Origin of the sequence: Arthrobacter sp. zg-Y750, assembly GCF_020907365.1 — a bacterium.
Taxonomy (GTDB): Bacteria; Actinomycetota; Actinomycetes; order Actinomycetales; family Micrococcaceae; genus Arthrobacter_B.
This window is the reverse complement of sequence record NZ_JAJJOC010000012.1, coordinates 1-56,179: the sequence shown is the minus strand read 5'-3', so window position 1 is coordinate 56,179 and position 56,179 is coordinate 1. Positions and strand designations below refer to the sequence as shown.

The following is a 56,179-nucleotide window of genomic DNA, read 5'->3' as shown; positions in this document are numbered from 1 at the left end:
AGGCCGTGGAAGACATCCTCTTCACGCACCACTACCTGCGCCACGCCTGAGGCGTCGCGGAGGTCGAGGAAGGCAACGCCGCCGTGGTCGCGCCGTCGGGCGACCCAGCCTGCGAGAGTAACGGTCTGTCCAATATGCTCGGCCCTCAGGGAACCAAGGGCATGAGTGCGCAGCACAGCTGTCCTTTCGAGAAACTTGCGGAAACCACTGTTTCCGCTCATTGTGAATACACGGTCTTCTTGAGAGTTTACCGGTGAACCGACCCCCACCCTGCCAAGTCCCTACCGATTGGAAGGTCATTTGTCCGGCATTACCCAGCCGCGCGTTCCCCTTGGCGGCTTTGATGCCACTACTGCCGGCATTGGATCCATTGTTGGTGCGGGTGCATTCGTAGCCTTCGCCCCGGCGGCCGCAGCAGCGGGCCCCGCCCTCGCGGCGGCCCTTGGCATATCCGCGGTTGTGGCCATCCTGTGCGCCCTGTCCACCTTCCAGCTCAGCCGCGCGGTAACCCGCCGGCTTCCGGAGGACCAGGGCGGGGACGCGACGGCCCGTACCGCCGCCCGGATCCTCCTCGGTCCCTACAGCGGCTTCCTGTCCGGCTGGACGCTGGTGTGGGGGCTGCTGCTGTCCTCCGCCGTGTTGGCCGCGGCGTTCGGGACCTACGTGTTTCCGGACCATCCCGAAGCAGGAGCGGTGGGCGCGGTTGCGGTAATGGCGGCGGTCAACCTGCTGGGCGTGAACCGGGGGCCGTGGGCTACCCGGTTCATCCTGGCGTTTGTCTTCAGCATCCTGGCCTTCACGGTGGTGGTGCTCTACAACGAGGCACCAAACCAGCCGGTGCGGGTGGGCGCGGATATCGAGCCGACGGCGTCAGGCGTGCTGCAGGGGGCCGGCCTGCTGTTCTTTCTTTTCTCCGGCTATACCCGGCTGGCCACCATGGGTGCCGGTGTGCGCAATCCCTCACGCAATCTGCCCATAGCGGTTCCGGCAGCCATTGCCGTGTCGTTTGTCCTGTACCTGCTGATGGGGCAGTCGATGCTGGCGTACTACGGTGCCGCGGCACTGTCTGCGGAGCCCGCTCCCCTGCTGGATCCGATGCAGAGCGTCGGTGCGAACGTGGGGACGGGAGCCGTGGTCCTGGCCGTGTCCGCCGCAGCCCTGGGCGGTCTGTGGTCCCTGCTGGACTCGGCCGGCCGCACGGCTGCGGCCATGGCTGCGGACCGGGACCTGCCCTCCGTGTTCTCCCGCACCTGGCCCGGCCGGGCCGGCTCCGGACGTACCCCGTGGGTGGCCGTGGCCGCAGCAGGCGGAATCGTGATCCTGCTCGTCCTGTTTGCCGATCTGGATGCGCTGATCGGCATGGCATCCTTCGCGCTGCTCTTCTACGCTGCGATCAGCACGGTGTGTGCGTTCTCGTTGAAGGACCGCACACGGTACGCCCCACGGGCACTGAACCTGGCCGGAACGGTAGGAGCCCTGCTGCTGGCCCTGGCACTGCCGCCGCTGTACATCAGCCTGACCCTCATGATCCTAGTGGCGGGCCTGGTGGTGCGGCTCAGCTTCCGCCGGCCCCGGTCCACGAAGCCGCACCCGACACTTTAACCGGCGGCCTCCCAGCGGCGTACTTCCAGCAGAAGCTCCGCCCGGCGCTGGGGAGAAGCGAAGGACGCCTCAATGGAATTGGCGGCCAGCAGGGTCATTTGGGCACGGCTCAGCCCGAAGGCTTCCTGCACGGTGCGGAAATTATCGTCTGCGTAGCCGCCGAAGTAGGCGGGGTCATCGGAGTTCACGGAGATGTTCAGTCCGTGCTCGAGCATTTGCGGCAACGGGTGGGCCGCGAGGCTGTCGACGGCGTTCAACCGGACATTGGACAGCGGGCAGACGGTCAGCGGGATCTTTTCATGCACCAGGCGTTCCACCAGCACCGGGTCGTCCAGGCACCGGATGCCGTGGTCGATCCGGTCCACCAGCAATAGGTCCAGCGCCTGCTCGATGTAATGCGAGGGGCCCTCTTCTCCCGCATGGGCCACCGTCCGCAGACCGGCTTCGCGGGCACGGCGGTACAGGTCGATAAAAGCTTCCGGCGGGTTCCCCACCTCTGCGGAGTCCAGGCCGATACCGATGATGGGCGCATCCATGGCGAGGAGCTCCTCGAGGACCTCCAGCGCCTCGGCGGCAGGACGGTCACGGAGGAACGCGGCGATCAGGACGGCGGAGATGCCAAACTCCTCCTCGCTGCCGGCCAGCGCAGCGCATACGCCCCCCACGGAGGTTTCCAGCGGAACACCGCGGACCAGGTGAGCCTGCGGATCCATCATCATCTCCACGTGACGCACCCCCGCGGCGGCCGCCCGGCGCAGATACGCCCGGGTCATGTCCGTGAAGTCGGCCTCGGTGCGCAGCACGTCCATGTTGGCGTAGTAGAGGTCCAGGAAGGACTGCAGGTCCGTGAACCGGTAACGTGCACGCAACTCGTCCAGGGAGGCGTACGGCAGCTCAATGCCGTTGCGGCCGGCCAGTTCAAAAATCAGTTCCGGCTCAAGCGTGCCCTCAATGTGCAGGTGAAGTTCCGCGCAGGGCGGCGTGGGGGAAAGTGCGGAGCTAATAGGCATCCGTTAAGCCTAGGCTCCACCGGAAGCGTCAGCTAAACCCGTCCGGACGAAACATCCCGGGTCCTGGCCAAGCTCGGGGTGTCTTCCCGGGTGCAGGCGGCCATCGCCTACCGCGAACGGCCGCCTGCCCTTCCGGCTGTTATCCCTGAGCCGGGGCAACCGTAACGACGAGGTCCTCGGCCGGCGGCGTCCACAGTTCCGGATCGGCCGGCACCTGCTCGCCCGAGCGTATGTCCTTCACTTCGTGCGTGCCGTCCTCGGCGGTGAACCATACGAAGGGGATGCCGCGGCGGTCCGCATACTTGATCTGCTTGCCGAACTTCTCCGCCTTGGGTGCCACCTCCACGGAGATTCCGCGGCTGCGCAGCTGCGATGCCGTGTCCTGGGCAGCGGACCAGGAATCGTCGGTGGCCAGGGTCATCAGCACGGCGGTGGGCACGCTGCGGGAGGCCTGCGCGAACTCCTGGCTGAGGATGCGCATCACCAGGCGGGTAACGCCAATGGAGAGCCCGACGCCGGGGAAGGTCCGGCTGCCCTTGCTGGCCAATGCGTCGTACCGGCCGCCGGAGCAGATGGATCCCAGCGCTTCGTGGCCCACCAGCACCGTTTCGTAAACGGTGCCGGTGTAGTAGTCCAGTCCGCGGGCAATGCTCAGGTCCGCCAGGACCCGGCCGGGTGCCCGCCGGGAAGCTTCGCTGATGACCTCTGCCAGCTCGCCCAAGCCTTCCTCCAGCAGGTCATTGGTGACGCCCAGGGCGCGGACCTGCTCCACAAAGGAGGTGTCCCCGGACCGGATGGAGGCCAGCTTCAGGGCAGCAGCGGCCTGCTCGGCAGTGGCCCCGAGTTCTTCCTGCAGCAGTTCAGCAACCCGCGCGGCGCCGATCTTCTCCAGCTTGTCGATGCTGCGCAGCACCCCGGCCGTATCTTCCAGCCCGATGCCGCGGTAGAAGCCTTCGGCCAGCTTGCGGTTGTTCACCCGGATCTGGAATTCCGGGATCGGCAGGGCGCCCAGGGCTTCGGCAATCACCAGCGCCAGCTCGACGTCGTACCGGAACGGAAGGGCGCCGTCGCCCACCACGTCGATGTCCGCCTGGGTGAACTCCCGGGCACGGCCTTCCTGCGGCCGTTCTCCGCGCCAGACCTTCTGGATCTGGTAGCGGCGGAACGGGAAGGAAAGGTGGCCGGCGTTTTCCACTACGTAGCGGGCAAACGGCACGGTCAGGTCAAAGTGCAGGGCCAGGGAGTTGGGATCCTCTTTGCCGGCGGCCTCCCCCTCTTCGGCCTGCAGCCGGCTCAGTGCGTAGACTTCCTTGTCGATTTCGCCCTTGCGCAGCAGCTGCCCCACGGTTTCCACCGCACGGGTCTCAATGTTGGAGAAGCCGTGCAGCTCGAAGGTGCGGCGCAGCACGTCCAGGACATGGAGTTCAACCAGGCGCTCCTGCGGTAGCCATTCAGGGAAACCGGACAGTGAGGCCTTGCGTGCCATGGGGGCAAACTCCTTCGGTGGGTGGAAAGAAGACACCGGCGCCCCTTGAGGAAGCAGGAATGCGGGTGCTGACGTGCATAAACTATGTGCGGCACTCATTTTAGCTTTTCCTGGACACCGCCGCGTTCCGCACCCGCGGGCCGGCCGCGTCCGGTAACCCGCGGGCCCGCCCAGGGCCAATACAGCAGCAGAGGAGGCAGCGGTGGCAGCAAACAGCACCAGCCGCGAGAACAGGCGCCGCGTGGCCCGCATGGAGGCCCGGCGTGCCTTTGCCGCCGCCCGTGCCCGCCGGCGGAAGCGGGACAACCTATTTGCCGGAGCAGCTGCACTGGTGGTGCTGGCACTGGCCGTTGCCCTGCAGATCGCCTGGTTCAGCTCCAACCCCACTGCGGATGAGCTGGCCCTGCTCAAGGAGCAGGCGGGCGTTGGCCTGGAGGTCCCGGATCCGTCCCTGGCGGCCGGCAAGACGTTCACCGGCACCCTTTCCCTGGGGCAGGGCGACGTAGGCGTGGAACTGGACGGCAATGCGGCCCCGCAGGCCTCCGCGGTCTTCAAGACCCTGGCCGACAACGGATGGTTGAACGGCAAGAGCTGCCACCGCCTGACCACCCTGCCCGAGATGGGCGTACTGCAGTGCGGTTCACCGAACGGCGACGGCGCAGCGGACCAGGACTTCCTGTGGGGTCCGGTGGAGAACACGCCCGCCGACGGTTTCTACCCCGCCGGAAGCATTGCGGTGGCCCGCGGAGACAGCGTAACCAGCAACGGCACACAGTTCTTCATCGTTTACAAGGATTCGACCATTACCCAGGCCAGCGGCGGTTACACGATAATGGGTAAGGTAACGTCAGGTCTTGACGTACTGGAGTCCATTGCTTCCCGCGGAGTTGCCTCCGGGGCAAGCGATGGCACTCCGAATGACCCGGTGACGATTAACTCGTTCACCCTGAACTAAGTGGCGGCGCGGGCTTCGCACACTGCCATCCATCGAGTGAAAGACTTTTAGCGGTGACAGACAGTCAGAAATCCGACGAAACAGCAGGCCAGGACACCCCGGACACGTCCCGTCCTGCCGCTCCCAGCCCCGCGGCCCTCGCATCGCGCCGGCCCTCCCCCGCAGCCGTAGGCCCCCGTGACGCCGCGGCTGCCCCGGTTGTTGCCGTGCCCGCAGCCCACTCCACCCCGCTGGAGGAGGCGGCCCGCTTTGCCCGGGTGGAGGAGGACGGCCACGTCTTCCTGATTGTGGACGGTGAGGAAACCGCCGTCGGGCAGTTCCCGGACGCGTCCAAGGAAGAGGCGCTGGCGTACTTCGTGCGCAAGTACGACGACGTTGCCAGCCAGCTGCTGCTCCTGGAACAGCGGGTGCAGGTCAAGGCCCCGGCCGCCGACATCCACAAGACCCTCAAGCACCTTGCCGAACAGGTTGCCGAGCGCAAGATGGTGGGCGACGTCAAGGCACTGGACGCCCGCATCGAGTCGCTGGAAGCAGCACTGAAGGACGCCGAGGCTGCCGAGCGCGCCGAAGCCGAAGCAGCCAAGGCCCGTGAGCTGGCCGCCCGCGAGGCCATTGTTGCTGAAGCCGAAGAAATTGCCGCCAAGGACCCGGCCAGCATCCAGTGGAAAACCAGCAGCAACCGGATGAATGAGCTCTTCGACGCGTGGAAGAGCGCCCAGAAGAACGGCCCCCGGCTGGGCCGCAGCACCGAGGACTCGCTGTGGAAGCGGTTCCGGTCCGCCCGGACGGTTTTTGACCGCCACCGCCGCGCCTACTTCTCCCAGCTGGATAATGAGAATTCCTCCGCGAAGGCCGCCAAGGAAGCCCTGATTGCCCGCGCCGAAGAGCTGTCCACGTCCACTGACTGGGGCAACACGGCCGCCGAATACCGGCAGCTGATGGACGAGTGGAAGGCTTCCAAGCGGGCCAGCCGCAAGGATGACGACGCCCTGTGGGCCCGCTTCCGCGCAGCCCAGGACAAGTTCTTCGCCGCACGCCAGGCAGCCAACGAGGTCATTGACGAGGAATTCGCCGCCAACCTGGTGGTCAAGGAAGAGCTCCTCAAGGAAGCCCAGGCCCTTTTGCCCGTGACCAACCTCACCGCTGCCCGGAAGGCGCTGCAGTCCATCCGGGAACGTTGGGAAGAGGCCGGCAAGGTTCCGCGTGCGGACATGGGCCGGATGGAAGCCGGCATCCGCAAGGTCGAGGAAGCCGTCAAGGCGGCCGAAGACGAGCACTGGCAGCGCAGCAATCCGGAAACGAAGGCCCGCACGACTTCGGCCCTGTCCCAGCTCGAAGCGACCATCGCGTCCCTTGAGCAGGACCTGGCCGACGCCGAGAAGGCAGGAAACGCCAAGAAGATCGCCGATGCACGGGAAGCCCTCGAAGCACGCCAGCAGTGGCTGGCCATGCTGCAGAAGTCCGCACAGGACTTCGCCTAGGCACACGGTTCGCCTAGGCACAAATACGCCCGCGCGGGCCTTCCTGCGCAGCTAAAGCCCCGCCGGCACGTTATCCACAACGTGCCGGCGGGGCTTTTGCGTTGCCCCGGCAGCAGCCACGCTGGTGTCCATGCCTGCGCCTGCACCCTTGTTTCCCTATCCGGGAGCCCTCCCCCGGATCACTTCCACCGGCGGAGCCCTGTTCACCGCCGGGGACGCCTTCCGGCACGAAGAGCTGCAGGCCATGGCGATGGACGGGTTGCTCAGGCACGTCTACGCGGGGACCTTCGTGCGCTGGGACGTCCAACCGGACCCGGTGGTCCGCGCCTTGGCTGCATCCCGGGAACTGCCCGCGGGCCTGCGGCAGCGGGTGTCGCTGGGCTGGCTCACTGCGGCCTGGATCTATGGCTGCGCACCGCGCCCGCTGCGGCTGGACATCCTGGCTGACAGGCGACGGCGGACCGGAGCGTTGCCGCCGTTCAGCACGGCGGTCCTCCACGAAGTGCTCCTGGGGCCGGCCGACCGGGTGGACGTGGGAACGGTGTCGGTGACTTCGCCGCTGCGGACCGCCGTCGACGTCGCACTCCATGTCCAGGGACAGGAGGCCGTGCCCGCGCTGCAGCGGCTCGCCGCGCATCCCGGCCTGGGCTGCCGGCTCGATCTGGTGCGCCGCGCCATGGAAGCCGGGTCACGCGTCCCTGGCAAGGCGGCCGCCCTGGAAAAGCTGGCGGCCGCCTCGGCCTAGTGCGTGCCCGGGGGCCGGTGCTATACCCGCCGCTGGGACCCTGTGGTCCGGTACACATCGAAGACGCCGTCGATCTTGCGTACGGCGCTGAGGATGTGGCTGAGGTACTTCGGGTCCCCCATCTCGAAGACGAACTTCGACATGGCCACGCGGTCGCTGGAGGTGTTGACGCTGGCGGAGAGGATGTTCACGTGGTTTTCCGACAGCACCCGGGTGACGTCGGACAGCAGGCTCTTGCGGTCCAGGGCCTCCACCTGGATTTCCACCAGGAAAACGCTGGACTGGGTGGGCGCCCATTCCACCGGCACAATGCGGTCCGGTGTGGCCCGCAGTTCCTGCACGTTGCGGCAGTCGCTGCGGTGCACGGACACCCCGGAGCCGCGGGTGACAAACCCGATGATCGGATCCGGCGGGACGGGGGTGCAGCAGCGCGCCAGCTTGACCCACACGTCGCCGGTGCCGCGCACGGTGACACCGGAGTCGGTGAACTTCGGGCGCCGGGCGGCCGTGGCCACCGGGGTTTCGGCCAGATCCTCCTCGGCACCTTCATGGCCGCCCATCAGGCCGACCAGGTGCTCAATGACGTTCTGCGCCGAGGTGTGCCCGTCGCCCACGGCCGCATAGAGTGCCGAGATGTCCTGGTGGTGCAGCTCCTCGGCCACTGCCACCAGCGCGTCGTGGGTCATCAGCCGCTGCAGCGGAAGGTTCTGCTTGCGCATTCCGCGCGTCAGCAGGTCCTTGCCCTTTTCAATGGCTTCTTCGCGGCGTTCCTTGGTGAACCACTGGCGGATCTTGTTCCGGGCCCGCGGGCTCTTCACGAAGCCCTGCCAGTCCTGGCTGGGACCGGCGCCTTCGGCCTTGGAGGTGAAGATCTCCACCCAGTCACCGTGCTGCAGCTCGCTGTTCAGCGGAACGAGTTTGCCGTTGACGCGGGCACCGATGGTCCGGTGCCCCACCTCGGTGTGCACCGCGTAGGCAAAGTCCACCGGCGTCGACCCGGCCGGCAGGGCCATGACCTCGCCCTTGGGGGTGAAGACAAACACTTCGCGGGCATTGATCTCGAACCGCAGCGAGTCCAGGAACTCATCCGGATCCGAAGTTTCCTGCTGCCAGTCCACCAGACTGCGGAGCCAGCCCATGTCATCGGCGGTTTCGGGCGACTTGCTGCCGTCTTTGTACTTCCAGTGCGCAGCCACGCCGTACTCGGCCCGGCGGTGCATGTCATGGGTGCGGATCTGGATCTCCACCGGTTTGCCGCCCGGACCGATCACCGTGGTGTGCAGCGACTGGTACATGTTGAACTTCGGCATCGCGATGTAGTCCTTGAACCGTCCCGGCAAAGGATTCCACCGGGCGTGCAGGGCGCCCAGCGTCGCATAGCAGTCCCGTACGGAGTCGACCAGGACCCGTACACCCATCAGGTCATGGATGTCGTCGAAGTCTTTCCCCCGCACGATCATCTTCTGGTAGATGGAGTAGTAGTGCTTGGGCCGGCCGGTGATGGTCGCCTTGATCTTCACCGCATGGAGGTCATCGGCAATCTGGGAGCGGACGGTACCCAGGTACTTTTCACGCTCGGGCGTCCGGTCCCCCACCATCCGCACAATTTCGTCGTAGACCTTCGGGTGCAGTGCGGCGAAGGAAAGGTCTTCCAGCTCCCACTTGATGGTGTTCATGCCGAGGCGGTGCGCCAGCGGTGCGAAGATCTCCAGGGTTTCGCGGGCTTTCTTGGCGGAGGACTCCGGCGAGACAAACCGCCAGGTCCGCGCGTTGTGCAGCCGATCCGCGAGCTTGATGACCAGCACGCGAATGTCCTTGGCCATGGCGACGACCATTTTGCGGACCGTCTCGGACTGGGCTGCGTCACCGAAGGTGACCTTGTCCAGCTTGGTGACGCCGTCCACGAGCATGGCCACTTCCGGGCCGAACTCACGGCGCAGCTCCTCCAGCGTGTAGCTGGTGTCTTCCACGGTGTCGTGCAGCAGGGCCGCCGCCAGCGTGGTTCCGGTCATCCCGAGCTCGGCGAGGATGGTGGCCACGGCCACAGGGTGCGTGATGTAGGGATCGCCGCTCTTGCGCTTCTGCCCTTCGTGGCTGCGTTCAGCCACCACGTAGGCCCGCTGGATCAGGTCCAGGTCTTCCTTGGGGTTGTTCACCCGGACGGTGCGCAGCAGCGGTTCGAGCATGGGTGAATACCCGGGGTTGCCGCGTCCGGCGAGGCGGGCAAGCCGGGCGCGCGTGGAGCCGCGACGGCCTGTTGGGGGTGTCCGTCCGGCGCCGGGCTTGGCCGCGGCGGCTGCAGGAGCGGGAGCCGCTACGGGAGCCACGGCTGCACGGGCCGGAGCCTGCACGGAGTCAGCCGGGGTGGGGACAGCCGTGTCCGGCGCCGCGGCGTCAGGAGCCGCGGCGGCCTGGGGCCCCGGATCGATCCCGGCGGCGCGGCTGTTCCCTGCCCCATTGGCAGGTGTTGCGCTGTTGCCCACTGCCGACCTTTCTTCGAAAAATTCAGTACAAGTGCCCTGTCAACCAGTCTAAGCCTGCCCGCACCGCTTAAACCGCAGGTTCCGCACTCCCGGCAGGGAGTACGGAACCGTGGGGTTTATCCGTGAGCAGTTCCGGTGCGGGACTGGACTCCCGGAGGTACTGGACTCCCGGAGGTACCGGACTCCCGGAGGTACTAGGCGTCGGCGACGGCCGGCGTCTTGCCGGCGCGGCGTTCTTCGACGCGTTTGGCCTGCTTGCGGATCCCGGCCTCGTTGCGGCGCAGCCATGCGTACATGGGCGCTGCGATGAAGATGGTGGCAATGGTGCCCAGGATGATCCCGACAAACAATGCCAGGGACAGGTCCTTCAGGGTGCCTGCACCCAGCAGCAGGGCACCAATGAACAGGATGGAGGCCACCGGAAGCACTGCCACCACGGAAGTGTTGATGGACCGGACCAGGGTCTGGTTGACGGCCAGGTTCACTTCCTCGGCGAAGGTCCGCTTGGTGCGCTTATCCAGGTCCTTGGTGTTTTCGCGGACCTTGTCGAAGACCACCACGGTGTCATACAACGAATAGCTGAGCACGGTCAGGAACCCGATGATGGCCGACGGCGTCACCTCGAAACCGCTCAGCGCGTACACACCGGCGGTCACCACCATGACTACCAGCAGTCCGGTGACGGCAGCCAGCGACATCTTCCAGGTCCGGAAGTACAGAGCCATCAGCACCGCGGCCAGCGCCACGAACACGATCAGGCCCACCAATGCCTGCCGGCTGACGTCGCTGCCCCACGTAGGACCGATGAACGTGGAGGTGACCTCGTCCTGGCTCACGCCGTAGGTATCGGCCAGTGACTCCTTGACCTGGATGGTCTGGTCGTCGCTGAGCTTCTCCGTCTGGATCCGCATGGTGCCCGGGGCAATGTTGGTGACCTTCGGGTCTGCGGTGCCGGCCACCTCGGCTACGGCTTCCTCACCGCGGCCGACATCGGTGTTGGCCACGTTGGAGACCGTGAACTCGGAACCGCCGCGGAACTCGATACCGAGGTTGAAGCCACCCTTGGCCACCGGGATGAGGATGGAAATGACTACGGCAACCCCCGCGATCAGGAACCACAGCTTCGCTTTGCCAACGAAGTTGTAGGACCGCTTTCCGGTGTAGAGGTCATTGCCGAATGCGGCGAAACTGGGGAGCTTGCTCATTACTCGCCGTCCTTCTCGGAGCTGCGGCCGCTGCCGGCCATGGAGTCGTGCTTTTCGGCAAGCCGGCGCTCGGCAATTGTCATCCGGCGCTCGGCTTCCTTGGCAGCGGCCTTGTTCTTGCCGCGCAGGGCCGGGGCATCGCCGGGCTCGCGCATCCGGCCGGCACCGCGGTACAGCGGCACCGCGCCCAGCCTGCTGGCATCCAGACCGGAGAACCGGTGTCCTTCACCGAAGAACTTGGTGCGGGCCAGCAACACCATGGTCGGGTGCGTGAACATAAAGACCACGATCAGGTCGGCGACGGCGGTCAGTCCGAGGGTGAACGCGAAGCCGCGCACGTTGCCAACGGCAACGAAGTAGAGCACGACGGCGGCCAGGATGTTCACTGCCTTGGAGGCCAGTACGGTGCGCTTGGCCCGCTTCCAGCCGGTGTCCACAGCGGAGACCAGTCCGCGTCCGTCGCGCAGTTCGTCGCGGATGCGTTCAAAGTAGACGATGAACGAGTCCGCTGTCTGGCCGATGGCGACAATTAGGCCCGCCACACCGGCCAGCGACAGCCGGTAGTTCTGGCTCCAGCCCAGGATGGCGATGGCCAGGTAGGTCAGCACACCGGCAACCACCAGGGACGCGATAGTGACGAAGCCCAGTGCGCGGTACTGGAAGAGCGAGTAGACGGCCACCAGGATGAGGCCGATCAGGCCGGCGATAATGCCCATCCGCAGCTGGTCGGCACCGAGGGTGGCGGACACCTGCTGTTCGCTCTGGATGTCGAAGCTGATCGGCAGGGCACCGTACTTCAGCTGCTCGGACAGCGCCTTCGCGCTCTCCTGGGTGAAGGTGCCGGTGATCTGTGCGTTGCCGTCGGTGATCACGTTGTTAACCGTGGGTGCAGAGATGATCTGTCCGTCCAGGACAATCGCGAACTGGTTCCGCGGATCGCCCTTGAAGGTGATCAGCCGCTCGGTGACTCCACGGAACGCGTCAGTGCCCTCATCGTTGAAGTCGATGTTGACGGCCCACTGCCCGGTGGAAACACCGTTGCTGCTCTGTGCTATTCCGAAGCTGGCGGTGGAGATATCCGCACCGGGAACTTCCACCGGACCCAGGATGTACTTTCCGGCCGTGCCGGGTTCGCACGCGACCATGGGCTGGTCCGCCGGCGCCTGCTCCGCGTTGGCGATGGTGTCCGGGTTCAAGCAGTCGGTGGTTTCGAACTCGGTCTGCAGTTCCGGGGTAATCCAGTTGGTGTCCGACTTGTCCGTCGGCTCGGCTGACGGCGTCGGCAGCTGCTCAGCGGGAGTCGGGTCGGTGACCGCTGCTCCCTGTCCCCCGCCGCCGGCCAGGACCGGGCGGAACTCCATCTGGGCTGAGGCCTGGATGAGTTCGCGGGTTTCGGCATCCGGGACACCCGGCAGCGAGACCACGACGTTGCGGTTGGACTGCGTGCTGATCTCCGCTTCGGAGACGCCGCTGCCGTCCACGCGCTGGCGGATGATCTCCACGGCCTGGTCCAGCTGCTCGGCAGTGATTTCATTGTCACCGCCCTGCACCTCGGGTGCCAGGATCATCTGGGTGCCGCCCTCAAGGTCGAGGGCAAGCTTCGGGGTCCAGCTGGCGTTGCTCCACATGGAGCCTCCGCCAAGCAGAAGGGCAAGTGCAGCAAAAATGACGCCCAACCAGATGAGCGTCTTTTTGGCGGCCGAGCCGGGGCCGGTACGGGGCATAGGGAATATTCCTTAAGGGCGAAGATCACCGGAACCGTTCGGGCTCCGGTGAGGCAAGCGGGACCGCAATGCCCCGCTTGGCTCGTGGAGAGTCTAGTTCTCTTTTTTCTCGTCGCGGTTCAGGCGCTTGAGTGTTTCTTCGGGAGTCTCGTCCTGCGGGGCGGCTGCGTCGCGGGCGACAGTGGCGTCCGTGCTGCCGTGGGGGTCCTTGCCGAGGGTCAGCGAAGAAGCGTCGTCGGGAACAACGGTGCCTTCTGTTTCCGCGTCTTCCTCAGCGGCCGGGACAGTGACTACCTTGGTCAGCGCCTGCAGGTGGACGGTAGCCGTGTTGCCCGGGGAAAGCTCCAGGACGGCCTTGTTCTCTTCCTGGTCCACGGAAACGATCCGGCCGAAAAGCCCGAACTGGGTCATGACCTCGGTGCCCGGAACCATCTGGGAGCGCTGCTGGGCCACCGACTGCGTCGTCTTCTTCTGCTTGCGGAACATCATGATCACGAAGACCACCAGGAGCAGGGGAAGAAGGAGATCAGTGGGATTCACGTGGGGAGTTCCATTTCTGTTGGGGAAGGTTCAGGCATTTCCGGGCATCGCGCCGGGACCGTGCCGTAGGGCCAGTCTAAGGGGAAAACGTGGAAGGAACCTGTTAAGTTTCCAGAGGCGTCCAGTCACCGGCTCCGGCCGCGGTGGCCGTGCCGGGTCCGGAGAACATGTTCGCGGGCATGGCCGCGGCCACGTGTTCGGGCATTTGCAGCCCCAGGTGCTCCCAGGCCGCGCGGGTGGCAATCCGGCCCCGCGGGGTCCGGCCCAGCAGCCCCTCGCGGACCAAGTAAGGCTCAGCCACTGTTTCAACCGTTTCCGGTTCCTCACCGACGGCGATGGCCAGGGTGGACAGGCCCACCGGGCCGCCGTTGAATTTGGTGATCAGGGCGGTCAGCACTGCCCGGTCCAGCCGGTCCAGGCCAAGCACATCCACTTCGTACATATCCAGGGCCGCGCCGGCCGAACGGGCGTCAATCTGTTCGATGCCGTGGACCAGGGCCCAGTCGCGGACCCGCCGCAGCAGCCGGTTGGCAATACGGGGCGTGCCGCGGGAGCGGCCGGCCACCTCGGCGAACCCGGCCGAGTTGACCTTCATATCCATCAGCATGGCTGAGCGGCGCAGCACCAGTTCCAGCTCGTCCGTGGAATAGAACTCCAGGTGCCCGGTGAAGCCGAAACGGTCCCGGAGCGGGCCGGGCAGCAGGCCGGCACGGGTAGTGGCACCCACCAGGGTGAAGGGCGGCAGCTCCAGGGGAATGGCCGTGGCGCCGGCTCCCTTTCCCACCACAATGTCTACCCGGAAATCTTCCATGGCCATGTAGAGCATTTCCTCGGCCGGCCGGGACATCCGGTGGATTTCGTCCAGGAACAGCACCTCGCCCTCGGTCAGGGAGGACAGGATGGCGGCCAGGTCGCCGGCGTGCTGGATGGCCGGTCCGGAGCTGATCCGCAGCGGCGCGTTCATTTCCGCGGCGATGATCATCGAAAGGGTGGTCTTGCCAAGGCCGGGCGGACCGGAAAGCAGCACATGGTCCGCGCTGCGGCCGCGCAGCCGGGACGCTTCCAGGACCAGGGACAGCTGTTCGCGGACGCGTTTCTGCCCCACGAAGTCATCCAGGTTCTTGGGCCGCAGGGCGGCTTCTATGGCTTTGTCGTCCGGGTCCGGGCCCGGGGCGACCAGTGATTCAGCGGACATGTCAGCCGGCCTTCCGGCGTGTGGATGCGCGGGCGCCGTCGGTGCCCAGACGTCGCAGGGTCAGCTTCAGGATCTCGCCCACGTTGCAGGTTGCGGCGACGTCGGGGTGTTCGGCAGCGGTGTCCTCGATGGCCGTCGTGGCATCCTTTTCGGACCAGCCCAGCCCGGTCATGGCTGCCAGCACCTGCTCCTGCCAGCGCGGGGCGGCAGGGTTTTCCGTTGTTCCGTGCGGCACCAGCTTGTCCGCCAGTTCCAGGACGATGCGCCGGGCACCCTTGGGGCCTATGCCGGAGACCTTACTGAAGGCCTTGTCGTCTCCGGTGGAGGCGGCCACGCGGATGGCTTCGGGGGTATGCACGGCCAGGACGGCCAGCGCGATCCGCGGCCCGACACCACTGACGCCGAGGAGGATTTCGAACACCTCGCGCTGGTCGGCGTCGGAGAAGCCGTAAAGGGTCATGGAGTCCTCGCGGACAATCATGGCCGTGTGGACGGACGCTTCACTTCCCGTGCGCAGGGTGGCGAGGGTCTGGGGCGTGGCCTGGACGAGCATCCCGAGTCCATGGACATCGATGACTGCCGAATTGAGGCCCACGTGTGAAACGACCCCGCGGAGGGAACTGATCATGAAGGAACTCCAGAGGCTGTATAGAACATATCTACGAATACCCTACTTGCTGGTGCCCGCATTCCCCTGCTGTTCAGTAGCTTCCGCGTTTTGCGCGTGCTTCCGCTTCCGCCCACAGCCGCTGCGCCGCCGTCATGCCGGTGTTCGGTGCGGTGCCCCGGGATGCCGAACCGGCAGTGGGTCCGGGGCCGGCTACGCCGCGCCGCCAGGCGTGCGTGATGGCCAGGGCCAGGGCGTCGGCGGCGTCGGCGGGCTTGGGCATTTCGTCCAGCCGCAGGATCTTGGTGACCATCTTCCCCACCGCGTCCTTGTTGGCCGAGCCGGATCCGGTGACCGCCGCCTTGACCTCGGTGGGTGTGTGCAGGGCCACGGGAATGCCGCGCCGGGCCGCGGCGGCAATGACGACGCCGGAGGCTTGGGCGGTGCCCATCACGGTGCTGACGTTGAGCTGGCTGAAGACCCGCTCCACCGCCAGGACGTCCGGCCGGTGGGTATCCAGCCACAGTTCGATGGCTTCGGAGATCACCAGCAGCCGGGCATCCAGGGCGGTTCCGGCCACGGTGCCTACAACACCGACGGCCACGAGGGTGGCCCGGCGGTTCCCTTCGACCTCAACTACCCCGAGGCCGCAGCGGGTCAGGCCGGGGTCCACCCCCAGGACGCGTAAAGACACTGAATCGGCGCTTAGTCGTCTTCTTCAAGCTCGGCCATGACTGCGGCCGGGATGTCAGCGTTGGAGTACACGTTCTGCACGTCGTCGAGCTCTTCGAGGGCGTCCACGAGCTTGAGGAACTTGCGGGAAGCATCGGCATCCAGTTCCACATGCATGGAGGGTACGAATTCGGCTTCGTCGGTTTCGTACTCGATGCCGGCTTCTTCCAGGGCACCAACAACGGCGCGCAGGTCCTGCGGCTCCGAGATGATCTCGAAGTTCTCGCCGGACTCCTTGACCTCATCTGCGCCGGCATCCAGCACGGCCATCAGCAGGTCATCTTCGGTGAGGCCGTTCTTGGGCAGGTTCACGACGCCCTTGCGGGTGAACATGTAGGCCACCGAGCCCGGATCGCCCATGTTGCCGCCGTTGCGCGTTACCGCCAGGCGCACCTCGGATGCTGCGCGGTTCTTGTTGTCCGTGAGGCACTCGATCAGCAGGGCCGAGCCCTGGGGACCATAGCCTTCATACATGATGGTCTGGTAGTCGACGGCCTCGCCCAGCAGGCCGGCACCGCGCTTGACGGCACGGTTGATGTTGTCGATGGGCACAGAGGTCTTCTTGGCCTTTGAAACGGCCAGTTCAAGGGCCGGATTGCCCGCCATGTCGGCGCCGCCGGCACGTGCTGCAACTTCGATGTTCTTGATCAGCTTGGCGAAGGACTTGGCGCGCTTGGCATCAATTACGGCCTTCTTGTGCTTGGTGGTTGCCCATTTAGAGTGGCCCGACATGCTCTACGCTTCTCCTAAAGATCCTGTGGATAAAAAGTCCGGCCGCCCACCGCCTGCCTTGGGCCGCGGGAATACCCGCCCAGACAGGGACACCGGCTGGCTTCCCGAACGCACTGCCATAATTCTAGCGACCGAATCCCGTTCCGGCGGCGGAAACGCTGCCGCACTTTCCCTTGCGGCCCCTGCTGCCGCTCCGGCCCGGGTCAAAAACACCGGTTCCCGTCCCGCTTTGCGTGCAGCCTCACGCCGCCCCGGCCCGCCTGCGGACAGGGCGGTGCGCTATATTCAGTAACCATGAGTTCTTTCTCCATCCTGGTCGGAAAACTGGTCCGCAGTGCCTCCAAACTGCGTGGCGGCGGCTCCGCCCTGCCGGGCCTGGTGGTGGAGAAAATCGACCCCGACTTCATCCGCCGCACCCTCGCGGACCTGCCGCTCGGCGTCGCCGTCGTCTCCGGCACCAATGGCAAAACCACCACAACCAAGATGGTGGTGGAGCTGCTCGAGAGCCAGGGCCTGAAGGTCTTCACCAACCGCACGGGCAGCAACTTCACCCGCGGTGTAGCCGCGGCCCTGCTGGGCGAGGTGAATATGCGCGGCCGGCTGGATGCCGACATCGCCGTCCTGGAGCTGGACGAGGCGCACGCGGTGCACTTCGTGAAGCTGATCCAGCCGCGCTACAGCCTGCTGCTGAACGTGCTGCGGGACCAACTGGACCGGTTCGGCGAGATCGACAAGACCACTCGGCTGCTGGAGCAGATTGCCCGTGCCACCACTGAGACCGTGGTGTTGAACCGGGAGGACCCCCGGGTCGCCGGCATTGCCGAGTCCCTGACTACCCAACGCGCCGTGTACTTCGGCCTGGATGCCTCGCTGCGCAGCACCTTCCCCAATGACGACGAGATGCGCGGCAGCCTGGCCGAGGCCCTGGCAGCCACGCAGGAAGCCGACGTCGTCCTGACCCGTGTTGGCGAGGCGGATGCCGATTTCCTGGTCGACGGCGCAACCCGCACCTCCGGCCTCAAGCTCCGAGGCGTCTACAACATCTTCAATGCCGCTGCTGCGCTGGCCTTCGCCAGGACCATCACCGGCAAGGACACCGACGCCGAGGCACTGTTCACCGCGCTGTCCAACGTCGAGCCGGCCTTCGGGCGCGGCGAATCACTGACGGTCAACGGGCAGCCGCTGGAACTGGTGCTGGTGAAGAACCCCAGCGGTTTCCGCCTCGGGCTGAAATCTTTTGCGGCTCACGGCTACTCGACCATGATTGCCATCAATGACAATTACGCCGACGGCCGGGACATGTCCTGGCTATGGGACGTGGACTTCGAATCCCTCGCCGACGGCGGCGTGGACGTGGTCAGCGGTGTGCGCGCCTATGACATGGCGCTGCGCCTGAAGTACGACGACGTGCCCGTACGCACCGTAGAACCGGACATCACGGACGGCCTGAAGCGTTTCATCAAGGACTCCCCCGGGGTTCCCATGCGGATCTTCTGCACGTACACCGCCATGTTGGCCGTGCGCCGGGAACTCTCCAAGATCACGAAGGTAGAGGTGGTCTCATGACCGAGGACCGCACCATCAAAATCCTGCAGCTGTACCCGCGGGAAATGAACATTTACGGCGACTGGGGCAACGTCCTGGTGCTGAAGCAGCGCCTGAAATGGTACGGCTATAACCCCGTTGTGGAGGAATACAACGCCGGGGACACCTTCCCCGAGGGCGTGGACATCATTGTGGGCGGCGGCGGCCAGGACAGCGGGCAGGTGGTGATCCAGCAGGACCTCCAGGAACTCGCGCCCACGCTGCGGGCACTGGCCGACGACGGCCTGCCGATGCTGGTGATCTGCGGCCTGTACCAGCTGTTCGGGAAGTTCTTCAAGACGCACGAGGGCACGCTGATCCCGGGGATCGGCATCCTGGACCTGGAAACGCACGGCGGCGATGTGCGGCTGATCGGCAACGTGCTCTCGGTCAGCAGCGAGTTCGGCGAGATCCACGGTTACGAGAACCACAGCGGCCAGACCTTCCTGGGCCCCGGCGTCGAGCCGTTGGCCGAGGTGCGCAAGGGTGAAGGCAACAACACCAAGGACAACACCGAGGGCGCCCGGTATAAGAACGTGGTGGCCAGCTACTTGCACGGCTCCCTGCTGCCCAAGAACCCGGCCATTGCCGACTTCCTGATCCAGCAGGCCGCCATCCGGAAATTCGGCAGCTTTGAGCCGACGCCGCGCTCCGAAGAGGACCTGGCCGAGCTGTCCAAGCTCTCCGAAATGGCCCGGCAGCACGCCGGGCAGCGGCCGAGGTAGTTCGCGCGCGGGGCGCAGGGCCTAGAAGCTGAGTTCCTGGGTCCCGGTGGTTCCGTCGCGGTAGGTGACATTGACGGTTGTGCCACCACCGGATGCGTCCTGGAGTTCGGCGCCGGGCAGCCACAGGGCGAAGTGTCCTTTGAACACGGTCGCAGCCACTTCCTCACCCGCGATACTCGTGTACGTCACTCCCACGACGTCGTCGCCGGCTCGCCCTGAAGCTATCGAGATTGGTTTGTTCCTGATCATCCCGGTTCCCAGCTGGGTGGGCGCGAGGGATCGAGCAGCGGGATCGGTTTCGGCGCCGAGCCTGCCGATGGAGCCGATCATGCCCCCGTCGAACAGGGGCGCGGAACCATCGGTGATGCAGGTCGCTTCGAAACCGTCGGCGCCGGTAAGGACCACGGTCATCCACTCACCGCGGCGCTCCGCGATAGCCACCTCCGCGGCGGCAAGGTCCTGTGCATACATCCCGTCCCCCGTGTTTTTGTTCGATGCCATGCAGTCCGCCGCGGCCTCATCGAGGTCGGCTCCGGAAAGGGTTACCGGGTTCGCTGTCCACGTAGCGAATGCTGCATCACCGCCGGAAAGCGAAGGGAGGACGAGCAGCCCGGCCGTGGCGGCTGCGGCCAACCCGCCGAGGACGACGGCGCGCCGACGTCGGACGGGCGCCCCGTGCTTCTGCCCCCGGAATGGGTCATTCCTTCCAGCCCTGGTCGGCTCCCCAACCCCGACCTTGGCCGGAACCGTCGCGGGCGCCGTCGCCGTCGTCCTCCGTGCAGTGCTGCCAGCGAGGATGTGCTCGAGGTCGGCCTGCGCCCGTTGCGGACGGGCGTCCGGGGCTTCATTCGCTGCGTCCATGCTGCGCAGCATTGTGTCTATGTCCTGAAGGCGTTTCATGGCGTTGCCGTCCTTTCGGGTGCTGCTGCTGACCTGCTGGAAGGGTCCGGAAGATGATCAATGAGCAGGCGCAGGGCGCGGCGTGCGCGGCTTAGCCGGAGCCGGTAGGCCACCGGGGATATGCCGAGCACCACGGCCGCCTGCGGAGCGGAAAGGTCCTCGAAGACTGACAGGCCTAGTGCTTCCTGGTGCACTGCGGACAGGAGATGCCACGCGCGGCTGAGGTCGACCCGGCTCATCACCGCATCCTCGTGCGAGCTGCTGTAAGGCTCACCGCCAATGTCACTGAGCCGGACGCCGAGGGCCTGCCGGCGCTGCTCGCCGCGCTCGGCATTCAACATGACGTTCCGGGCGATTCCGAACGTCCAGGCCCGCGCGTCGTCGTGGTTCCGGGGAACCTCGGCAAAGCGGCGCCATACAACGAGGAACGCATCCGACACCACGTCTTCGGCCAAAGCCGCGCTTGTGCGCCGTTGCACGAACCGGAGCACGTCCGGGTACACCGCTGTGTACATAGCCCGGAAAGAGTCCGCCCGATCAGCGGGCGCTGAAAGATCATCCATACCCATACATGTCCCCCATGGGCCCAAGTGTGTCGCACGGGAGGCAAAGTTGCCCTTCCCGAGTTCCAGCCCAAGGGAAGTGCTTCGTTAATTCCGGTGTTGAAGATTCCATCCAAGTAGTTGCGCTGGGACGGCAAACACCATCCAATAGTCCAATGACGGACGATACCGGCACAGCCACATCAAAACCACAAACCGGACTGAAGCGGGCAATCGGTGCACCGCTGCTGTTCGCGTTTATCGTGGGCGACACCCTCGGCGCCGGTATCTACACCCTCGTGGGTACCATGGCCGCCGACGTCGGTGGCGCGATCTGGATACCCCTGCTGATCGCCCTGGTCGTCGCGCTGCTCACTGCCACGACCTACGCGGAACTGATCACCAAGTACCCGCATGCCGGCGGAGCCGCCCGCTACGCCGACCGGGCTTTCGGCATCCCCTACGTGTCATTCCTCGTCGGTTTCCTCATGATGGCCTCAGGAATCACCACAGCCGCTGCCCTCGCGAACGCCTTCGCAGGCGATTACCTCACGGCGCTCATCGACGTGCCGGAAGCGCCCGCAGCGGTGGTGTTCATCATCCTGCTGACTTTGATCAATCTTCGCGGCGTCAAAGAGTCCCTCACCGCGAACCTCGTAGCTTCCGTCATCGAGGTATCCGGCCTCGTCATCGTCATCGTCGTCTGCGCCATCGTTTTCGGCTCCGGCAACGGGGAACCATCCCGGCTACTGGAATTCGCGCCGGACGTCCCTCCCCTCCAGGGCGCCTTCGCCGCATCCATCGTCGCCTTTTTCTCCTTCCTCGGCTTTGAGGCGGCGGCAAACATGGCCGAGGAAGTACGTAACCCCTCCAAGGCCTACCCCCGCGCATTGTTCGGCGCCATCTGCACCGCCGGGGTGGTGTATCTCCTGATCGCTCTCGGCGCCGTCATTGTTATGGACCCGACGGAGCTGGCCGATTCCACCGGACCCCTTCTCGCCGTCGTCGCCGCCAGCGGCGTCGCAATCCCGCCCGGACTCTTCAGCATCATCGCGCTGATCGCCATCGCCAATGGCGCACTGCTGTTTATGGTTATGGCCAGCCGCGTCGGCTACGGATTGGCCGAAGCAGAACTGCTCCCTCGTGCCTTCAGCCGCGTGCTGCCGGGCCGCCGCACCCCGTGGGTCTCCATTGTGGTCGTGGCCGGACTAACGATTGTCCTGACCCTCACCGGAAATGTCGCCTCGTTGGCCGAAACCACCGTGCTGCTGCTGCTCCTGGTGTTCCTGTCTGCCAACGTCAGCGTCCTCATCCTCAAAAAGGACAAAGTGGACCATGACCACTTCAGCGCCCCCCGGTTCATGCCGGTCCTCGCGATCATTGCGAGCATCGCACTCCTCACCCAACAAAGCGGGACCATCTGGCTCAGTGCCGCCGTCTACGTAGCGATCGGGTCCTTGTTGTTCCTCGCGGCCCGGGCCCGACGCAAGCACGAGGAGCGATTGAGCGCTTAGCTGACCTGGGCCCCCGGCAAAGACCTAGCCGTATCCCGCACGAGTTCCAGGCGCGTGCTGAATCCTTCCGGCACTTGGGACGGTAATTCGTTGACCGGGAACCAGCGGACGGCCTCGCTCTCCTCACTCACTGAAGTCACCGCCTCCGGGCTCACGACCGCGGCAAACCCCACATCCCAATGAGCCGAACAAGAGAAACCCGCCTGCAGATCGTGGCGGTCAAGATCCATGATCTCCCGGGCAAGCAGTAGAAGACCGCTGATTCCAGACTCCTCGCGGGCCTCCCGTTGCGCCGCGTCCGCAACCGATGCATCCTCCGGTTCGATGTGACCGCCGAACTGCACCCAGAACTGCCCCTTGCGATGGAAACACAGGAGAACGTGATCGAATGCGGGAGAAAACACGAAACACGACCCCGTGACATGTTCCGGGCCACCGTCCCTGCGCAGTGAGGCGTCCCCTGCCGTGTTCAGGAACCCGAGATACTTATCTCGCAGTTTTGATTCGGGAAGAGTCCGGAGGCTGGTACGCAGATCATCAAGGGGCATACCCACATTTTGCCGGATTCCTCACGGCTACCTGTTCCATGTAGGTGGGTCTCCGTCCGGCGCGGCATTGATACCGCCGCAGCCTGCGCCCATACTCAGTCCCAAACATGTGGGAAAACCGTCCAACCAAGGAGTGAGATGTCGGGTACAGCACTGGCCAGGTCAACGATGAGGTTTGGAACCAGGTTCGGTATCGCTGCCGTCGTCCTGATAGTTCTTGGTCCATTCATCAACAGGAACTTCGGCGTCGGAGACGCCGCGAACCTCTTGCTTCCCTCCATCGTGGAATCAGCGCCCGCTGCAGTGCTGGTATCGCTGATGTACCTAGTCTTGCTGGGGCTGTGCGTGCTGTTCGGGGCCGCGCTGATCACCGCGTCCCTGGTTATCCGCCATGCGGAAATGAGCGATGAATCTGCACCAATCGAGGAATCCGAATCCCACGCGTTCTGACTCCCGCGTTTCCCGTCTCCCGTCCTATCTGTCGGCCCGCGCCTGAATGCTCAATGTCGTCCAGGTCCGACGGCCGTGAGTATTACTGTGGACTGATGTTTAGGACGCATCAGCTTAGTGAAGATGTCAGCATGCGCGTTTTACGCCTGACGGATGCGAAAGCACTTACCGCAGCGTACGTGCGCAACCGGGACTACCTTTCACACTGGGAACCGGTTCGCCCCGAGGACTACTACACCGAGGTTTGGCAGGCCGATGACATATCCGGTCGCCTGGCTGCGAATGAAGCCGGCGCGCAGTATCCCTTTGGCCTGTTTGCCGGCGACACCGTCGTGGGCAGATTCAACCTCGCAGGAATCGTGCGTGGACCCTTCCAGAGTGCCGGTCTTGGCTACTGGGTGGACGGCACATACGCCGGCCGAGGACTGGCATCGGCTGCCGTCCAGGTGATCGTCGAAACGGCCCGCGACGAACTCGGGCTGCACCGCATCGAAGCGAGCACTCTTCTGCACAACACGGGCTCGCAGCGGGTGCTGCTGAAAGCGGGATTCCAGCAAATCGGAATGGCGCCGCGATACCTGCAGATTGCCGGAAAATGGCAAGACCACAATCTCTACCAGGTACTCCTGCATTAGGCCCCTTGCCCGCTCACCGGTGTCTCATTAGGTACTCCTCAACAATCGGCCACCAATGCTGGTGCGCCAGCTCGATCCGCGCTCGGCCAACCCCAAACCATTCGCCGTCTACGACGGGCTGAGCGGTATCAGTGACCAGAAACACCGGGACATGAGCCCATGGGGCCGGGTATCCATACGTTTCGTCAGGTGCGGGGACGACATTCCGGATAAAACCGATACAACGAGTGGCAATTTCCGTCGTCCCGAAAATGTCCCGCAAGAGTCGGTTAAGCCCCTGGGACACGGGCTCATGATCAAGACCGGAATACAAATAACGGGTCGGGATATTCGGTCCCTTGGATGTTGAGACGCAAAAAAATTCAGCTGCGCCGTCTTGGTCGCGTCGTACTAGCAGCAACCGGGTGACGATCACCGAATCATCGATCCGGCAGCCGTCACCTACCCAAACCTCCGCAGAACTGCCAGGCGGCAACCACGCAGCCTCTCGCGTGCTCCCGATTAACCGTGCGCCAGTCATGCCGTTCATGGTACGAGGAATGGTTGCCGGGGCGGACCTACCCGGCGCTGGCGTGGCGGGGTGCGTGGCATGCAGCCGGAGGCTCGGCCGGGAGTCAGACAGCGGCGACGGTCACGTCTTGACCAATGATCATGGTGATGAGGTCGTCTAGGGTTCCGTGGCTCTTCTCCAACTCGGGCAGGTGGTAGAACGTGCTGGTGGTCTCAAGGTTGTTCATGACGTCGGTCGGCGAATGCAGGATTGTCCGTTTGCCTTGAGCGATCGCCATGCCAAGCTCAACATGCGTGCCCTTCCCGCCTGGAAGCAGGATTACAACCACGTCGGCACCTATCACCGCATCCCGCTCACGCTGCCCGATGGAGCGCAGATCGGCGAGGGTGACTGTACCCGCGTCGCGCGCCGAGGCGTTCCGGGTCCAGTCGTACGTATTGATGTAGCCCCTGCTTTCCAAGGCGTGCGCGACGTAACGGACATTGACGATGTTCATAAAGCCGGACGCAACATAGAACCTTTTCACAACCACACCCCCTAGAGTTCGTTCGGCACTTAGTCGGATCAGCAACTCCAAGAGTCCCTGTTCGGCTGCGGTGCGATTCGTTCGAAGACTGAAAGTACCAGTTCAATCGTGGATGAAGCTGCAGGTGCTGCAGCGTAAACCGCCGTCCCCGCCCGCAGCGTTAGCCATGACGGCAGCCCTGGCAGCTTTCCTCATTCCGTCTCACCGGGCAGCGGAGGCGCTGTGGAACGGTAACGGCGCCGGGTGGGAGTGGTGATCTCGACGGTGTGCCGTGGCGGGGAAGCCGTAGCCGGCAGACCGGCGCCGTGCTTTATCACCACCGACTTCCATCCCGGTGCCTCCTTCGCCTGGTTGCAGGACTCGCACAGACCCTGCAGGTTGCCGGCATCGGTGCTTCCTCCGGCACGATGAGGCTGAATATGGTCGCGGTGGCGGATGGGTGCGCCGCACCACGGGGTGCGGCAGAACTGGTCCCGGGCTTCGATGAACCGGGCCAGGGACTCCGGGGCATAGCGCGCTTTGGAATCCATCCCGATCAAGTCACCTGTTGCCGGAGCCGTATACAGCCGCCGGAGCCAAAGCCCCGGTGATTGTTCCCCGCCGTCGGAGCGGCCCCGGGCAGACAATTCGCCGCCCTGCCGGGCCTGGCCGGTTGCTGCTGCAGCGGCCGTGCCAACGGCATCGCGCGCCCACATGGCAGGAACGATCCCGTATCCGTCCAGGTGCGCCGGCTCAGCGGATCCGCTCAGCAGCGTGCGGTCGGTCATCACCAGTTGGACCTCCAGCGGCACGCGATCAGCCCGTGAGAGGCCGGTAATGCGTTCCACCATGGTGTCCGCCATGATCTGTCCCCGGCCCCTCGTGTCGCCGTGTGCCCGCAGCGAGTCCGCTTCCCGGCTCAGTGCTGCATACACGGCTACCCCTTGGGCGACCGGCAGCAGGCCGGTCACATACGTCATGGTGTCCGGCGCCGGGCGGCAGGAAACGTACCGGTCGGCCGCTGCCTTCGCTGCCCGGCGGACGATGGCCTGCTGGTCGATGCGGTAGGTCAGTTTCCGGATCCGGGCGATCAGGCGGCGGTCGCCCAGACCCTCCAACTCGGCAGGATCCCCCGCAATGTCCTTATCCACCAGCCGCCGGTCCTCCACGGACAGGCAGGCGGTCTCCCGCACCAGCAGGGTGGCCCGCCACTCGCTGATCCGCCCTTCGGACAGAGCCTGCAGGGTGCAGGGCATTTCCTCAATCAAAGCGTTGGCGAAGCCCAGAATCCGCCCGCCCCGGGCCGGTGATTCCCTGCGGGCCAGCGCGATCTGGGCACCCACTCCCCTGCCCTGCTGCTCGCGGGGCATCCCGGCCCGCGCATGCGCCCGGCGGATTGATCCGTCAAGCGCGACGGCGACCCTCGCCTGGGCAGCGCTGGCGGCCGCTTTTAGTTCCTCCAGAACGCGAAGCTGATCCACCAGGCCGGCATCTGCCTCACCGCCTACCGCAGACAAAGAGGCGGGGCTAGACAACCTGCGGATCCAACCGGAAACGGTCTCTACGGCTCCCACCCCGGATACCGCCCCGGAAACCGGGATGGGAGCCGCATTGGGCTGGTCCACCGTGGCCGGTACCTCAGCAGCCGCCCCTCGAGAGATTGATGATTCGAACATGTGTTCGAGTTTATGGAGTGGGCGAGGCGTTCCAAACCGGATACTTTTTCTTGTTCACAACGCCGCAGACGCACTGTCCTGTGGAGGCATGGGCCCTCCGACCCTCCCGCGCTCCCCCGCTCCAGCCTCCCCGCGTACCTCCCAGCCTTCCCGCGTACCTCCCGTCCGCCCCGTCCGCCCCGCCCCCCGCTTCCCCCGCTACTTCCCCGCCCCCTCCCGCGACACCAACCACTCGTGCGCCCCGGCGCCGGCCGCCCCCAGGGACTCAACCACCGAAACAGTCCGAGCCCGGACGGCTTCGCGCTGCCCGGCCGGAGCACACTCCCCCTGCGGCAGGTCCGCAGCCACTGAGCACCAGCGATACGGGTCCCGGACAATGACCGACGGCGCCCAGGCCAGATCACTCACGGACCACGCGCCGTCGTCGTCGCGGGCGAACTGGGCCCGCACTATCAGGCCCTCGTTGTTCACGTCATACCATGGCGAAAGTTCCGTGACGGCGTTGCCCAGGCCGTAGGCAATCCAGGTGCCGTTGTAGTTTTCGATGGGCAGCACGGAGTGGGTGTGGTGGCCGTAAACGAAGTCGAACTCCCCGCTGTCCGCGAGGGCATGGGCGGTTTCCACCTGCTGGCTGTTGGGCAAGGACGCGTATTCCTCACCGGCATGGATGGCGCCCACGACGACGTCGGCCCCCTGGGCGCGTGCCTGCCGCGCCTTGGCGATCATCGCCTCGGCATCGAGCAGATCCACCTGCCACGGATACTCAGCTGCCAGCCCGTTCAACCCGTACGTCGCCTCGATGACCGCCACCTTGCCGGCCGGAGCGGACAGGATCATCGGCCGGCCCGCCTCTTCCTGCGAAGCGTAGGACCCGGTGTGCGCCAAGCCGAGCGAATCCAGCACCCCCAGCGTGCGGTTCAGCCCCGCCGTGCCCGCATCAACTGTGTGGTTGCTGGCCGTCGTGCAGGCCCGATAGCCGACAGCGGCCGCTGCAGTGAGGATCTGCGGGGGCACGTTGAACATCGGATAACCGGAATACGGGCCGCCGGGTTCGGCCACGGGCGTCTCCATGTGGCAGACGGCCAGGTCCGCTGCGGCAATGTAGTCCACCTGCCCCGCCAGCAGCGGTTCGAAGTCCAGCGGGCCCTTCCCGGTGGCGGCGGCATCGGCCGCGGCCTGGTCCCACAGCTGCGGATGGACCAGCAGGTCCCCGGCCAGCATCAGCGAGAAGCAGTCCGCGGCCGGGCACGCGGGCCCTTTGCCGGGGATGGCGGGAGCAGCGGTTGCCGCGGGCGACGACGACGCCGGCACCACACGCTCCCCCTCGCCATCATCCCCGTCCTCCGCGGCCATGCAACCGCCCAGCACCAGGGCAACCAGCAGCATTCCCGCCGTCGCTGCCGCAACCCGGCTCGAACCAAGGCCCGGACGCCCCACACGTGCGTTGCGTTTCACGAATCCCCCAGGGAATATGCCCCCAAGCCTGCGACTGCGGGCAGCGGGGAATCGGCCCGATCTTACGGGAGGGTCACATTGGTTTGGAATAGGCCGGTGTGCCAGTCTTGGGCCTTATGGACACCCCTTTCCTCACTCCCAGCACCCTCCCGTATCAGCTGCCCCCGTTCGCGCAGATCACCGAGGACACCTTCCTGCCCGCCTTTGAGGCCGGCATCGCCGAACATGCCGCGCAGATCGAGGCCATTGCGGACAACCCGGCGGCCTCCGATTTCGCCAACACCATCGCCGCGCTGGAAGCTTCCGGGCAGCAGCTCGGGCGCACCGCCGTCGTCTTCTTCACCCTGTGCGCCGCCCACGCCACCGAGGGCGTGCAGCGGATCCAGCAGGAAATCGGACCCCGGCTGGCCGCCCACGAGGATGCCATCTACCTGAACCGGCAGCTTTTTGAACGGGTAGAGGCCGTCGCCGGACAGGTCGACGGGCTGCACGCCGAACAGTCGCGGCTGGTCTCCGAATACCGTCGCCACTTCATCCGTGCCGGGGCGCAGCTCGACGACGCCGGGCAGGCGCGCATGCGGGAACTGAATGCGCGGCTTTCCGAACTGGGGACGGAGTTTTCCCAGCGGCTGCTGAAGGACACCAACGATTCTGCCCTGGTAGTGGACACCGCTGCCGAGCTGGCCGGGCTCTCCGACGACGACATAGCTGCAGCGGCCTCGGCAGCCAACGAGGCAGGGCATGAGGGCAAGTACCTGCTCTCCCTGGTGCTGCCCACGCCGCAGCCCGCCCTGTCCTCGCTGACCAACCGGGAGACCCGCCGCCGCCTGCACGAAGCCTCCCTGCGGCGCGGCTTCCGCGACAATGACCGCAACACCCTGTCCGTCGCGGCCGAAATGGCTGCGCTCCGGGCGGAGAAGGCAGCCCTGCTCGGTTTCGCGAACCACGCGGAGTACGCCACCGACAACCAGACGGCCCCGTCCCTGGACGCCATCCACGAGATGCTGGACAAGCTGGCGCCGGCCGCGGTGCGCAATGCCCGTGCCGAAGCCGAACTGCTGCGCGAAGCGGCACGCCGCGACGGCCATGAGCTGGCAGCCTGGGACTGGGCCTTCTACTCGGAGCAGGTCCGCAGGGAGAAGTTCGACGTCGACCTTGCCGCCCTGCGCCCGTATTTCGAACTTGAGCGTGTGCTGCACGACGGCGTTTTTTATGCCGCCAACCGCCTGTACGGACTGACCTTCACGGAACGCAAGGATCTGGCCGGCTACCACCCCGATGTCCGGGTATGGGAAGTCCATAACGCCGACGGCACCGGGCTGGGCCTGTTCCTGGGCGACTACTACACCCGCGATACCAAAAACGGCGGGGCCTGGATGAATTCCCTGGTACACCAGTCGCGACTGCTTGAGGAACCGCCGGTGGTCATCAACAACCTGAACATCTCCAAGCCGGCCGCGGGCGAACCCACCCTGCTGACCTTCGACCAGGTGGTGACCGCGTTCCACGAATTCGGCCACGCACTGCACGGACTGTTCTCTGACGTGACCTATCCGCAGTTCTCCGGCACGGCGGTGCCGCGGGACTTTGTTGAGTACCCCTCCCAGGTGAACGAGATGTGGATGCTGTGGCCGGAAGTGGTGGCCAACTTCGCCCGGCACCACGTCACCGGTGAGCCGCTGCCGCAGGACGTCATCGACAAGGTCCTTGCCGCCTCGACCTGGGGCGAGGGCTTCTCCACCACCGAATACCTCGGTGCCACGCTGCTGGACCTGGCCTGGCATGAACTGGCGCCCGGCGAAACCGTGGAAGACCCCGAAGCCTTCGAGGCACGTGCCCTGGCCGCCGCGGGAGTGGACCTGGATCTGGTGCCCCCGCGCTACCGCACCGGCTACTTCAAGCACATCTTCGCCGGCGGCTACGCGGCTGCGTATTACGCCTACATTTGGAGTGAAGTGCTCGACGCCGACACGGTGGAGTGGTTCAAGGAGAACGGCGGCCTGACCCGGGAAAACGGGGACCGGTTCCGGACCGAGCTGCTCTCGCGCGGCAACAGCATCGATCCGCTGCAGGCTTTCCGGAACTTCCGCGGCCGTGACGCGGAAATCCAGCCGCTGCTGGACCGCCGCGGACTGGCCTAGGAGTTCCAAGGGCCGGCAGACGCAAAGGGCGGAACCGGTTCACCGGTTCCGCCCTTTGAACGTCTGCAGCCCGGTTAGGCCGCCGGGTTGCTCGTCCGTGCCTGCTTGGCGACGGCGTGCATCCGCTGGCCGATGGTCACGCAGCTGGCCAGGGTCAGCAGGACCAGCACCACCAGCAGCAGCACCTCGGGGACGCCCAGGCCCACGAGCCCGGTGGCCACCAGCAGGGAGACCAGCCGTTCGGCCCGCTCGGCAATACCCACGTTGGCGTTGAAGCCCAGGGACTCTGCCTTGGCCCGGATGTAGGAGACAAGCATTCCCGCGACCAGGCACAGGACGGCCATGATGCCGATGGCATCGTTGCCGCCGCCGGTGAAGAACCAGATGGCCACGCCGGCAAACAACGCACCGTCAGCGAAGCGGTCCAGTGTGGAGTCCAAGAACCCGCCCCAGCTGCCCTTGCGGTCCAGCTGCCGGGCCATGATGCCGTCGATGACGTCGGAGAAGATGAACGCCGTAATGAAGATGGTGCCCCAGAAGAGTTCACCGAGCGGGTAGAAGACCAGGCCGCCGATCATCACTCCGAGCGTCCCGGCAATGGTGACCATGTCCGGGGTGACCCGGTGGCGGAGCAGCCAGGTGGCCATCGGGGTGAAAACAGCAGTGAAGAATCCCCGTGCGTATTTGTTGAGCACGCGTCAGTCCTCGCTGTCCCGGCCGGAGCCGTCTGCGGGCCATGCGTCGGCTACCTGCCGGCGCACCTCGCCCAGGGTCTGGGTGATGGCCTTGGTTTGCGCGATGATCGGCAGGAAGTTTCCGTCCCCGCCCCACCGCGGCACAATGTGCTGGTGCAGGTGCGCGGCAATGCCGGCGCCGCCGGTCTCGCCCTGGTTCATGCCCAGGTTGAAGCCGGAGGGGCCGGACACCTTCCGCAGCACGCGCATGGCGGTCTGCGTCAGGGCCGCAATTTCCGCGGTCTCCTCCGGGTCAATGTCCGTGTAGTCCGGCACATGCCGGTACGGGCAGACCAGCAGGTGGCCGGCGTTGTACGGGAAGAGGTTCAGGATGACGAAGGCATGCTTCCCGCGGTGCACAATCAGCGATTCTTCATCCGTCCGCCCCGGTGCGGCGCAGAAGGGGCAGGACTCTTCTGAGGAGACCTGCTTCTGTCCGCCCTTGATGTAGGCGAGGCGGTGCGGGGTCCAGAGCCGCTGGAACGCGTCGGGAACGCCGGCGAGTTCAAACGTGTCCGTTATTTCCGTGTCGTCTGTGTCTGCCATGGTGTTCCCGCCGCCCTACTTGTCGTGGTTCCGGACGGCTTCGACAATGCGCTTGACGGCCTCTTCAACGGGCACGCCGTTGTCCTGGCTGCCGTCGCGGAAGCGGAAGGACACGGCGCCGGCCTCGGCATCGTCGCCGCCGGCAATCAGGACAAACGGGATCTTGTCCTTGGAGGCCGTGCGGATCTTCTTCGGGAAGCGGTCGGTGCCGGTGTCCACCTGGGCACGGATGCCGTGGGCCTTGAGCTTGTCGACGACGTCGAACATGTAGTCGTTGAACGCTTCGGCAACGGGGATGCCGACCACCTGGACCGGAGACAGCCAGGCCGGGAACGCACCGGCATAGTGCTCGGTCAGCAGGCCCATAAAGCGTTCCACGGAGCCGAACAGGGCACGGTGGATCATGACCGGGCGCTGGCGGCTGCCGTCGGCGGCCTGGTATTCGAGCTCGAAACGCTCGGGCAGGTTGAAGTCCAGCTGGATGGTGGACATCTGCCAGGTGCGGCCAATGGCGTCGCGGGCCTGCACGGAAATCTTCGGGCCGTAGAACGCGGCTCCGCCCGGATCCGGGACCAGGTCCAGGCCGGAGGCTTCGGCTACCTCGGCGAGGGTGCGGGTGGCTTCTTCCCACACCTCATCTGAACCGACGTACTTCTCGGGGTCCTTGGTGGAGAGCTCAAGGTAGAAGTCGTCCAGGCCGTAGTCCCGAAGCAGGTCCAGGACGAACTTCAGCGTGCTGGTCAGTTCGTCCTTCATCTGCTCGCGGGTGCAGTAGATGTGTGCGTCGTCCTGGGTCATGCCGCGCACGCGCGTCAGGCCGTGAATGACGCCGGACTTCTCGTAGCGGTACACGGAGCCGAATTCGAACAGCCGCAGCGGCAGTTCACGGTAGGACCGTCCGCGGGAGCGGAAGATCAGGTTGTGCATGGGGCAGTTCATCGGCTTCAGGTAGTAGTCCTGGCCGGGCTTGGTGACCTCGCCGGTCTCCGGGTCGGTGACCTCGTCCACGTGCATGGGAGGGAACATTCCGTCCCGGTACCAGTCCAGGTGGCCGGAGACCTCATAGAGGTGGCCCTTGGTGATGTGCGGGGTGTAGACGAACTCGTAGCCGGCCTCGGTGTGGCGCTGGCGGGAGTAGTCCTCCATGGCCTTGCGGATGATGCCGCCCTTGGGATGGAACACCGGCAGGCCGGAGCCCAGCTCATCCGGGAAGGAGAACAGGTCCAGTTCGGTGCCCAGCTTGCGGTGGTCGCGGCGCTCGGCCTCGGCCAGGCGTTCCTGGTAGGCCTTCAGGGCGTCCTTGGTGGGCCAGGCGGTGCCGTAGATGCGCTGCAGCTGCTGGTTCTTCTGGTTGCCCAGCCAGTAGGCGGCGGCGGAGCGGGTCAGCGCAAAGGCGTTGGAGATGAGCTTCGTGTTGGGCAGGTGCGGGCCGCGGCACAGATCACACCAGACGGTCTCGCCGGACTTGCGGTCCACGTTGTCGTAAATGGTGATCTCGCCGGCGCCCACCTCAATGTTCGCGCCCTCGCCTGCTTCCTCGGCGCCGTCCTTCTTGCCGAGCAGCTCCAGCTTGTACGGCTCGTTGGCCATCGCTTCGCGGGCTTCGTCTTCGCTGACCACGCGGCGCACGAATTTTTGGTTCGAGTTGATGATCTTCTGCATCATCTTCTCGAGCGTCTTCAGGTCTTCGGGGGTGAACGGCTCGGCGACGTCGAAGTCGAAGTAGAAGCCGTCCTTGATGTACGGGCCAATGCCCAGCTTGGCGTCCGGGCGCAGCTGCTGCACGGCCTGGGCCATCACGTGGGCGGTGGAGTGGCGCAGGACGTTCAGTCCGTCTTCGGACTCGATGGTGGCTGATTCCACCACGTCACCCTGTTCCAGCGGGGTGTCCAGGTCCTTGAGGACCGAGTTCACGCGCATAACGACGACGTCGCGGCGTTCGAAGAAGAGCTGCGCACCGGTGGTGCCAGTATCCACCGTGGTCTCTTCGCCGTCGACGATGAGGGTGAACTTCTCTGGCACTGACACGTTGTCTCCTAGATTTGTTTGTACGGGGTCTGCGGCACGGCCTGGACTCGGCCGGCTCCTTCTACGCCCGTACCGATGTTATCCGCTGCGCTTGTGCCCCACCAACATGCCGCGCTGGGGAACCGGCAGCGGAAGCGAGCCTGTGTCCGCCAGATTCCATGCTTCCAGCGCCTGCAGGCTGATGCCGCGGGCACCCGTGCGGCGGGTCAGGCCACGGATCAGCAGCAGTTCCGTGCCGAACAGCAGCGGGCCGGCTTTCTCCTGGGCTTCATGGAAGAACGTGCAGTCAACGCAACCGGTGCCGTCGTCAATGCTGATGAAGACCACACGGCGGCCGCCGCGCATGGGCGGGGTTTGTGTGGCCACCCGGATCCCGGCCACCAGCACCTCGGTGCCGTTGCGCAGGTCCATCAGAGCCTCCGCCTGTGTGACTCCCAGCCGCTTCAGCAGCGGGCCGTAGCTTTCCATCAGGTGCGCACTGACGTCCACGGACAGCAGGTCCAGTTCGGTGCGGACCTTCTCACGCAGCCCCGGTTCGGGCAGCTGGTGGCGCAGGTTCTTCAGCTCGGTGTCCCCCAGCGGCAGGGCCAGCTGCCCGGGAATCGGATCATGCTTGCGGGAGGCGGACTTGGCCGGGGCGGCGTCCAGGTACTGGATCAGGTCCGCCCGGCTGCCGGCCGAGCCGGTCTGCCTGCTGAGCGAATCAAAGGCGCCGAGCTGGGCCAGCCGGCGCAGCGTGGGCCGGGAGACCCGCGCCCGGGCCCGCAGGTCCGCCAGGGAATCATAGGGCTGCCCGGCGGCAATGCGCCGAAGCTCAACGGCGGAGAGCCCGTAGATCCCGGCCAGGGACAGCCGGATGCCCAGCTTTCCCTCTTCGGTCCGCTCCACCCGGTACTGCTCCCCGCTCCGGTTGATGTCCAGGGGCAGGATGGGGATGCCCATCCGCCGGGCTTCAGCCACCAGCAGCCGGCGGGGATACATACCGGGATCATGCTCGAAGATCCCGGCCAGGAAGGCCGCCGGATGGTGCGCCTTCAGCCAGGCCGACTGGTAGGTGGGCACGGCGAAGGCCGCCCCGTGGGCCTTGCAGAAACCGAAGCTGCCAAAAGCCTTGAGCGTGTCCCAGACCTTGTCGATGGTCTCCTGCGTGTAGCCGCGTGCCGCGGACTTGCTGCGGAAGTACTCTTCCACCCCCGGTTCTGCCGCTTCATTGCCCAGCAGCCGGCGCAGCTCATCTGCCTTGGCCAGGCCGCAGCCGGTAAAGACGTTCAGGGTGCGCAGCACCTGTTCGTGGAAAACGGTGACCCCGTGGGTTTCCGCCAGTACCGGGCGCAGCGCCTCGTGCGGGTACACCTCCGGGGAAAAGCCGTGCCGGTGTTCCAGGAACGGGCGGACCATGTCGGATTTCATGGGACCGGGGCGGAACAGGGAGATATCGATAATCAGGTCATTGAACTCCCGCGGAGCGAGTTTGCCCACCAGTTCGCGCTGGCCCGGGGATTCAATCTGGAAGCAGCCCAGGGTGTGGGTGCTGCGGATCAGCTCGTAGGTTGGTTCGTCGTCGAACGGCACGGCATCCAGGTTGATTCGGCCGCTGGGTTCGATGAACTCCGGATCCGGGGCATCCGGTGCCTCCCGGTGACCGCCGGCGGCAATCACTTCCTCACGCGAGGAATGCACGCGCACCACCTCGCGCACGGCAAAGGCCATGGCGCTTTGCATCCGCACACCCAGCACGTCCAGCTTGAGCATGCCCATGGGGTCCATGTCGTGCTTGTCGAACTGGGACATGGGCAAGCCCAGTCCGCTGGGCTGCACCGGGGTGCGGTCCAGCAGGGACTTGTCCCCCAGGATCACCCCGCACGGATGCATGGAGATGTGCCGGGGCAGGCGGTCCAGCCGTTCGGTGAGATCTACCAGCAGGTCCAACTGCTTGTTGTTTTCCACCTGGCCGGAGATTTCGCGCAGTTCCGGTTTTTCGGCGAGCGCCTCACGGAAGTTGCGCGCCGAGAAGCGCCACAGCTGCTTGGCCACGGCTCCGATGTCGGCTTCATCCATACCCAGGGCCAGTCCGGCGTCTCGCACCGCTCCGCGGGCCCGGTAACCGTTTTGCATGCTCATCAGCGTGACCCGTTCGGAGCCGAAGCGTTCGAAGATGCGGTGGTACACATTGTGCCGCTCGGCGCTTTCGACGTCGATGTCGATGTCCGGCAGCGTGGAGCGGTCCCGGGAGAGGAAGCGTTCAAAGATCAGGTCGTGGTCCAGCGGGTTGACGTGGCTGACTCCCAGCAGATAGTTCACCAGCGAGGAGGCGCCCGAGCCGCGGGCCGCGGCGCGTACCCCCATTCCCGTGATCATGGCCGAAACTTCGGCGACCGTGAGGAAGTAGGAGGCGAAGCCGAGCCGTTCAATAATGCCCAGTTCGTGTTCGAGCCGGTTGCGCATCTGGACCTCGGCGATGGAGTCCTGCACGCGCAGCCGGCGGGTAATCCCCGCTTCGCAGCGTTGGCGCAGTTCCGTCATGGGTTCGGCGGTGATGCCGATCACCGATGCTTCCGGCACCACTGGCTGTTTCCAGCCCATGTCCGCCACCGGGTCAATTCGGCAGTCATCGGCGAGCGCCGCAGTGTCAGCCAGCATCCGTGCCGCTCCCCCGGAGCCGTAGCCCGCTTCCGAGCTGATCTCCCGGGCAAGTGCCGTCATCTGGCGTGTGCCCTTGAGCCAGCCCTGCCCGTTGGGCTGGAGGTCAGGGAGCCGGGACAGCGAGGTCAGCGAGCGCGCGGCGTCGAGCACGTCAGCGGTGGCGGCGCCGTCCTCATCCACGTACCGCGCGGCGTTGGTGAGGATGGCGGGTACGCGCATCTCATCGGCCAGCCGGAACATCCGCACCGCGTGGGCGAGGCTGAGGTTCTCCCCCGGCGGGGCCAGGTGCGTCACCACCTCGACGGCGAGCGCCCCCGCAGGGATCAGCGAGCGCCAGCGGGCGAAGAGGGTACGCGCCACGGCATAGCTGCGGCTGCGCATGGCAACGCCGACGTCGGACTGCGGGCCTACCAGCACCGTCAGCACCGGCTGCCCGGCCTCCCCTATGGGAGTTCCGTCTTCTGCCAGTGTTCCCCGGGCATGGGCGGCCAGCTGCTCCATGCTGACGCCTACGGGTTTGCCGGTGCGTGCCCGGGAAGCCGAGGTGCCGGCGTGGGCTGCGGAGATCAGCCGGCACAGGGCACGGTAGCCGGCGCCGCCGTTGGATCCGCGGGCCAGGAGAACCACCCGGCCCGTGACGGTGTTGTGTTCGTCCAGGACGGCGAGGTCCACTCCCACAATGGGGTCGATTCCTGCCTCCATGCAGGCGCGCAGATGCTTGACGGTGCCGTACAACCCGTCCCTGTCGGTGCAGGCGAGGGCATCGGCGCCGTCGGCAGCAGCGGCAGCGGCCATCTCCTCGGGCCAGGACACTCCGTAGTGGGCGCTGAAGGCAGTGGCTGCGTGCAGGTGGATAAAGCTCATGGGGTTGGTGCTGTCCCCTCAGGCACTGGGTCTCAGTGCGTCATGGATCCGTATCAGGCGCCAGCGGTCGGTGTTCACGTGGTGCGAGAGGTCCAGGGTGCGCAGCTCGGAGTGTTCACTGACACGGGCCTGAACCCGCCAGATCTCGGTATCCACCAGTCCGGCGCCGTGGCCGCGTTCGGCCCGGGTTTCCTCTTCCCACCAGTTGCGGCGTTCATACCAGCGCACCGGATCAGCGCCCACCTTGTAGGTGTGCCCGCCCCACACCAGCCGCAGGGGCTTGCCCGCGGGCGAGCACACCACCTCTATTGCTTCGCTGAAGACACCCATTCAGCTTCCCTCCCCGCCCGGCACGTGCACACCGCACGCCGCCATCCCCGCTGGTTTTTACTGGCTGCACTGGTTGCCGGTGGTAGTTTCCCTGTTGGTTTCCTTGGTGGTTTCCCTGTTGGTTAACAACCGGCAACTAATTCGAACATATATTCGAACAGCGTCATCTTCAGTGTACGACCAGCGGCGGACAATAGGCACCACGAGGTGCCGGATCCGGTATTTTGGTCCCCGCTGACGGACCGTTCATCCACACCCGGGCAAGGGGTTACGGGCTAAACACGCCCGCCTGGTGCACACTGGTTCCAGATTCCCGTCCCCAACCGATGGAGCCAACCATGGACCCTGCCATGCACACCGGCATGCCGCCCGCCGGACAGCCTCCCCTCCAGGACCCGCAGGCCTCCCAGCAACAGACGCAGCAGCAACCCGGTCCGCCGCCGGGGTACGCCGGGGCCTACCAGAACCCGTATAACGGTGCCCCAATGCAGGGAAACCCGTACCCCGGGGCGTCCATGGCTGGAAACCCGTACCCGGGGGCACCAACGGCTGGAAACCCGTACCAGCAACTCCCCCAAACGGCCCGGGAACGCTTCGGAGGCGGGTCAATCGCCGGAATCGTCATCGTTACCATCGGCTGGGCCCTGGCCTCGATGCCCCTCATTGTCTGGGCCGGCAGTATGGGCGACTACGCCTATGGTTCCGGCTGGGGCGGCCTTGTTGACCTCATTGCCATCCTCGGCATCCTCACCCTGGTCGCATCCGTAGGCGGTTTTATTGCAGCGCTCCAGAACGGCAGAAAGAAGCTCGCGGCACGGCTGTACATCATTCCCTCCCTGGTGTGGCAGGGCGCCGTGCTGGCACTGATCCTGTGGCTCTTGTACATGCTGTTCACTTACGGCATTTCCTAGGCCTCTTCCTTCGCCTCCACCCGCACTGTTGTGGACAGCGGAATCTCCTTGATGAACAGGCACAGCACCAGGGCTGCCGCCACAATGGGCACGCTCAGCAGGAAGATGGGCGGCAGCGCGTGCCCAAACGCGGCGGCGATAAAGTCCTGCGCCGGTGCGGGCAGGCTGCGCAGCATGGCCGGGCTGAGGGAGTTGATGTCACCGCCCGCGGCGGCCCCTGCCCCGGGCGGTGCCGCGGCCATTTCGTTGCCCAGCCGGTGGATGAAGATGGAGCCAAACAGCGCAATGCCGAACGAGGCACCGATCTGCCGGAAATAGTTCGCCCCGGAGATCGCTGCCCCCATGTCCCGCCCCGGCACGCTGTTCTGCACAATCAGCACCAGGTTCTGCATCAGCATCCCTATCCCCATACCCATCACCAGCATCCCCAGGGCAGTGAACCCGTACGGCGTCGTATCCGAAATCCGGGACAGCAGCACCAGTCCGGCAATGATCACGGCACAGCCGGCCACCGGATAGACCTTGTACCGTCCCGTGCGTGAGATCAGCTGGCCGGTGCCGATGGAGGTGAGCAGCAGCCCGCCCATCATGGGCAGCATCATCAGGCCCGACTGGGTGGCGGTGGCGCGGTTGACCATCTGCAGGAAGGTCGGGAGGTAGGAAATGGTGGAAAACATCGCGATCCCGACGGAGATGCCCACCAGCACGGGGAGCAGGAAATTCCGGTTGCGGAACAGCCCAAGCGGAAGGATGGGTTCGGGGGCGCGGCGCTCCACCGGGATGAACGCCCCGGCCGCGGCCAGGGTCACGGCTGCCAGGGCAAGGATCTGCGGGCTGGACCAGGCATATGTGGTCCCGGCCCAGGTCGTCAGCATGATCAGGGCAGCGCTGGCCAGTGCCAGCAGTCCCGCGCCGGCATAGTCCAGCTTCGGACGCCTGCCCTCGGGTTTGGGCAGGTGCAGTGAGGCGATCACGACGGCGAGCGCCAGCGCCCCGATGGGCAGGTTGATGTAGAACACCCACCGCCAGGACCAGGCATCGGTGATCCAGCCGCCCAGCAGCGGGCCCCCCACGGAGGCCAGCCCGAACGCCGCCCCAATCAAGCCCATGTACTTGCCGCGTTCCCGGGGCGAGACCAGATCCCCCAGGATGGCCTGCGCCCCGATCATCAGCCCGCCGCCGCCGATACCCTGCAGGGCACGGAAAGCGATCAGCTGGCCCATGTTCTGGGACAGCCCGGACAAGACCGAACCGGCCAGGAAAACCGCTATGGCGAAAATGAAGATGCTTTTGCGCCCGAACAGGTCTCCGAGCTTCCCGTAGATCGGCAGGCCGATGGTGGCGGCAAGGATGTACGCGGTCACCACCCAGGACAGATGTTCCAGCCCGTTGAGGTCGCCCACAATGGTTGGCAGCGCAGTAGCCACAATGGTCTGGTCCAGCGCGGCCAGCAGCACCGAGAGCAGCAGGCCCGTGAGGACCAGGCCGAGGTTCCGTCCGGACTCCCCCTCCTTCTGGACGGCCTGCCCGCGGTGCCTGGGCACTGCGGGCAGAGGACGGGGCGGTACTGCCGCGATCCGCGGCGTGAGGGCTCTGTGGGACATAGGGGGCAACTCCTGGTTGGCTTCTTATTCCACGTCCGCTTCCACACGGGCGGTTTTGGACAGCGGCTGCTGCACAATGAAGAGCGTTAAGATGAATGCCGCGGCCAGGAAGGGCACTCCCAGCAGGAAGATGGGCGGCAGCGCTTCACCGAAGGCGGACTTGATGAAGTCCTGGGCGGCGGCAGGAAGGGCTTTGATGGTTTCCGGGCTGATCGAGTTCGCTCCGCCGGACGCCGGATCCCCGGCTCCGCGAGGCGCCGAGGCCAGCTGGTCATTGAGCCGCTGGATAAACAGCGACCCAAACACCGCAATACCCAGTGACGCGCCCAGCTGCCGGAAATAGTTGGCCGTGGACACCCCGGTGCCCATGTCCGTGGGCGGGACGCTGTTCTGCACAATCAGCACTGTGTTCTGCATCAGCGCTCCGATGCCCAGCCCCAGCACGAACATGCCCAAGGCAGTGAACCCGTACGGCGTCGTACTGGAAATCCGGGAGAGCAGCAGCAGTCCGAGAACCATGACAGCCGATCCGAGGATCGGGTAGATCTTGTACTTGCCGGTGCGGGAAATCAGCTGTCCGGTGCCGACGGAGGTGATCAGCAGGCCCGCCGTCATGGGCAGCATCATCAGCCCGGACATGGTCGGGGACGCGCCGTTGACAATCTGGAGGAAGGTGGGCAGGTAGGCGATGGACCCGAACATCGCCAGGCCCACGGCCAGCCCCACCAGCGTGCAGATCAGGAAGTTGCGGATGGAGAAGAGCCGCAGTGGCAGCATCGGCTCCTTCGCCCGCAGTTCCACAGGGATGAACACCGCGACGGCAGCCAGGAAAACCGCGCCCAGTGTCAGGATGGTTGGAGAAGTCCACGCGTAGTTGTTGCCGCCCCAGCTGGTCAACAGCACCAGGGCGGCGCTGCCGATGGCCAGCAGTCCCGCGCCGGCGTAGTCCAGGGCAATACCCTTGGCGCTGTTCCGCGGCAGGTGCAGCGCGCCGATGATGACGGCGAGCGCAATGACCCCGATGGGCAGGTTGATGTAGAACACCCACCGCCAGGACCAGGAGTCCGTCAGGTATCCGCCCAGCAGCGGTCCGCTGACCGATGCGATGCCGAAGGCAGCCCCAATCAGGCCCATGTACTTGCCGCGCTCGCGGGCGGGCACAATGTCGCCGATGATGGCCTGCGCACCGATGATCAGCCCGCCGCCGCCCACACCCTGGATGGCCCGGTAGGTGATCAGTTCGGCCATGCTGTGCGACTGCCCGGACAGCGCTGAGCCCGCCAGGAAAACCACAATGGCGAAAATGAAAATGTTCTTGCGTCCCAGCAGGTCACCGAGCTTGCCGTAGATGGGCAGCCCGATGGTGGAGGTCAGCAGGTAAGCGGTGATCACCCAGGACAGGTGGTCCAGCCCGTGCAGGTCCCCCACAATGGTGGGCAGTGCCGTGGAAACGATGGTCTGGTCCAGGGCAGCGAGCAGCACCGCGAGCATCAGGCCCGTGAAAATGACGGCAATGCGGCGCCCGGAATGTTCAGGGGACGGCTGCCGGCCGGAGTGCGGGTCCGGGGCGCCCGCGCCTGCGGCCGTTGCGCCGCCCGGGTCTGCCGGGGCTGCACCCGCCGGAGCCGTTCCCGGAGGGGCGGCGTCCGGAGCCGTTCCCGGAGCGGCGGCGTCCGGAGCCGTTCCCGGAGCGGCCAGCGTCGCACTGGAGTGGGCCGCCAGCGACACGGTACTGACGGGGGCACCCATGGCGCCGGTCATCCCGGCGGCGGGACGGGCTGCTCTTGTTCCGCGGGCGGTGAATTGCTCTGCCATGCGCATCTCCTTGGAAGTTTCCGCCGAGTGATGGCAGTCCAGGTGCACTTCCCATTCGACGCCCGCCCTGCCCGCCAAGTCAACGGTCGGCGGCGGCCTCCTATGCCCCCTGTACCGCTGTCCCGGCGACTGCACCTGTCCAGGCGCGGGCGGGGCTGTCAGGCAAATTCCATTCCTTCCGCCGGGCGGGGCCGGGTGAGCCAGTACTGGGTACCGGCCGGATCCCGGGCAACTATGCCCTCGTCGATGAGGTAGCGGCGGATAGCGGCGGGGTCGGAGGTGTAGGCGGCCAGGCGGTGTGTCAGGTCCTTCTCGGTAAGGACCGGCTGGAGCCCCGGCTCCGGCGGCACCGCGTGTTCGAAGACTTCGCCGGCAATCAACTGCAGCAGCTCGAGCCGGTCTGCCCGTTTGCGCGGGAAGGCCTCGATCCGGCCCCGGACCAGGAACCGGCGGGCCGAGGACTCCGGCGGCCGCACACCGGCTGCCAGCAGGTCCCGGAACACTGACGGTGCGGGTTTGGTCCGGTTTCCGTCCACCTGCAGCAGGCCTGCCTGCTGCAGCACCGCCAGCGACTTGGCTTCGTCCGCAGCGAGGTCCGCGGGGTCCAGCGGGGCGCCGTCGTCGGCTGCGAGGACGGCGCGCGCATACAGGCGCAGGCGGCGCGGGTCAGCGAGCGCGGCGGCCACGGGACGCCAGCGGTTGTCGCCGGGTGCCGGAGTTGGCCGGCTCACGCGTTTGCCACGGTCGAGGTCATGCGGCCCAACCTACCGGATGTGTGCCGCGGACGGCGGCACCTAGCTGTTGCTGAAGGCGTCCAGCTTGCGCTGGGTTTCCGTTTGGTGCCGGACCTTGAGTTCGTAGTCGATGAAGGCTTCGATCATTGCCTTGTAGGTCCGTTCCACCACGTTGCAGTCGCTGTCCTGCTCCTCGGCGGCGTGCCGGACGTGGGCAATTACTTCTTCCATGCGCTTGGGTGAGCGGACGGCGGCGTCGCTGTCCTTCAGTCCCCCGGCGAGGCGTACCAGCCGCTCCCGGCGCCAGATCAGCGCAACGATTTCCTCGTCGATCTCGTCGATTGCTGCCCGGACATCGTCAAGCTGTCCCGAAACGGATTTCTGCTCAGCTGCTTCCATGCTTAAAGAATATCCAGCACCGGGACAACCGGTGTGCAATTGCCGCTGCGCGGCGGGCCCGGCACTGATTCGCGCCATAATCGGCATTCTTGACCTCTGGATGGGAGGATCAAGACGTGAACCCCCATGTATCCGTGGTGACCGTAGGCGTACGGGACCTCGAAGTGACTTACGCGTTCTATGTGTCCCGGCTGGGCTGGACTCCGCTGCAGTATGTTCCGGAAGAGGTGCTGTTTTTCCAGGTCAACCACGGCCTGGTGCTCTCCTTCTTCCGTGCCGACCACCTCGCGGCCGAAGCCGGGCCAATGGGTGACATCCGTGAGGCGCCCTTCACCCTGGGCCATAACCTGGACTCTCCCGCGGAAGTGGACGCGGTGCTTCACCAGGCCGCAGCTGCCGGCGGGACTATCACCGCCCCGGGTACGCAGATGAGCTGGGGCGGGTATTCCGGTTACTTCACCGACCCCGACGGCGTGCGCTGGGAGGCCTGCCACAACCCCGGGCTATCCGTGGACGACGATGGCCGGGTCACCTTGGTGACCCAGAATCCTGCGGTCCTGGACCGGGAAACCCTCGATCCCGCCGGACCGGACCCGGACCCGGAGGCGGCGGTCGAGGCTGCCTTGGAGGCGTCCGCAGCGAACGGGCCGCGGGGCTAGAAGAGTACGTCCTCGCGTGCCGCGGCCGGGTCCGGCTGCAGTAGGTACGCGCCGTCGTTGCGGACATTCCCCACACCGTGGTGTGCCTTGCGCAGGTGCCAGTCCGACGCCGCCGCATACGCCTGCCCGGTTGCCGCAGCCAGCAGCGCGGCGGTGTCCGTCCCGGCGAGCGCTGCAGAGTCGAGCCAGGCGGTCATTGCCTCCGGAGACAGGGGCAGCGGCAGCCGGTCATGCAGGCCCGCGAGTTCCCGCAGCACCGGTTCGGCACTGTCCGCCGGCGGTGAGGCGACGGTCAGGATGGAGGTCGAGAGCAGCCACCTGTCCGGGTCCCCCGGGTCCTTCGCCGGATCCCGCCACCATTCATAGAGCCCGGCGAAATAAATGGGCCGGCCGTCGGTCCGGGAAACGTAAAACGGCTGCCGGACCTTGCCGGGACCGGCCATCCACTCGTAGTAGCCGTCCACGGGAACGGCGCAGCGCCGGGCGGCGACGGCGTCACGGAACGTCGGCTTCTCCAGCACCGTTTCGCTGCGCGCGTTGAACGCCCGCACCCCCACCGAGGCATCCTTCGCCCAGCCCGGCACCAGGCCCCACCGGGCCACGTGCACCTGCCGGGCCCGCCGCCCGTCCACCAGGCGTTCGAGCACTACCGGGACGTCCGACGTCGGCGCCACGTTCCAGGAGGCGCGCAGCTCAAGGTTGGCATCCGCCTCTGCTTCTGCTTCGGCCACCAGGTCCGCAGCGGCCCGGGCCATCACGTATCGTCCGCACATGCTTCCAGTGTGCCAGCGGGAATGCCGCCGGCCGGAATAGTGTTGACGCCCCTGACTACTGTTAAAGACAGGCAACCAGTTAAATCGATCGACAAAAGGAGCACCGCCGTGGCCGCCACAGCCGAAGCCTTCACCCCGGAAACCGGGACCATCACCATGTTCTCCACCAGCTGGTGCGGCTACTGCCGCCGGCTGAAGTCGCAGCTGGACCGCGAGGGCATCGGCTACACCGAGGTCAACATTGAAGACGTGGAAGGCACCGCGGACCTGGTTGAGGCGCTGAACGGCGGCAACCAGACGGTTCCCACCGTGATCTTCCCGGACGGCTCCTCCGCCACCAACCCCTCCGCTTCCGAGGTCAAGTCCCGGCTCGGACTCTAGCGCCGCGCCTCCGCGGCTGGCCCGGATCTCCGGGCCAGCCGCGAGGGCCACCAGATCCGGTCTCCGATGTCGTAGGACAGCGCCGGGACCAGCAGCGAGCGCACTACCAAGGTGTCCAGCAGCACGCCAAAGGCGACGATGAAGGCCAGCTGCGCCAGGAAGAGCACCGGGATAACGCCCAGGGCGGCGAAGGTTGCCGCCAGCACAATGCCCGCACTGGTAATGACGCTGCCGGTGATCATGAGCCCGCGGACCACTCCCTCCCGCGTGCCGTGCCCAATGCTTTCCTCACGCACCCGGGTCATCAGGAAGATGTTGTAGTCCACACCCAGGGCCACCAGGAAAATAAAGCCGAACAGCGGGACGGCCGGATCCGCGCCCGGGAAGCGGAACACATGGTTGAAGACCAGGGCGGAAACGCCCATGGTGGCCCCGAAGGACAGCAGCACCGTCAGGATCAGCAGGAACGGGGCCAGCAGAGCCCGCAGCAGCAGCATCAGCAGGAACAGGATCACCACCAGCACTACCGGAATGATGAGGTCCCGGTCATGGGCGGCTGCAGCATTGGTGTCGATGGTCGTAGCCGTTACCCCGCCGATCAGCACGTCCCCGATCCCGGCCACATTCCCGCGCATGGCGCTGACCGTCTGTTCGGCGGCGTCCGATTCGGCTGCCTCCTTGAGCGTGGCCTCCAGCAGCACTTTTCCCTCCACCACCTTCGGCGTACCCGAAGTTCCCGGTATGGGTGAGGCCTGCACGCCGTCGGCCGTCACCGGCAGCGTTCCCTCCGGTGTGCCGGTTGCATCCACCACCAGCGCGTCAACACCGGGAGTGGACAGGACCGCCCGGGCAACGGTGTCCAGTTCACTTTCCGGGGCCACAATCAGCGCCGGACTGCCCGAGCCGGAGGGGAAATGCTCCCCCAAAACCTGCTGCCCCTCCTTGGCGGAAGTCTCCCCCAGCACAAAGTCGCTTTGCGGCACTCCGGAGGCGCGCAGCTGCAGCAGGCCCGCGCACGCCACCAGCAGCACGACGGCGGGAATCACCCACAGCCGGCGCGGGTGCGCCTTGATACTCCTTGCCACCCGGGGCCAGAACCCCTTGCCTGCGTTGCCGTCCCGGTCCGGATGCGGGGAGCCGAAGGCGGGCCGGCGCGGCCAGAACGCCGCCCGGCCGGTCAGCATCAACAGCGCCGGCAGCAGCGTCATCGCGGCCAGGAAAGAGAATCCGATGCCAATGGCTGCCACCGGGCCCAGCGCCTTGTTGGAATTGAGGTCGCTGAGCAACAGGCACAGCAGCCCGGCCACCACGGTGGCGGCGGAGGCAAGCACCGGCTCGATCGTTCCCTTGAGGGCTGCCTTGGTGGCATCCCAGCGCCCCTCGTGGTCCCGCAGGGATTCCCGGTACCGGGAAACATAGAGCAGCGAATAATCGGTTGCTGCACCGATGCCCAGGATGAACAGGATCCCCTGCACCTGGCCGTTCAGTGTCAGCGCTCCGGCCTTGGCCAGGTAAAAGACCACCAGGATGGCCGCCGACAGGGCGAGGATGGACGTCAGGAGCACCAGGAACGGCAGCAGCGGTGACCGGTAGACCACCACCAGGATCACCAGCACGGCCAGTGCCGCCACCAGCACCAGCGAGGTATCGATGCCGCCGAAGGCCTCGGTGATGTCCGCCAGCTGTCCGGCCGGGCCGGTGACGTAGCTGTCCAGGCCCGAGGGGATGCCGTCGCCGGCAACCCCGCCCAAATCCTCCACGGTGGTCGCGGCGGCATCATTGTCCTGCACCGGCACAAAGATTTCCGCCGCCTTGCCGTCAGTGGAGAACTGCGGCGGGGATACCTGTCCCGCCACGCCGCTGACCCCCGAAAGCGCGGAGGCCCGGCCGGTGACGAAGGTCCGGTCCGCCTCGGTCAGGCCGTCATTGTTCACATAAACGACGACGGCGGGAATGGCATCGCTGTCCGTGAACTTCTCCTGCAGCGCGGCCACCTGCGTGGATGCCGAGCTGGCGGGCAGATACGAGGTCTGGTTGTTGTCCGCCACTTCGCTGATTTTGCCGAAGTACGGGCCGCCAATCCCGCCCACCGCCAGCCAGGCCAGCACCAGCAGCACCGGCAGCAGGAAGATGAGCCGGCCGGTCCGGCGCCCCGTCCCGGAACGCTTCTTCGGACCTTCGGGGGACGTGGGTACGCTGCTGCCGGACGCTGAGGCGTTCATGGGCCGTCCTTGGGGGGGGGGCTAGGCGGTTCCGCCGGCGCGATGCCGCGCTCGCTGCGGACCTTTTCCGCCTCCCATCGTAGGGCGGGATCGGCGCCGGCGGCAGGCCCAGGCACGGTTGCGCCGGAAGCGGAAGGGTAATTCCCGGCTTCGCTCCCGGCCGAAACGCTTCATAGGATGGAAGGCGGGACGCCGGACATCGGCGCCCCGCCCGAACATCGCAGGAGGCAGCACCCCATGGTCCATAAGGTTCAGGCCGTAGTCGTCAAGGAAAAGAACGCACCCGTTTCTCTGGAAACCATCCTGGTTCCGGATCCGGGGCCCGGAGAGGCCCTGGTGGACATCCTCACGTGCGGCGTCTGCCACACCGACCTGCATTACAAGCAGGGCGCCATCAATGATGACTATCCGTTCCTGCTCGGCCACGAAGCCACCGGCGTGGTCTCCGCCGTCGGCCCCGGCGTCACCGAAGTGGCTCCCGGCGACCGCGTGGTGCTGAACTGGCGCGCGGTGTGCGGCGAATGCCGCGCCTGCCGCAAGGGCGAGCCGCAGTACTGCTTCAACACCGCCAACGCCACCCAGAAGATGACCCTTGAGGACGGCACCGAGCTGACGCCCGCCCTGGGTATCGGCGCATTCGCCGAAAAGACGCTCGTGGCTGCCGGCCAGTGCACCAAGGTGGACGACGACGTCGATCCCGCCGCGGTGGGCCTGCTCGGCTGCGGCGTGATGGCCGGCATCGGTGCAGCCATTAACACCGGCGCCGTACAGCGGGGCGAATCCGTCGCCGTGATCGGCTGCGGCGGCGTGGGCATTGCCGCTGTTGCCGGCGCCAAGCTGGCCGGCGCCACCACCATCATCGCGGTGGACATCGACTCCGCCAAGATCGAGCTGGCCAAGGCCCAGGGTGCCACCCACGGGATCAACTCCAAGGAGCAGGACCCGGTCGAGGCTATCCGCGCCCTCACCGGCGGCTTCGGTGCCGACGTCGTGATTGACGCCGTGGGCCGCCCGGAAACCTATCGGCAGGCCTTCTACTCCCGCGACCTCGCCGGCCGGGTAGTGCTGGTGGGCGTACCGAACCCGGATATGAAGATCGAACTGCCGCTGGCTGACGTCTTCGGCCACGGCGGGTCCCTGAAGTCCTCCTGGTACGGCGACTGCCTGCCGTCCCGGGACTTCCCCATGCTGGTGGAGCAGTACAAGCTCGGCCGGCTGGACCTGGATGCGTTCGTCACCGAGCGCATCGGCCTGGGCGACATCGAAGAAGCCTTCACCAAGATGCACGACGGCAAGGTCCTGCGCTCGGTGGTGGAACTGTGACGTTCCGCATCGACAACGTCGTCACCTCGGGGACCTTCTCGCTGGACGGCGGCACCTGGGACGTGGATAACAACGTCTGGATTATCGGGGACGACGCCGAAGTGATCGTGATCGACCCCGCGCACAGCATCGACGCCGTTGCCGAGGCCGTCGGGGACCGCGAAGTCATGGCCATCCTGCTCACGCACGGCCACGATGACCACATCCGCGCCGTCGAGCAGGCCCGGGACCGTTTCAGCGCCCCCGTGTTCCTGCACGCGGCAGACCGGATGCTCTGGGACGCAGTGTTCCCGGACGAGGGACCGGACGACGAGATTGAGGACGGGGACACCTTCGAGGTGGCAGGCCACACCCTGCGCGCCCTGCACACACCGGGGCACTCCCCCGGGTCGGTGTGCTTCTCGCTGGCTGCCGGTGAAGATGTTCCCGAACCGGTGGTGTTCAGCGGGGACACGCTCTTCAACGGAGGGCCCGGTGCCACCGGCCGCTCCTACAGCGATTTCCCCACCATCATCGAGTCCATCAAGGAACGCCTGCTGACCCTGCCGGCCGAAACCAAGGTGCTGACCGGACACGGAGACGCAACGTCCATCGCCGCCGAAGGCCCGCACCTGGACGAGTGGATCGCCCGGGGGCACTAAGCCCCTCAGCAGACCCTGCACCAAGGAAAGGGCATGCCCCGGCTGGAAGGCCGGGCATGCCCCGGAATTATTCGGCGGCCTAACGGGTTCCCTCCACCATGACTGCACGGCGGCAGGGACACCTTCCGCTGGAACCCATATCCACGACACTTAGCAGGGAGCACAGCATGAGCAAGGTCTGGTTCATCACGGGAACATCGCGCGGCTTCGGACGCGAATGGGCGGAAGCGGCCCTGGAACGCGGAGATTCCGTTGCCGCCACCGCCCGCAGCACGGACAGCCTCACCGCACTGGTGGACACCTACGGTGACCGGGTGCTGCCCCTCTCGCTCGACGTCACGGACCGCGCCGCGGTCTTCGCCGCCGTCCAGCGTGCACAGGAGCACTTCGGCCGGCTCGACGTCGTCATCAACAATGCCGGGTACGGGCAGTTCGGCATGGTCGAGGAACTTTCCGAGGCCGAAGCACGCGATCAGATTGAGACCAATCTGTTCGGAGCGCTTTGGGTGACCCAGGCCGCCCTGCCGTACCTGCGTGAGCAGGGCAGCGGCCACATCATCCAGGTCTCCTCCATCGGCGGCATTTCCGCCTTCCCGTCCGTGGGCATTTACCACGCCTCGAAGTGGGCCCTGGAAGGACTGAGCCAGGCGCTGGCGCAGGAGGTTGCCGGCTTCGGCATCAAGGTCACCATGATCGAGCCCGGCGGGTTCTCCACCGACTGGGGTGGCAGCTCCGCGAAGCATGCGCAGCCCATTGCCGCGTATGACGTCGTCCGGGAGCAGGCAGCGAACCGCCCCAGCCGCCGCGGTACGCCCGGTGACCCGCGTGCCACCCGCGGGCCGATCCTCAAGATCGTCGACGCCGAGAACCCGCCCCTGCGGGCGTTCTTCGGCGAGGGCCCGCTGGCCATTGCCAAGGCCGACTATGAGTCCCGACTGGCGTCCTGGGAAGAGTGGCAGCCGGTGGCACTCGAAGCCCACGGAGGCAGCAACTAGCGGGATCCCGCTGCGGGAAGGCCGGTCCCTCGGGGCCGGCCTTCCGGCGTGGGCGACTGCTGGGCGGATCCTCGGTTGAGTCGCGAAGTTTTAGGTGTAGCTCAGCGGAAGCCGCCAACCTGTCTCTCGACCGGAACGGTGCCCTCCACGACGACGTCGCCGGTGTGCGCGGTAGTGACGGTTTCGATCAGCACGATCTCGACCTCCTCGTCCGCGATCGGATTGTGCTGCACCCCGCGGGGAACGACGTAGAACTGACCGGGCGTGAGTACGACCTCCTCAGCATCGGAAGTCACCCCGTATTAGGGTCAGGGCATGGGAGATCACTGGGAACAGCTGCTGGATCTGTCGGTGGATGGGGCCGGCGCGGAAGATCGCCTGCAGGAAGTCCGAAACTGGCTCAGCCAACGGCTGGACCAAGGCGGACCCGGACGCCTGCTGATGTCAGTCTTCTCCCGGATAAGTGACTGGGACCAGGGCGGGACCGAACCGCTCCTCACCTGCACGGGATGCTCCTGGACTGCTCTGCTCGGAGACTGGAAGATTTCCCCATGAATGGCCGTGGCACACCTCGCAGTCATCATTGACCACACCTGGTCGAATCTCACCGACCCGCTGATGGAGGCACTGCGGACGGATCTCGGCGGTCGCTGGGCCTATGTCCACCGCCACCTTTAGCACCACCGGGTCGACGCCGCGGACTCTTCGCGGGCGGTACGGGCACACCCGCTTCACTTAGCCCCTATGGCGAGGTTTTGATGGGCGAGGCGGCGGATCGCCGCGAGAACAGGTTCATACAGCGCGGTACCCAGGACGGCGTACTGAACAGCTGCATCCGGGTCGGCTGTCGGCATCGCTTCTATTTCAGCGCGCGCGATCGCCATGAGATGGTCGCCGTAAAGCCGCAACCTCTCCGTGTCGGCCGGCATTCCGACCTCCTCGACAGCACGGAGCGCGCTTTCGAGCTGCGCGAAGGCAGCCATCCGATCATCCGAGGCGTTGTAGGCACTCCCCAGCGAAGCGAGGGCTGCTTCAGCGCGCGGGCAACTGCGGTCGGGGCCGTCTTCGCCCGGCAGGTAGCCCGCGAGAGCGTCGATGGCCGTCCCCAGCATCTCGTAGACACTGCCTTCAGGGTGATCGATCACGTCGAGAATCTTCTTCACCCGGTTCAGGGGCAAGCCGGCCACGACCGTGAGTGAGCGGATCAGCCGCAACCGCTCCAGGTGATTCTCATCGTAGTCGGCACGGGTTGCACTGGTTGCACGTCCGGCAGGGAGCAGGCCCTCCCGAATGTAGTACTTGACCGTCGCCAACGGTACGTCGGCCTGCTGGACCAGTTGGGATATCTGCATCTTGCCTCCATTGGATAGTTGGACTATCGTACACATTAGATAGTCAACTATCCAATTCCGACGTTCCTCCGGCGACATGGTCCTCCACCGTCCGGCGCAGCATGAACCACCTCGAACATCCCATCACAACGGAAGGCAACACCATGTCGACACCGAATGAATCGTACGAGCTTGCCCGGCGGCACGTCATCGCGAAGACGGTCTACAAGGGAGTGGTCGGCCTCTGGCTGCTGCTCGCAGTATTTCAGGTCGCGATCTGGTACTTCACGACGCCGGGTGGCTACTTCTGGCCGATCTGGCCCATCTTGGGGACTCTCATCGCCGCGGTCGTCGCGGGGATCCCCACCTACTCACGCCGTCCGGCCATATCGGATAGCCGTATCGAGGCCGAATTGGCCCGGATGCGGCGAAACAACTAACCCACACGCCGCCTTTTGTCGTCTTGCTCCCGGCGCTGTCCCCCAACCTCGCACTTCTCCTCACCGCCGCCGGCGGTGCTCCGCACCGGCACGCGGAGAACCACCCCTGCGGGCGTTCTTCGGCGAGGGACCGCTGGCCATAGCAACTAGCGGGATCCCGCTGCCGGAAGGCCGGTCCCTCGGGGCCGGCCTTCCGGCGTCTGCGGGACATCCGATCCCCAGCCCCTTGAATCGGGTTTCCTCCCGCAAGACACTGGGCACATGGCACTGCAAATCAGCCCCTCCCTGTGGAAGCTCCTGCCCGAGCTGCGGTACGAGCCCACTCCGCGGCGTATCCGGGCACAGCTCGGGGACAACACGGTTGTGGATTCCACCAGTGCGGTGCTGGCGTACGAGCCGCGGCGGGTCACGCCGCTGTACGCCGTCCCGGCGCGGGACATTGCCGCGGAGCTGGTTGCCGCTGATCCCCCGGGCCGGGATCCGCTCGCTGATGTGCCGCCGGAGGCGCTAATGGACCCCCGCTACCCCTTCGCCGCGCACACGGCACCGGGGCAGAGACTGGACCTGCATGCCGGATCCCATGTCCTGCCGGGCGCGGGTTTCCGTCCGGCTGATCCGGATCTTGCCGGCTACGTTCTGCTGGACTTCGACGCGTTCGACCGCTGGCTGGAAGAGGACCAGGAGATCAAAGGCCACCCGCGCGATCCCTTCCACCGGGTGGATGCCCGGCAGTCCTCACGGAACGTGCGGGTGCACTTGGGCGGGCAACTCCTGGCCGAAACCCGCGAACCGGTTTTCGTGTACGAGACCATGCTGCCGGTCCGCACCTATTTCCCGCGCGGCGACGTCGACTGGGACGCCCTGCATCCGTCCCTCAAGCAGTCGGTCTGCCCTTACAAAGGCACCGCTTCCTACTGGTCCGTCACCGACCGGCCCGAAGGCACTGCCCTGGCCTGGTCCTATGAGGCTGTACTGCCCGATTCGGCCCAACTGAAGGACCTGGTTAGCTTCTTTGATGAACGCACCGACGTGTACGTGGATGACGCCAAACAGGACATCAACTCACTGTTCCGGTTCTGAGATGCGCGCTCCTGCCCCTATTGCGGTCTGTGCAGCGCTGACTCTAATCGCGCAATGTCTAGGATGTCCTTGTCGCGTCGTCGGAACCCGGGGACCCATACCGGCATCATGCGCTTGATTTCGATCTGTGACTCTGGGCTGATGATGGGGCAGCGGATACCTTCCAGCTCTCCAAAGAGGCTATTGACGATCATGTTTTTAGGCCATGGTTCACCCATGAACGGGCCCCCACCCACGACCACATCACCGCAATCAGTCCGAGCCAGTGGCGCAAAGCCGAGTTCAACCCCATCGCGAAAAAGATCGCGTTGCTGATCGAGTGGGTGCCTGGCGAGATCAACCCAGTCTCGGGAGATAAGCAGCCCGGAAATCCCGGGCAAGTCCTTCTGCCAGACGAACCAATCTATGTCTTCGTGGTCACGAGTCACCTGGCCGAGGTAAAAGTCCATCGCCCAACCTCCACGCAACCAGATCTCGATCCCCAATGTTTTTGCTGCGTGTAGAACCTCCGTGATGGCAGAAAGCTGCGCTTGAACAAGTTCATTCATGCCGAGCACTCTAGCCAGTCAGGGCAGCACGTCCAGATGGAAGGCGAGGGGCGGGCCGTATGCAATGGGCATCGACCCCGCGGGCTCCGCATCCATGGTTGTGATGGCTCAATGGCGGTGAGGAACTCCTACTGCGTTCGGTAACGGGGCCCGAGACCTCATCGTCCGTGGTCTAGTCGAGGGTTGTAGCGCATTCCCTGTCGTCCGGGTCGGCGCTGATGTCAAGGAGGACGCCAAGCCGGCGGTGAGCTGCCTGAAGCTCGGAAATATTAGCGGCGAGGCGCGCGCGCTCGGCCTCCAGACGGGCTACCAGGTCGAGTTCAAGGTATTTGGCATCGATCGCGGGCAGAAGCCGGACGAGGAGGCGGCTGCTCAGGCCGGCTGTGAAAAGCAGTTGGATGAGCTGGACCCGCGCTAGCGAGGCTTCAGTGTAGATCCGGTGCCCGGCCGTGGTCCTGGCCGGTGTGAGAAGACCCTGTTCCTCGTAGTAGCGCAGTGCCCGTGTGCTGACTCCTGCCCGTCTTGCCAGCTCTCCGATTCTCATCCTCAAAAGCTCCCAGTCACTAGTTCGATGTTGGCGATTTGCACTTCACGTCGACGTGAACTTCTAACGTAGCGCCAGCGGGCGAACGAGCCCTCATCAACGAGCAGAAGGAAGAGCTATGCACATCAATGGAGCTACAGCCCTCGTGACCGGAGCGAACCGTGGCATTGGAAAGAGTTTCGTGGATCAACTCCTCAAAGGCGGAGCCCGGAAGGTGTACGCCACGGCCCGTGACGTGGGGACCATCGACATCCGTGATTCCCGAGTCACACCCCTGCGCCTTGATCTATTGGATGAAGTTGCCATTAAGGATGCTGCTGTCGTCGCATCGGACGTGGATCTGTTGATCAACAATGCCGGCATCACAACGGGCGCTGACCTTCTGACCTCACCCATGGGCGAGATAAGGGCGGACCTGGAAACGCACTTGTTTGGAACTCTGCGGGTTATTCGAGCATTCGCACCCGTGATCCAGGCTCAAGGGGCAGGGGCGATAGTGAATGTCCTGTCAGTACTGTCTTGGGTTGCGACCGCTGAGGGGTCCGGGTCCTACGCTGTGGCTAAAGCTGCGGAGTGGAACATGACTAATGGGGTGCGCGTGGAACTCGCCGGCCGGAACATCCTCGTGCAGGGTGTGCACCTCGGAGGAGCTGACACGGACATGATGGCCGGCGTCGACGGCCCCAAGATCGATCCGGCAGACGTGGCCGAAGGAAGCCTCGCCGGGGTCGAGGCCGGGGCAATCGAAGTCCTCATCGATGAACCGAGTCGTTTCGTCAAGGCCTCCCTCTCGGGAGACCCTGCCCGCCTCTACGCGTGAAAACCCCATATCCAGGGCCCCGCAAGGGATCCCTTGCGGGACAGGCCGGGCTTGCAAGTTCAGATTTGATGACGGAGATCTTCTATCGTCGGTGGGGTCGATTCGTCGTACGCACGTCTTGGGGCCGATGATGGGCCCCATGACTTCTCTCCACGGAATCGATGTCGCCGCTGAGCTCCGGCAGGTCCACACCCATTGGACCCCACGGGTCATTGGGCGCGTGAACGATCAGTACGTGAAGGTCGCGAAGCTGCTCGGTGAGCTGGTCTGGCACGCCCATGACGCGGAGGATGAAATGTTCCTCGTCGTCTCCGGTCGGTTACGCATCCAGCTGCCCGATGCTGAGGAGGTCGTACTCACGCCTGGCCAGTTCTACGTCGTTCCCCGCGGGGTGCAGCACAATCCGATCGCGGACGAGGAGGTCGAAATCGTCCTGATTGAAACCGTCACTACCGCGCACACCGGCGACGTCGTCGTGGAGGGCACCGTTCCGGTCGAGAGGCAGGTCGGCGACTTCCGCTGACCTATGTTTAGAGGTGCTTCTTCATTTTCGTGGTCACTATTTCGTAACCCATCGATTCGTAGAGTCCTCGGGCGCCGTGGTTGAATCCGAAAACGCTTAGCCCAAGAGTGTGGGCGCCTTGGGAACGCGCGTAGTCTTCGGCTAGCTTCATTGCCTTCCTACCCAGCCCTTTGCCGCGATGCTCCTCATCAACGACTATGTCCCACACCCACCAAGAGCGATCATCTTCAGAACTGTCAGTTCCAACCCAGAGGTAGCCAATGGTTGTGCCAGTACCGTCAAGAACATCGAACACGGCATTATCTATGGTTGGAATATTCTCCGGAAACGCGGCATCGAGGCTCTCATATGCGCGCCGGTGTGCATCTTGCGGGGATTCGCCTGTCCTAATGAGATCGGATGCGTATTCACTGCGGCTTCGTTCCATCCAGGCAGGGAATTGTTGGGCACTGAGAGGAATGAGCTGAACAGCCATTTGATCAGCTTGACAGCAAGATGCAGGAGCGGCAAAAGCCATTACCGAGATCCTCGCGGACACACCGGGAGAATCTGTCCCGTTATTCGTGTCCGACTACCAAGGGAGGAAGCTCGACAGGCGTCCAGTGAGGGATCCTTCACCGGGTCTCTGTAGGCCAGCAGCAATCTAAGCCAGGGCCTGTTTCCAGGCATCTTTATTGCGTAGGACATAGTCAGCCGCCCCGCGCCAGTGATCGCCGTGTCCGCTGACATACATTTCTGCCCAAGGCTGGAATCCGGTTTCATGTGAGGACTTCAACAGCTCATGCATGGCCGCCGTCCTCTTTCCTAGGGCTTCGGGCAACGCTTCCCGTAAGACCTCGTCAGCTTCATATCCGTCGATAAGAGCACGCAGCCTCGCGGCTGCCTCTGGAACGGGTTGGCCTTCAAAGAGCATTCCGAAGGACTGCACTGCATATGCAAGGTCCCAGAGGCGCGTACTCGGGGCCGCCGCGTCCCAATCGATGAACACCCACCGTTCGCCCATGATGAGGTTCCATGGCGCCAGGTCGTTGTGGCACATTAGGTTCGCGTTGTCGGCAGGAAGCAGAAGGTTCCATCCGGTCGTATCCGGGAGGCCGAATCCTTCGCTGGCATCGTGAATTTGGCGAATCAAACGACCGATCCGCAGGAGGTCATTCTGCCCTAGGGGCAACTGGTCCATCGCAGATTTACCATCGACGTACTCGATGACATGTCGCTCATCGTGATCCTTGCCCAGGGGGTCGGGCACGTCAACGCCAGCCGCTTGGAGAGCTTTCAGGTATTTCTGAACCGTGGCAGAGTTTTCCTGCCACGGTTTGCGGACCGTATCGCCAATACGAACGACACTCTCTGAGGCGTTTCCGCCTTCAAGTTCTTCAGCTTCCTCATTCACCCGAAGAAGGCTACTGCGTGAAAACAAGCTGGCCAAGCCATCTCCCGGGCGGGCGGAACCAATACACGCCCACGCCCCACTAAGGGATCCTTCAGCGGGCATCGCTCGCTGGCAGGGGCAGGAGAAAAACTGGTCCGGGACGAGGGAGGGGGGGGGGGGCGGGGTGGGGGCCCCCCCGCCCAGGCACGCCCCCACACAACAGGGGGGGGCACGGG

55 protein-coding genes (1 of these 55 cut by a window edge) are annotated in these 56,179 nt (G+C 65.5%); 21 read left to right on the top strand and 34 right to left on the bottom strand.

All coding sequences use genetic code 11. From position 1 onward, the window contains the following. Positions 1-176, bottom strand: partial view of an aspartate--tRNA ligase gene (gene aspS, locus LOC57_RS07605; protein ID WP_227911498.1) — the beginning only. Its footprint begins 1,636 nt before the window's first position; the window shows 176 of its 1,812 coding nt (coding positions 1-176); the start codon lies at positions 174-176; its stop codon lies off the left edge, out of view. 124 nt (positions 177-300) lie between these two features. Here aspS and LOC57_RS07600 point away from each other — a divergent pair, with 124 nt between their 5' ends. Then, positions 301-1,602, top strand: coding sequence for an APC family permease (locus tag LOC57_RS07600; protein WP_227911499.1), 1,302 nt, complete (start codon positions 301-303; stop codon positions 1,600-1,602). On the opposite strand, the gene LOC57_RS07595 is transcribed toward LOC57_RS07600, so the two are convergent. Continuing rightward, positions 1,599-2,612, bottom strand: coding sequence for an adenosine deaminase (locus LOC57_RS07595; RefSeq protein WP_227911500.1), 1,014 nt, complete (start codon positions 2,610-2,612; stop codon positions 1,599-1,601). The two genes, LOC57_RS07600 and LOC57_RS07595, sit on opposite strands and share 4 nt — an antisense overlap. A 139-nt stretch (positions 2,613-2,751) precedes the next feature. Further along, positions 2,752-4,098: a histidine--tRNA ligase gene (hisS, locus tag LOC57_RS07590; RefSeq protein WP_227911501.1), complete on the bottom strand. Its 1,347-nt coding sequence runs from the start codon at positions 4,096-4,098 to the stop codon at positions 2,752-2,754. 202 nt (positions 4,099-4,300) lie between these two features. Here hisS and LOC57_RS07585 point away from each other — a divergent pair, with 202 nt between their 5' ends. From LOC57_RS07585 to LOC57_RS07575, 3 genes are all read left to right on the top strand, one after another. Further along, entirely contained in the window at positions 4,301-5,053 is a 753-nt protein-coding gene (locus LOC57_RS07585; RefSeq protein ID WP_229959009.1) for a peptidylprolyl isomerase, read from the top strand. A gap of 53 nt (positions 5,054-5,106) precedes the next feature. Further along, on the top strand, positions 5,107-6,534 hold the full coding sequence (locus tag LOC57_RS07580; protein WP_229959007.1) for a DUF349 domain-containing protein: 1,428 nt from the start codon (positions 5,107-5,109) through the stop codon (positions 6,532-6,534). A gap of 130 nt (positions 6,535-6,664) precedes the next feature. After that, entirely contained in the window at positions 6,665-7,279 is a 615-nt protein-coding gene (locus tag LOC57_RS07575) for a type IV toxin-antitoxin system AbiEi family antitoxin (protein WP_227926214.1), read from the top strand. 20 nt (positions 7,280-7,299) lie between these two features. On the opposite strand, the gene LOC57_RS07570 is transcribed toward LOC57_RS07575, so the two are convergent. From LOC57_RS07570 to LOC57_RS07535, 8 genes are all read right to left on the bottom strand, one after another. Next, complete coding sequence (locus LOC57_RS07570; protein WP_442860711.1) at positions 7,300-9,762, bottom strand: RelA/SpoT family protein; 2,463 nt, start codon at positions 9,760-9,762, stop codon at positions 7,300-7,302. 194 nt (positions 9,763-9,956) lie between these two features. Next, positions 9,957-10,967: a protein translocase subunit SecF gene (secF, locus tag LOC57_RS07565; protein WP_227911505.1), complete on the bottom strand. Its 1,011-nt coding sequence runs from the start codon at positions 10,965-10,967 to the stop codon at positions 9,957-9,959. Next, the gene (secD, locus tag LOC57_RS07560; RefSeq protein WP_229959005.1) at positions 10,967-12,691 is read right to left on the bottom strand and encodes a protein translocase subunit SecD; all 1,725 of its coding nucleotides are present in this window, start codon (positions 12,689-12,691) and stop codon (positions 10,967-10,969) included. The genes secF and secD overlap by 1 nt, the downstream gene beginning before the upstream one ends. 93 nt (positions 12,692-12,784) lie before the next feature. Next, on the bottom strand, positions 12,785-13,231 hold the full coding sequence (locus LOC57_RS07555; protein WP_227911507.1) for a preprotein translocase subunit YajC: 447 nt from the start codon (positions 13,229-13,231) through the stop codon (positions 12,785-12,787). A 103-nt stretch (positions 13,232-13,334) separates the two neighbouring features. Beyond that, positions 13,335-14,426 carry a Holliday junction branch migration DNA helicase RuvB gene (gene ruvB / locus LOC57_RS07550; protein ID WP_227911508.1) on the bottom strand — a complete coding sequence of 364 codons (1,092 nt, stop codon included), beginning with the start codon at positions 14,424-14,426 and terminating at the stop codon, positions 13,335-13,337. A gap of 1 nt (position 14,427) precedes the next feature. Next, on the bottom strand, positions 14,428-15,054 hold the full coding sequence (gene ruvA, locus LOC57_RS07545) for a Holliday junction branch migration protein RuvA (RefSeq protein ID WP_229959004.1): 627 nt from the start codon (positions 15,052-15,054) through the stop codon (positions 14,428-14,430). Positions 15,055-15,127: 73 nt separating this feature from the next. Beyond that, positions 15,128-15,727 carry a crossover junction endodeoxyribonuclease RuvC gene (gene ruvC / locus LOC57_RS07540; protein ID WP_227911510.1) on the bottom strand — a complete coding sequence of 200 codons (600 nt, stop codon included), beginning with the start codon at positions 15,725-15,727 and terminating at the stop codon, positions 15,128-15,130. Between the two features lie 11 nt (positions 15,728-15,738). Beyond that, positions 15,739-16,497 (bottom strand): YebC/PmpR family DNA-binding transcriptional regulator, encoded by a 759-nt coding sequence (locus tag LOC57_RS07535; protein WP_227926209.1) that lies wholly within the window; start codon positions 16,495-16,497, stop codon positions 15,739-15,741. 294 nt (positions 16,498-16,791) lie between these two features. Here LOC57_RS07535 and LOC57_RS07530 point away from each other — a divergent pair, with 294 nt between their 5' ends. Next, positions 16,792-18,063, top strand: a complete 1,272-nt coding sequence (locus LOC57_RS07530) for a Mur ligase family protein (protein WP_227911512.1) — start codon at positions 16,792-16,794, stop codon at positions 18,061-18,063. Next, positions 18,060-18,806, top strand: coding sequence for a type 1 glutamine amidotransferase (locus LOC57_RS07525; protein WP_227911513.1), 747 nt, complete (start codon positions 18,060-18,062; stop codon positions 18,804-18,806). Before LOC57_RS07530 ends, LOC57_RS07525 begins: the two co-directional genes overlap by 4 nt. A gap of 21 nt (positions 18,807-18,827) precedes the next feature. On the opposite strand, the gene LOC57_RS07520 is transcribed toward LOC57_RS07525, so the two are convergent. Then, positions 18,828-19,706 (bottom strand): hypothetical protein, encoded by an 879-nt coding sequence (locus tag LOC57_RS07520; RefSeq protein ID WP_229959002.1) that lies wholly within the window; start codon positions 19,704-19,706, stop codon positions 18,828-18,830. After that, the gene (locus tag LOC57_RS07515) at positions 19,703-20,269 is read right to left on the bottom strand and encodes an RNA polymerase sigma factor (RefSeq protein ID WP_229959000.1); all 567 of its coding nucleotides are present in this window, start codon (positions 20,267-20,269) and stop codon (positions 19,703-19,705) included. The genes LOC57_RS07520 and LOC57_RS07515 overlap by 4 nt, the downstream gene beginning before the upstream one ends. Before the next feature lie 155 nt (positions 20,270-20,424). On the opposite strand from LOC57_RS07515, the gene LOC57_RS07510 reads away from it, so the two are divergent. Next, complete coding sequence (locus tag LOC57_RS07510) at positions 20,425-21,762, top strand: APC family permease (RefSeq protein ID WP_229958998.1); 1,338 nt, start codon at positions 20,425-20,427, stop codon at positions 21,760-21,762. On the opposite strand, the gene LOC57_RS07505 is transcribed toward LOC57_RS07510, so the two are convergent. After that, on the bottom strand, positions 21,759-22,310 hold the full coding sequence (locus LOC57_RS07505; RefSeq protein ID WP_229958996.1) for an NUDIX hydrolase: 552 nt from the start codon (positions 22,308-22,310) through the stop codon (positions 21,759-21,761). The genes LOC57_RS07510 and LOC57_RS07505 overlap by 4 nt on opposite strands. A gap of 138 nt (positions 22,311-22,448) precedes the next feature. Here LOC57_RS07505 and LOC57_RS07500 point away from each other — a divergent pair, with 138 nt between their 5' ends. Then, positions 22,449-22,760, top strand: coding sequence for a hypothetical protein (locus tag LOC57_RS07500; RefSeq protein WP_227911518.1), 312 nt, complete (start codon positions 22,449-22,451; stop codon positions 22,758-22,760). A gap of 131 nt (positions 22,761-22,891) precedes the next feature. Further along, positions 22,892-23,395 (top strand): GNAT family N-acetyltransferase, encoded by a 504-nt coding sequence (locus LOC57_RS07495; protein ID WP_227926202.1) that lies wholly within the window; start codon positions 22,892-22,894, stop codon positions 23,393-23,395. Positions 23,396-24,009: 614 nt separating this feature from the next. Here LOC57_RS07495 and LOC57_RS07490 read toward each other — a convergent pair. From LOC57_RS07490 to LOC57_RS07480, 3 genes are all read right to left on the bottom strand, one after another. After that, positions 24,010-24,402 (bottom strand): nucleoside 2-deoxyribosyltransferase, encoded by a 393-nt coding sequence (locus LOC57_RS07490; RefSeq protein WP_229958994.1) that lies wholly within the window; start codon positions 24,400-24,402, stop codon positions 24,010-24,012. A gap of 221 nt (positions 24,403-24,623) precedes the next feature. After that, positions 24,624-26,087, bottom strand: coding sequence for an HNH endonuclease (locus LOC57_RS07485; RefSeq protein WP_229958992.1), 1,464 nt, complete (start codon positions 26,085-26,087; stop codon positions 24,624-24,626). 198 nt (positions 26,088-26,285) lie between these two features. Then, complete coding sequence (locus tag LOC57_RS07480; protein WP_229958990.1) at positions 26,286-27,542, bottom strand: CapA family protein; 1,257 nt, start codon at positions 27,540-27,542, stop codon at positions 26,286-26,288. A gap of 116 nt (positions 27,543-27,658) precedes the next feature. Here LOC57_RS07480 and LOC57_RS07475 point away from each other — a divergent pair, with 116 nt between their 5' ends. Continuing rightward, positions 27,659-29,683 (top strand): M3 family metallopeptidase, encoded by a 2,025-nt coding sequence (locus LOC57_RS07475; RefSeq protein WP_229958988.1) that lies wholly within the window; start codon positions 27,659-27,661, stop codon positions 29,681-29,683. 74 nt (positions 29,684-29,757) lie between these two features. Here LOC57_RS07475 and pgsA read toward each other — a convergent pair whose 3' ends face one another. The 5 genes from pgsA to LOC57_RS07450 form a co-directional block, all read right to left on the bottom strand. Beyond that, positions 29,758-30,378 carry a phosphatidylinositol phosphate synthase gene (gene pgsA / locus LOC57_RS07470; protein WP_229958985.1) on the bottom strand — a complete coding sequence of 207 codons (621 nt, stop codon included), beginning with the start codon at positions 30,376-30,378 and terminating at the stop codon, positions 29,758-29,760. Between the two features lie 3 nt (positions 30,379-30,381). Further along, entirely contained in the window at positions 30,382-30,963 is a 582-nt protein-coding gene (locus LOC57_RS07465) for an HIT family protein (RefSeq protein WP_229958983.1), read from the bottom strand. A gap of 15 nt (positions 30,964-30,978) precedes the next feature. Beyond that, entirely contained in the window at positions 30,979-32,985 is a 2,007-nt protein-coding gene (thrS, locus tag LOC57_RS07460; RefSeq protein ID WP_442860132.1) for a threonine--tRNA ligase, read from the bottom strand. Positions 32,986-33,069: 84 nt separating this feature from the next. Beyond that, the gene (locus LOC57_RS07455) at positions 33,070-36,498 is read right to left on the bottom strand and encodes a DNA polymerase III subunit alpha (protein WP_229958981.1); all 3,429 of its coding nucleotides are present in this window, start codon (positions 36,496-36,498) and stop codon (positions 33,070-33,072) included. An 18-nt stretch (positions 36,499-36,516) separates the two neighbouring features. After that, complete coding sequence (locus tag LOC57_RS07450; protein WP_227911528.1) at positions 36,517-36,828, bottom strand: DUF6504 family protein; 312 nt, start codon at positions 36,826-36,828, stop codon at positions 36,517-36,519. A 338-nt stretch (positions 36,829-37,166) separates the two neighbouring features. On the opposite strand from LOC57_RS07450, the gene LOC57_RS07445 reads away from it, so the two are divergent. Continuing rightward, positions 37,167-37,739, top strand: coding sequence for a hypothetical protein (locus LOC57_RS07445; protein WP_229958979.1), 573 nt, complete (start codon positions 37,167-37,169; stop codon positions 37,737-37,739). On the opposite strand, the gene LOC57_RS07440 is transcribed toward LOC57_RS07445, so the two are convergent. The 4 genes from LOC57_RS07440 to LOC57_RS07425 all read right to left on the bottom strand — a co-directional run bounded on the left by LOC57_RS07440 (position 37,736) and on the right by LOC57_RS07425 (position 42,291). After that, positions 37,736-39,283, bottom strand: a complete 1,548-nt coding sequence (locus LOC57_RS07440) for an MDR family MFS transporter (protein WP_229958977.1) — start codon at positions 39,281-39,283, stop codon at positions 37,736-37,738. The genes LOC57_RS07445 and LOC57_RS07440 overlap by 4 nt on opposite strands. Positions 39,284-39,367: 84 nt before the next feature. Beyond that, the gene (locus LOC57_RS07435) at positions 39,368-41,158 is read right to left on the bottom strand and encodes an MDR family MFS transporter (protein ID WP_229958976.1); all 1,791 of its coding nucleotides are present in this window, start codon (positions 41,156-41,158) and stop codon (positions 39,368-39,370) included. Positions 41,159-41,316: 158 nt separating this feature from the next. Beyond that, positions 41,317-41,889, bottom strand: coding sequence for a DUF2087 domain-containing protein (locus LOC57_RS16505; protein ID WP_227926191.1), 573 nt, complete (start codon positions 41,887-41,889; stop codon positions 41,317-41,319). A 63-nt stretch (positions 41,890-41,952) separates the two neighbouring features. Continuing rightward, positions 41,953-42,291 carry a chorismate mutase gene (locus LOC57_RS07425; protein WP_227911533.1) on the bottom strand — a complete coding sequence of 113 codons (339 nt, stop codon included), beginning with the start codon at positions 42,289-42,291 and terminating at the stop codon, positions 41,953-41,955. Positions 42,292-42,407: 116 nt separating this feature from the next. On the opposite strand from LOC57_RS07425, the gene LOC57_RS07420 reads away from it, so the two are divergent. Continuing rightward, positions 42,408-42,950, top strand: a complete 543-nt coding sequence (locus tag LOC57_RS07420; protein ID WP_227911534.1) for a VOC family protein — start codon at positions 42,408-42,410, stop codon at positions 42,948-42,950. Here LOC57_RS07420 and LOC57_RS07415 read toward each other — a convergent pair. Next, positions 42,947-43,723, bottom strand: a complete 777-nt coding sequence (locus tag LOC57_RS07415; protein ID WP_227911535.1) for an SOS response-associated peptidase — start codon at positions 43,721-43,723, stop codon at positions 42,947-42,949. The genes LOC57_RS07420 and LOC57_RS07415 overlap by 4 nt on opposite strands. Before the next feature lie 156 nt (positions 43,724-43,879). On the opposite strand from LOC57_RS07415, the gene LOC57_RS07410 reads away from it, so the two are divergent. Continuing rightward, positions 43,880-44,104, top strand: coding sequence for a mycoredoxin (locus LOC57_RS07410; RefSeq protein ID WP_227911595.1), 225 nt, complete (start codon positions 43,880-43,882; stop codon positions 44,102-44,104). Here the strand turns inward: LOC57_RS07410 and LOC57_RS07405 are convergent. Continuing rightward, positions 44,101-46,326 carry an MMPL family transporter gene (locus LOC57_RS07405; protein ID WP_229958974.1) on the bottom strand — a complete coding sequence of 742 codons (2,226 nt, stop codon included), beginning with the start codon at positions 46,324-46,326 and terminating at the stop codon, positions 44,101-44,103. The two genes, LOC57_RS07410 and LOC57_RS07405, sit on opposite strands and share 4 nt — an antisense overlap. Before the next feature lie 237 nt (positions 46,327-46,563). Between LOC57_RS07405 and LOC57_RS07400 the strand changes: the two genes are divergently transcribed. The 3 genes from LOC57_RS07400 (at position 46,564) to LOC57_RS07390 (ending at position 49,285) form a co-directional block, all read left to right on the top strand. Next, positions 46,564-47,649, top strand: a complete 1,086-nt coding sequence (locus tag LOC57_RS07400; RefSeq protein ID WP_227911537.1) for an S-(hydroxymethyl)mycothiol dehydrogenase — start codon at positions 46,564-46,566, stop codon at positions 47,647-47,649. Further along, on the top strand, positions 47,646-48,290 hold the full coding sequence (locus tag LOC57_RS07395; RefSeq protein WP_229958972.1) for an MBL fold metallo-hydrolase: 645 nt from the start codon (positions 47,646-47,648) through the stop codon (positions 48,288-48,290). Before LOC57_RS07400 ends, LOC57_RS07395 begins: the two co-directional genes overlap by 4 nt. Positions 48,291-48,457: 167 nt before the next feature. Continuing rightward, positions 48,458-49,285, top strand: coding sequence for an SDR family oxidoreductase (locus LOC57_RS07390; RefSeq protein ID WP_227911539.1), 828 nt, complete (start codon positions 48,458-48,460; stop codon positions 49,283-49,285). Between the two features lie 101 nt (positions 49,286-49,386). Here the strand turns inward: LOC57_RS07390 and LOC57_RS07385 are convergent, their stop codons facing one another. After that, positions 49,387-49,581 (bottom strand): hypothetical protein, encoded by a 195-nt coding sequence (locus LOC57_RS07385; protein WP_229958970.1) that lies wholly within the window; start codon positions 49,579-49,581, stop codon positions 49,387-49,389. Positions 49,582-49,600: 19 nt separating this feature from the next. Here LOC57_RS07385 and LOC57_RS07380 point away from each other — a divergent pair, with 19 nt between their 5' ends. Further along, complete coding sequence (locus tag LOC57_RS07380; protein WP_229958968.1) at positions 49,601-49,840, top strand: hypothetical protein; 240 nt, start codon at positions 49,601-49,603, stop codon at positions 49,838-49,840. 176 nt (positions 49,841-50,016) lie between these two features. Here LOC57_RS07380 and LOC57_RS07375 read toward each other — a convergent pair whose 3' ends face one another. Beyond that, complete coding sequence (locus LOC57_RS07375) at positions 50,017-50,637, bottom strand: MerR family transcriptional regulator (protein WP_227911542.1); 621 nt, start codon at positions 50,635-50,637, stop codon at positions 50,017-50,019. A 101-nt stretch (positions 50,638-50,738) separates the two neighbouring features. Between LOC57_RS07375 and LOC57_RS07370 the strand changes: the two genes are divergently transcribed. Together LOC57_RS07370 and LOC57_RS07365 are read left to right on the top strand one after the other, a co-directional pair. Beyond that, complete coding sequence (locus LOC57_RS07370; RefSeq protein ID WP_229958966.1) at positions 50,739-51,056, top strand: hypothetical protein; 318 nt, start codon at positions 50,739-50,741, stop codon at positions 51,054-51,056. A gap of 261 nt (positions 51,057-51,317) precedes the next feature. Then, positions 51,318-52,136, top strand: coding sequence for a DUF427 domain-containing protein (locus LOC57_RS07365; protein WP_229958964.1), 819 nt, complete (start codon positions 51,318-51,320; stop codon positions 52,134-52,136). A gap of 17 nt (positions 52,137-52,153) precedes the next feature. On the opposite strand, the gene LOC57_RS16440 is transcribed toward LOC57_RS07365, so the two are convergent. After that, complete coding sequence (locus tag LOC57_RS16440) at positions 52,154-52,684, bottom strand: nucleotidyltransferase domain-containing protein (RefSeq protein ID WP_269440264.1); 531 nt, start codon at positions 52,682-52,684, stop codon at positions 52,154-52,156. A 172-nt stretch (positions 52,685-52,856) separates the two neighbouring features. Beyond that, positions 52,857-53,228 carry a MerR family transcriptional regulator gene (locus tag LOC57_RS16500; RefSeq protein WP_331460645.1) on the bottom strand — a complete coding sequence of 124 codons (372 nt, stop codon included), beginning with the start codon at positions 53,226-53,228 and terminating at the stop codon, positions 52,857-52,859. 118 nt (positions 53,229-53,346) lie between these two features. Between LOC57_RS16500 and LOC57_RS07345 the strand changes: the two genes are divergently transcribed. Together LOC57_RS07345 and LOC57_RS07340 are read left to right on the top strand one after the other, a co-directional pair. Then, positions 53,347-54,048, top strand: a complete 702-nt coding sequence (locus tag LOC57_RS07345; protein ID WP_229958962.1) for an SDR family oxidoreductase — start codon at positions 53,347-53,349, stop codon at positions 54,046-54,048. A gap of 139 nt (positions 54,049-54,187) precedes the next feature. Beyond that, positions 54,188-54,571, top strand: a complete 384-nt coding sequence (locus tag LOC57_RS07340) for a cupin domain-containing protein (protein WP_229958961.1) — start codon at positions 54,188-54,190, stop codon at positions 54,569-54,571. A 7-nt stretch (positions 54,572-54,578) separates the two neighbouring features. Here LOC57_RS07340 and LOC57_RS07335 read toward each other — a convergent pair whose 3' ends face one another. Both LOC57_RS07335 and LOC57_RS07330 read right to left on the bottom strand, forming a co-directional pair. Then, entirely contained in the window at positions 54,579-55,088 is a 510-nt protein-coding gene (locus LOC57_RS07335; RefSeq protein WP_229958959.1) for a GNAT family N-acetyltransferase, read from the bottom strand. Between the two features lie 126 nt (positions 55,089-55,214). Then, a complete protein-coding gene (locus LOC57_RS07330; RefSeq protein ID WP_229958955.1) occupies positions 55,215-55,964 on the bottom strand; it encodes a phosphotransferase in 750 nt (249 codons plus the stop codon). Between the last annotated feature and the right edge of the window lie 215 nt (positions 55,965-56,179).

What these genes read in the sequence shown, in the direction of transcription:
- LOC57_RS07365 (WP_229958964.1), top strand. Translation starts at nt 51,318, where the DNA reads ATGGCACTGCAAATCAGCCCCTCCCTGTGGAAGCTCCTGCCCGAGCTG.
- LOC57_RS07450 (WP_227911528.1), bottom strand. Translation starts at nt 36,828, where the DNA reads ATGGGTGTCTTCAGCGAAGCAATAGAGGTGGTGTGCTCGCCCGCGGGC.
- LOC57_RS07415 (WP_227911535.1), bottom strand. Translation starts at nt 43,723, where the DNA reads ATGTGCGGACGATACGTGATGGCCCGGGCCGCTGCGGACCTGGTGGCC.
- LOC57_RS07445 (WP_229958979.1), top strand. Translation starts at nt 37,167, where the DNA reads ATGGACCCTGCCATGCACACCGGCATGCCGCCCGCCGGACAGCCTCCC.
- LOC57_RS07410 (WP_227911595.1), top strand. Translation starts at nt 43,880, where the DNA reads ATGTTCTCCACCAGCTGGTGCGGCTACTGCCGCCGGCTGAAGTCGCAG.
- LOC57_RS07520 (WP_229959002.1), bottom strand. Translation starts at nt 19,706, where the DNA reads ATGAAACGCCTTCAGGACATAGACACAATGCTGCGCAGCATGGACGCA.
- ruvB (WP_227911508.1), bottom strand. Translation starts at nt 14,426, where the DNA reads ATGTCCGCTGAATCACTGGTCGCCCCGGGCCCGGACCCGGACGACAAA.
- ruvA (WP_229959004.1), bottom strand. Translation starts at nt 15,054, where the DNA reads ATGATCAGTTCCCTCCGCGGGGTCGTTTCACACGTGGGCCTCAATTCG.
- LOC57_RS07475 (WP_229958988.1), top strand. Translation starts at nt 27,659, where the DNA reads ATGGACACCCCTTTCCTCACTCCCAGCACCCTCCCGTATCAGCTGCCC.
- LOC57_RS07535 (WP_227926209.1), bottom strand. Translation starts at nt 16,497, where the DNA reads ATGTCGGGCCACTCTAAATGGGCAACCACCAAGCACAAGAAGGCCGTA.
- LOC57_RS07370 (WP_229958966.1), top strand. Translation starts at nt 50,739, where the DNA reads ATGAACCACCTCGAACATCCCATCACAACGGAAGGCAACACCATGTCG.
- LOC57_RS07515 (WP_229959000.1), bottom strand. Translation starts at nt 20,269, where the DNA reads ATGGATGATCTTTCAGCGCCCGCTGATCGGGCGGACTCTTTCCGGGCT.
- secD (WP_229959005.1), bottom strand. Translation starts at nt 12,691, where the DNA reads ATGCCCCGTACCGGCCCCGGCTCGGCCGCCAAAAAGACGCTCATCTGG.
- LOC57_RS07485 (WP_229958992.1), bottom strand. Translation starts at nt 26,087, where the DNA reads ATGTTCGAATCATCAATCTCTCGAGGGGCGGCTGCTGAGGTACCGGCC.
- LOC57_RS07495 (WP_227926202.1), top strand. Translation starts at nt 22,892, where the DNA reads ATGCGCGTTTTACGCCTGACGGATGCGAAAGCACTTACCGCAGCGTAC.
- LOC57_RS07380 (WP_229958968.1), top strand. Translation starts at nt 49,601, where the DNA reads ATGGGAGATCACTGGGAACAGCTGCTGGATCTGTCGGTGGATGGGGCC.
- LOC57_RS07510 (WP_229958998.1), top strand. Translation starts at nt 20,425, where the DNA reads ATGACGGACGATACCGGCACAGCCACATCAAAACCACAAACCGGACTG.
- secF (WP_227911505.1), bottom strand. Translation starts at nt 10,967, where the DNA reads ATGAGCAAGCTCCCCAGTTTCGCCGCATTCGGCAATGACCTCTACACC.
- LOC57_RS07505 (WP_229958996.1), bottom strand. Translation starts at nt 22,310, where the DNA reads ATGCCCCTTGATGATCTGCGTACCAGCCTCCGGACTCTTCCCGAATCA.
- LOC57_RS07435 (WP_229958976.1), bottom strand. Translation starts at nt 41,158, where the DNA reads ATGGCAGAGCAATTCACCGCCCGCGGAACAAGAGCAGCCCGTCCCGCC.
- LOC57_RS07375 (WP_227911542.1), bottom strand. Translation starts at nt 50,637, where the DNA reads ATGCAGATATCCCAACTGGTCCAGCAGGCCGACGTACCGTTGGCGACG.
- LOC57_RS07400 (WP_227911537.1), top strand. Translation starts at nt 46,564, where the DNA reads ATGGTCCATAAGGTTCAGGCCGTAGTCGTCAAGGAAAAGAACGCACCC.
- hisS (WP_227911501.1), bottom strand. Translation starts at nt 4,098, where the DNA reads ATGGCACGCAAGGCCTCACTGTCCGGTTTCCCTGAATGGCTACCGCAG.
- LOC57_RS16440 (WP_269440264.1), bottom strand. Translation starts at nt 52,684, where the DNA reads ATGAATGAACTTGTTCAAGCGCAGCTTTCTGCCATCACGGAGGTTCTA.
- LOC57_RS07500 (WP_227911518.1), top strand. Translation starts at nt 22,449, where the DNA reads ATGTCGGGTACAGCACTGGCCAGGTCAACGATGAGGTTTGGAACCAGG.
- LOC57_RS07595 (WP_227911500.1), bottom strand. Translation starts at nt 2,612, where the DNA reads ATGCCTATTAGCTCCGCACTTTCCCCCACGCCGCCCTGCGCGGAACTT.
- LOC57_RS07405 (WP_229958974.1), bottom strand. Translation starts at nt 46,326, where the DNA reads ATGAACGCCTCAGCGTCCGGCAGCAGCGTACCCACGTCCCCCGAAGGT.
- LOC57_RS07490 (WP_229958994.1), bottom strand. Translation starts at nt 24,402, where the DNA reads ATGAACATCGTCAATGTCCGTTACGTCGCGCACGCCTTGGAAAGCAGG.
- LOC57_RS07345 (WP_229958962.1), top strand. Translation starts at nt 53,347, where the DNA reads ATGCACATCAATGGAGCTACAGCCCTCGTGACCGGAGCGAACCGTGGC.
- LOC57_RS07575 (WP_227926214.1), top strand. Translation starts at nt 6,665, where the DNA reads ATGCCTGCGCCTGCACCCTTGTTTCCCTATCCGGGAGCCCTCCCCCGG.
- LOC57_RS07335 (WP_229958959.1), bottom strand. Translation starts at nt 55,088, where the DNA reads ATGGCTTTTGCCGCTCCTGCATCTTGCTGTCAAGCTGATCAAATGGCT.
- LOC57_RS07455 (WP_229958981.1), bottom strand. Translation starts at nt 36,498, where the DNA reads ATGAGCTTTATCCACCTGCACGCAGCCACTGCCTTCAGCGCCCACTAC.
- LOC57_RS07340 (WP_229958961.1), top strand. Translation starts at nt 54,188, where the DNA reads ATGACTTCTCTCCACGGAATCGATGTCGCCGCTGAGCTCCGGCAGGTC.
- LOC57_RS07525 (WP_227911513.1), top strand. Translation starts at nt 18,060, where the DNA reads ATGACCGAGGACCGCACCATCAAAATCCTGCAGCTGTACCCGCGGGAA.
- LOC57_RS07530 (WP_227911512.1), top strand. Translation starts at nt 16,792, where the DNA reads ATGAGTTCTTTCTCCATCCTGGTCGGAAAACTGGTCCGCAGTGCCTCC.
- LOC57_RS07465 (WP_229958983.1), bottom strand. Translation starts at nt 30,963, where the DNA reads ATGGCAGACACAGACGACACGGAAATAACGGACACGTTTGAACTCGCC.
- LOC57_RS07425 (WP_227911533.1), bottom strand. Translation starts at nt 42,291, where the DNA reads ATGGAAGCAGCTGAGCAGAAATCCGTTTCGGGACAGCTTGACGATGTC.
- LOC57_RS07390 (WP_227911539.1), top strand. Translation starts at nt 48,458, where the DNA reads ATGAGCAAGGTCTGGTTCATCACGGGAACATCGCGCGGCTTCGGACGC.
- LOC57_RS16500 (WP_331460645.1), bottom strand. Translation starts at nt 53,228, where the DNA reads ATGAGAATCGGAGAGCTGGCAAGACGGGCAGGAGTCAGCACACGGGCA.